This is a genomic window from Frankia sp. AgPm24 (assembly GCF_023243055.1).
GTDB classification, from domain to species: domain Bacteria; phylum Actinomycetota; class Actinomycetes; order Frankiales; family Frankiaceae; genus Frankia; species Frankia umida.
In genome coordinates this window covers 1-50,978 of sequence record NZ_JALKFW010000200.1, presented here as the reverse complement: position 1 = coordinate 50,978, position 50,978 = coordinate 1, and the positions used below count along the sequence as shown (strand labels likewise).

Here is a 50,978-nt window from a genome sequence, read left to right as displayed (position 1 = left end):
CCAGTATCGATCATGTCAGCGGCATAACCGGTCTTCTCCGCCACCACCTCGATCAGCGTGGACCGCACCGCGTCCGCATCGAATGTCGAGCTGGACGTCGTGGACGAACCAGCCGCGGACCCGCCCGGGGCCGCGACCGCGGCACCCGCGGTGGCAGGCAGGGAGGCGGTGACGAACTCGGTGATCTGGTCAAGCGTGCGCAGCTCCGCGAGCTGCTCGGGACCCACCGTCGGCGCCTGCGGGAACCGCTCCCGCAACGCACCCAGCACCTGCACCCGCTTGATCGAGTCGACACCCAGGTCAGCCTCGAGATCCATCCCAGTATCGATCATGTCAGCGGCATAACCGGTCTTCTCCGCCACCACCTCGATCAGCGTGGACCGCACCGCGTCCGCGGTGAGGCCAGTGGGCTGTGGCGCCGTGTCCGGGGCCGCCGGCTGCGCGGGGACGCTGATCGCCGGGGCCGCCGGGGCGACCGACGAGACAGCCGGTGCGGGCGGCGCCGCGGCAGACGTGACCGGAACCGGCGCGGAGGCGACGGGGAGGGCGACGGCGACCGGTGCGGCGGGAGCGGGCGCCGCGACGAAGGCGGTTGGCGCGGCTGGCAGCGCACGCGGCGCCGCGGGACCGTAACCGATCAGCGCCGTCGGGGTGAAGGGAAGGCGCTGGCCGCGCTCCCCCACGGTCAGGCCGCCCGCGGCCAGTTCCAGTTCGGCCAGCTGCGCGAGCACGTCGTTGGCCTGGGCGTGCGCCTGGCCGATGACGACGCTCTGGTGGGCGACCGAGGTGATCGCGTCGGTGAACCGCGGGTCGTCGCGGCCGGTGCTCTGATAGGCGTGCAGGGCGTCGACGAGCCGGCTGGCGACGTCGAGCTGCCCGGACAGGTACACCGAGTGCAGGTTCACCTGTTGCGCCAGCACATCCGGTGCACCCACCTGGTCGGCCCCACCGCCACCGGCCGGGACGGCCGTCACCGCGGCACCCGCGGCGCCACCAGGAGTTGCGGTCTGGAGCGGACCTGCACCGTTCACCGAGCCTCCGTTACCTGTCGTGTGGCCGGCCGGGACGCCGTCGTGGCCGGCGCCGTTCGGCGTGGCCGCCACCGCCCCGGTGCCGTTGACCGTCGAGCCGTTCACCGCGGCACCGTTCACCGCGGCACCGTTCACCGCGGCGGCATTGATCACGGCACCGTTCACCGCGGCACCGTTGACCGCGGCACCGTTGACCGCGGCACCGTTGACCGCGGCACCGTTCGTGCTGGCGCCGACGGCGGCCAGGACGGCATCGGAGGATGTCCGGGCAGCGGCGCCGATGATGGTGTAGTCGTCGGCGAGGGCGGCGGCGTAGGCGTCGCGGCGGGTCGCCGGGGTGTACTCGGGTGCGGAGAGAGTGATCGTCGGACCCTTGGTCACCGCGACCTCGGGGACATCCGCCTGGTAGCGGTTGAGCCTGGTCAGCGGGGCGCCGAGGACGGCGAGCTGAACGGCGGCCGCCTTGAGCGCGACGTCGCTGTCACCGAGGGGGCCGGCGTCGGTGGGGATGGCGACGACGCCCGCCTCGGGCAGGATCTGGCGGACCAGCCGGGTGAGCACCTGCTTCGGTCCGAACTCGACGAAGACGGTGGCACCGGCGGCGTGCGCGGCGCGCACCGCGCCGACGAACTCGACCGGTTCGAGCAGCTGGCGGGCGAGGACCTCGGCGTTCGCGGCCGGGTCGGGCCCGTAGCTGGCACCGTCGGTGTTCGGGTGGACGGGGGCCTTCGGCTCCGTGACGGGGGTCGTCGCGAGGGCGGCGGCGAACCGGTCGACCGCGTGCGCGACGTAACGGGTGTGGAAGGCCGCTGACACCGGCAGGGGACGGACGTCCAGGCCGTCCTCGGCGCAGCGGCGGATGAACGCCGCCACCGCGTCACCTGGCCCGCCGACGACGACCTGCTCGGGGGCGTTGTGGTTACAGATGACGACGTCGGGATGGTCGGCGAGCAGGGCGGTGACCCGCTCACGTCCGGCCGGCACCGCGGCCATGCTGCCCGTCTCGACGGGCCGGTCGCCAGCGGCGTCCGGGGCGGGCGGGGCCATGGCCCGGCCACGTTCGCGGGCGAGACGGAAGTAGCCGGCCGCGTCGACGGCGCCGGCGGCGTGCAGGGCGGTGAGCTCACCGAAGCTGTGGCCGAGGTAGCCGGCCGGCTCCAGGCCGAGTTCACGCAGGTAGCGCAGCTGCCCGACGGACAGCGCACCGATCGCCGGCTGGGCGTGTTCGGTGGCCCGCAGCTCCACCTCCTGGCGCTGGCGCTCGGCGGCGTCGAACACCGGCGGCGGGAAGACGATGGCGCCCAGACGGCGCTCGGCCCCGTCGAAGGCGGCGTTGGCCTCGTCGAAGGCGGTACCGACCGGAGGCACGTTCACCGCGGCCTCGAGCCCCATGTCCAGGTACTGGCTGCCCTGGCCGGCGAACAGCGCCGCCACGGCGAGGTTCGGCTGCGCCGCGGCGCGGAAGTGGACGCCGCGCGGGTGCGACCACTCGGTCGCCTCGGGTGCGCGTTCGAGCTGGGCGATCGCGAGTGCACGCAGGTCCGCGGCGCTCTCCTCGTCGCGGGCGGCGAAGCCGAGCCGGGCGTGGGTGGCCGGGATCGGCTCGTCGGCGTCCGCGGCGGCGCCGGGCGCCCCGGTGCGCAGCAGCTCGAGCAGGGCGGCGGCGTCGGGGGCGTGCCACAGGTGGGCGGTCGCGGTGCGGTGCAGGACACGCAGGTCGCTACGGTCGCCGGTGTACTCCTCGAGCACGACGTGGAAGTTCGTGCCGCCGAAACCCATCGCCGAGGCTGCGGCGCGGCGCACCGGACGGTGCGGGTCGCGAATCCACGGCCGGTTGGCGATGTTGATGTAGAAGGGGGCGTCGCCGAAGTCGACGGCGCTGTTCGGCCGGTCCACGTTGATCGTCGGCGGCAGCACCTTGTGGAACAGGCCGAGGGCGAGCTTCATCAGGCTGGCGGTGCCGGCGGCGCCCTTGGTGTGGCCGATCTGCGACTTGACGCTGCCGAGCGCGGCGAACTGCCTCTCCTTACCCGCGTCGCGCAGCAGGTCACCGAGCGCGGTGAGTTCGGTGCGGTCCCCGACGGCGGTGCCGGTGGCATGCGCCTCGAACAGTTCCACCGAGTCCGGGCTGCACTCGGCGTCGACGTAGGCGCGGTCGAGCGCGACCCGCTGGCCCTCGGCCCGCGGCGCGTAGATGCTCTTGTGCCGGCCGTCCGACGACGAGCCGAGACCACGGATGACGGCGTAGATCCGGTTGCCGTCGCGTTCGGCGTCGGCGAGGCGGCGCAGCGCCAGCATGCCGATGCCCTCGCCGAGCAGGGTGCCGTCCGCGTCGTCGGAGAACGGGCTGATCGTGCCGGACTTCGACAGCGCCTGCACCTTCGAGAAACACATGTAGATGAAGATCGTGTTCTCGGTGTCGACGCCGCCGGTGATCATCGTGTCGGCGCGGCCGTCGAGCAGTTCGGCGATCGCCAGGCGCACCGCGGACAGCGACGCCGCGCACGCCGCGTCCACCGTGGTGTTCAGACCGCCGAGGTCGAGGCGGTTGGCGACCCGGCCGGCGACGACGTTCGCGAGCAGGCCGGGGAAGGAGTTCTCCTCCCACGGCGCGTACGCGGCGGTGAAGCGGCGGATGAGCTCGTCGGCGTCGGCGTCGGTCAGCCCGGTGCTGCGGGCGGCCTCGCGCAGCACCGGCGTGGACAGCCGCGCGGCCAGCGGGTGCATGAGCGGGACGGGCCCGGTCGTACCGAGCACCACACCGGTGCGGCCGGAGTCGTACCAGTCGGCGTCGCGGCCGGCGATGTCGCGGGCGCCGGCGTCGCGCAGCAGGTCCCGGGCGACGCCGAGGCTCAGCGTCTGCATGGTGCTGGTGACCTCGAGCTGGTTCGGCGGCAGGCCGAACTCCAACGGACTGAACTCGACGTCCGGGATGAACGCGCCGCGGCGTGAGTAGGTGCGGTCCGGGGCGGCGGGGTCGGCGTCGTAGTAGTCGTCGAGGTTCCAGCGGGAGGCGGGGACCTCGGTGGTGCAGTCTGTGCCGTCGACGACGTTCTGCCAGTACTCGCGGTGGTTGCGGGCCATCGGGAACAGGCCCGACATGCCGACGATCGCGATCGGGTTGCGGGCGAGCCGCCGGGAGTCCAGATCGACGGGCGCGGTCGCGCGCGCGGGCTTGGTCACGTGGGTCCCTTCTCGGGGCCGGGCAGCGGGGGATGTCCGGACGCAGGGAAGACAGGCGGTGGGGGCCGGGCCGACGCCGTCCGGCGGCGGGGCCAGGGAGTGCGGGGCCGGGGCCAGGGCTGGCGGGGGTGCCGTCAGCTCTCAGGCGGCGGTGAGCCAGGAGGCTCGCTCGACGAGGTCCGCCATGTCCTCGGCGAACCGGTCGTGACCGTCGGTGTTGGGGTGCAGGCCGTCGGCGCTCCACAGTTCGCGGCCGGACCAGTCGGTGTCGGCGGCGATGTCCAGGTGCAGCGTGTGGGTCTCCGAGCACACCTCGCGCAGCACGTCGTTGGCGTAGGCGAACCGCGCGCGCAGCAGGTCACGGAACTCCGCCGGCAACGGCAGGTTCGCCGGGATGTCCGGGTAGCTGGCGGTGAAGACCGTGGTGTCCAGGCCCGCGAGCGAACCGAAGATGGTCCGCAGGTTCGCGGCGAACCGGTCAGGTGCGTAGTCCTGGACGAGGTCGTTGACGCCGACGATCACGCCGATCAGCGGCGACTTGCGCACCAGGGCCTGGTGCAGCTGGGTGTCGACGACGACCTGGGTGGTCGCCTGGTAGGCACCGAGGTTGCGGGTCTCCTGGGCGGCGACTCCCATCCGCCGGGCGAACCGGCGGGCCCAGCCGATGTACGAGCCATCGGCGGCGACGTCGCCGCGGCCCTCGACGAAGCTGTCACCGAGAGCGGTGAACCGTGCTGCGGGCATTGTTCGTCTCCCCTTTCGAAGGCCGCGGTGCGACGCGCTGTGAAACCGAGGTGTGGACGTTGTTCAGGGACGGGTCGTGATCCGGAGGTCGACCGGGAAGTCGACCTCCTCGTAGAGCTTCTCGAGGTTCGACGAGGCGAAGAACTCCTCACCGGAAATACCGCCGGCGATCAGACCGAAGAACTTCGTGGTGTATTCCGGGCTCAGACTGGTGGCCCGGAAGACCGAGTCGTAGTAAGGGGTCAGGCTCAGTTCCGCGATGCTGCACGTGAGCTCGAACGTGCCGTTGCTCTCGGCGTCACGGATCTTCACGTACTCGGCGACGGCCTCGTCGACCGGACGGGCCCCGGAAAGACCTTCGTGCAGTTTCTCGGCGAGCACCTCGGTGTACTTCAGGGCGTCGGTGATGCCCCAGCCCGTGAAGGGGTCCTTGTGGTAGCCGGCGTCGCCGACCAGCGCCCAGCCGGGGCCGGCGGAGCGGCGGTAGAAGTTGTCCGGGTAGGACATCGCCCGGAAGTTCTCCTGGCGCTTTCCGTTGGCCCGCAGGTCGGCGCCGAGTTCCGGCACGATCTGGTCGAAGATCTCCTGGAAGCTGCCGTCGATGTCGGCGCGGAACTCCCGCATCCGGTCGCGGCGGCGCATGACGGCGAGCAGGTGGTTGCCGTCATGGGTGGGCCAGGCACCGAACTGCTGCTCACCGAAACCGGTGCGGTGCTGGAAGGGCCAGTCCAGACCGCTGAAGTAGGAGTAGTACACGAAGCAGGCGGCTGGGATGGAGCGGTAGATCTCGGCTCCGACCAGCGTCGCGACGGTGGAGTTGCGGCCGTCGGCGCCGCCCACGAACGGCGCCCGGAAAACCTGCTCGCCGCCGTCGCCCACCCGGCCGCGCACACCGGCGGCCCGGCCGTCATCGAAGACGATCTCGGTGACGGTGAATCCCTCGAGCACTTCGGCGCCGGCCTTGCGGGCCTCGTCGACGAGGATCTCGTCCAGGACGGTCCGCCGCGGCGAGTACACCTCGGTGATCCCGTCGATCGGGTCGGCGAAACCCTCGAGGAAGATGTCGGTGTAGGAGAAGGTCAGGTGCCGCATCGGCGGGACACCGGTCGCGACGAGCCGATCCAGAATTCCCCAGTCCTTCAGCCGGGAAAGACCTGCCTGGTGAATGTAGTGGGTGGAGACGGTGTCACTGGGGAAAGTGGCCCGGTCGACCACGAGCACCTTGTGCCCCTGCCGTGCGAGCAGCATCGCCAGCGGCGATCCGGCGCAGCGTGCGCCCACCACGATAACGTCGTACATCTGCGGGTCCTCCCGTCGTCGCCCGGCGGCGGCCGGCTGTACGGTGTTCACCTCGGGTGCGTACGGATCCTGATCGGTCACAGATCCGACGCGGGTGCGGGGACGTTCTTTTCGACCTCGGTTGTCATCGTGCTGATCGGGCGGAGATAAATCCACCGGCCCGGTGGAGGTCTCATCGGCCGATAAGACCGGGCAATCGAGTGGTCGAGGTCACTGGTAAATAGTTTCGATCGCTGCGGTGAAATCCCGCTCGATCGTCGCGCGACGCAGCTTCAACGACGGGGTGAGCTGCCCTGCGGCCACGGTGAAGTCCGGCTCGACCACGCGGAACGCGCGGATCGACTCGGCCCGCGACACCAGGCTGTTGGCGTCGTCGACGGCCACCTGGAGTTCGGCGAGCAGCCGCGGGTGTTCGAGCGGCTCGGGACGTTCGTCGTCCGCGCCGGCGCCCGTGCCGGCAGCCAGGTCGATGCCGGTGGCCTGCGCCCAGGCGGCGAAGGGGGCCGGGTCCAGGGTGATCAGGGCCGCGACGAACGAGCGTCCCTCGCCGATGACAACGCAGTTGCTCACCAGCGGGTGCAGGCGGACGCGGTCCTCCAGCGGGGTGGGCGCGACGTTCTTGCCGCTGGCGGTCACCAGGATCTCCTTGCGGCGCCCGGTGATGACCAGATAGCCGTCGTCGTCGAGGCGTCCGACGTCGCCGGTGTGCAGCCAGCGCGTCTCGACGGGGCCGGTGGCGTCGCGGCCGAGGGCGCGCTGCTGGTCCGACCAGTAGCCGGGTGAGACGTTGGGCCCGGCGACCAGCACCTCGCCGTCCTCGGCGATGGCGACGGTGACGCCGGGGATGGGTCGACCGACGGTGCGGCGGCGGTTCGTCGCCGGCGCGTTCACCGTCACCGCGGTGGCGGCCTCGGTCAGCCCGTAGCAGTTGAGGATGGTGACGCCGGCGCTGGCGTAGAACGCCGCGGTGGTGTCGTCCAACGACGCGCCGCCGGAGATGACATGGGTGAGCCGCCCGCCCAGGGCCCCCGCGACCTCGTCGTGCGCCAGGTCACGCACCCGCTTGCGGATCTTCTCCAGCGCGTACGGCACCAGGCACAACATCGTCGGACGCAGCCGGGTCAGCGCGCCGACGAGTTCGGGAATGCCGGGCAGCAGCACCGTGCGGGTGCCGGCGTACAGGCAGGCGAACAGCACCGTCTGGCCGAACACGTGCGCCAGCGGCAGGCCGAGCGCGGTGGTGGCCTGGGCGCCGGTGGAGTCGACCCGGAACAGGTCACCGACCTGCTCGACCGTGCCGCCCGAGGACGCCCAGAGATTGCGGTGGGTGAGCATGCAGCCCTTGGGCAGCCCGGTCGTTCCGGACGTGTAGATGATCATGGCGATGTCGTCGGCGCGGACCTTGCCGCCGCGCTGGGCGAACTCGTCCCCGAACCGTTCGGAGCCGGCGGCCACCTCGGATCCCCGTGGGAACGCCGACGGCCCGCCGGTGGCCCAGCCGTCCACCTGCTCCAACGGCCACACCGGATGCCGCAGGCCCGCGCCGGCCGCCTCGGCGACGAGGCTCAGCTGCTCGTCGGACTCGGCGAACGCCCAGGTCGCGCCCGAGTCGGCGAGAACGTGGCGCACCTGCGTCGCGGACGCGGTGGGATACACCGGAACGATCACCGCGCCGAGGCCGAGGGCGGCCAGGCTCAGCAGCGCCCACGGGTAACTGGTCCGACCCATGATCGCGAGCCGGTCACCCGGTTCGACCCCCGCGGCGATCAGGTGCGCGGCGACCGTGCGCGCCTGCTCGGCCAGCTGGCCACCGTTGATCTCCGACTCCGCGGTGTCGGGTACGTCCACCCGGACGAACACCACGCGTTCGGGATGTGCCCGCAGGCTCTGTTCGAGCGCGGACCAGATTCCCTGGTCATCGGGGAGGACGACCCCGCCGTCAGTGCTGGACTGCCGCACTTTCCATCACCTTCCTGCGTAGCACGGAAACCGTGACACCACATTCCAGGGTGAAACGCGGCGAGGATTCCACCAGCAAGTGTGGAATTCCGCCCATGCCCCAGCAAGGCGATTTATTCGATTGATACGAACAGTCGTTTCTTCCTATCGCCGCACTCGAGTTTCGGGGGCTCGGTAGGTTGGAATCTGGAACGGCCGTGAAGCCTCGACGTACTCGAGGAAGAGATCGACCAGCGGCGCTTCGTTCGCGGCCCGCCAGGCGACGTAGAGATCGAGGGTGGGCACCGGGTCGTACAGCTGGACGGGGGTGGGCCGCGGCCCACCGACCACCGAGCCGATGTGCAGCCCACGCGACACCGACGCGAACCCGACCAGGGGTTTCACCGACACGACGATCGCCGTCGCGCTCGGATCATCGACCTCGTGGGCGACCGTGAGGGTGATGCCGCTGGCCTCGGCGGCCGCGTGGATCGCGTCGTACATCGCCGGGCTCTTCTCCCGGGCGAACAGCACACACTGCTGGCGCGCGAGCTCCCCGAACGGGATGCCACCGCGCCCCGCCCACATGTGACCGTTACCGACCACCGCGACCAGCGGTACCCGGAACAACCGCTTGGAGGCGATCTCCGGCGACGACGGACGGCCATACACGATCGCGACGTCGAGGTCCCCGGACACGAGCGCCGCGAGCTGAGGACCGGTGCGCTGCTCGACCAGGTTCACACTGACGTCCGGATAGTCCGCGGCCATCTTCGTCATCGCCACCGGGACGACATGCTGGCCACCGGGAAAGTTGTAGCCGACCCGCACGACACCGGTGCGCCCCGCGGCGACCTCCCGGGCGGTGTGGGTGGCCTTGTTCATCTGGGAGATGATGGACCGGGCCTCGGTCTCGAAAGCCCGGCCGGCCGCGGTGAGCCGCACGTCGTGCGATGTCCGGGCGACGAGTTCGACGCCGAGATTACGTTCGAGCCGCTGTAGCTGTTGACTCAACGACGGTTGGGACAGGTGTAGGCGAGCAGCCGCGCGACCGAAATGCAGCTCCTCCGCGATTGCCAGAAAGGACACCAGATGCCGCAACTCCATGGCCACCTCCACAGGGGCATCGAGCTTCAGCCTAACGGTGCCGACTAACCCCCGGTGAACCACACCTTCCCATCACGGGTCCCCCCAGTGGCGAACGTCTGCTTGGCAGCGTGTCACTCGCCACATCCATACAGCACGCTACTGATTCACTACTTGTTCACAACGAGGACGGTGTCTCGAGGCGTACGCTCAGCTCCTGGATGCCGCGCACGATGAGGTTCGGCCGGTAGGGCGGCGGGTCGGCCAGCCCGGTCATACGCGGCGACCGGCGGGCGAGTTCACGCAGCAGCAGCTCCACCTCGAGGCGCACCATCGGCGCGCCGACGCAGTAGTGGTGCCCCCGACCGAAGCCGAGATGGCGCGGCGCCCGCGTCCCACCGGCCGTCCCACCCGCGTACCGGGTGAAGTCGAGCCGCTCGGGGTCCTCGTAGACGGTGGCGTCCCGGTTCGCCCCGGCCAGCAGGATGATCACACCGTCGCCTTCGGCGAACCGCTCACCGGAGACCTCGGTGTCGCGCACCGCCCGACGGGTGGTCAGATGCGACGGCGTGCTGTACCGCATCAGCTCGTCGACGGCGGGTCCGGCCAGCTCCGGATCGGCCCGCAGCGCCGCGTACTGGTCGGGGTGGCGGATCAGGTTGTCGAAGGTGCTCGAGATCAGGCTGACCGTCGTCTCGTGCCCCGCCACCAGCAGGACGACCAGGGTCGCGAGCATCTCGTCGCTGGTCAGCCGGTCGCCTTCGGCCTCCGCGAGCGCCAGCGCGCTGACCAGGTCGTCCGCGGGTTCGGCCCGGCGTCGCGCGGTCAGCTCGGTGAAGTAGTCGCGGATCGCCCGGGCCGAGCGCTGCCGGTTGTCGACCTCGGCCGGGGTCAGCAGGATGTCCGGGTCCAGGCCGCGGGCCAGCCCATGCGACCAGGACCGCACCCGCGCGTGGTCGGCGGCCGGCACGCCCATCAGCTCGGCGACCATCGTCAACGGCAACGGGTAGGCGATCGCCTCGACCAGGTCCACCTCGCCGGCGACGATCGCCGCGTCCACCAGGTCGGTGACCAGCTCGCGGGCCCGGGCCCGCATCGCCTCGATCCGCCGGGCGCTGAACGCCGTGCTGACCAGCCGCCGGATGCGGGTGTGGTCCGGCGGTTCCATCCACAGAAACGACGTCGGCAGGTCCGAACCATCGCTGTCGGGATGCATCAGGTCGCGTTCCTCGGCGTGGCTCCACGCCGGGTCCTGCAGAATGCTGTCGATCTCCCGGTAGCGGGTGACCAGCCGCATTCCCCCCAGCGGCGCCGGGACGAACGGCCCCGCCTCCCGCAGCACCCGATAGTTGGGGAACGTGTCGTGATGCCAGGCCGGATCGAAGATGTTCACCGCCGCCTGCTCCGGCGTGATCCCGGACGTCACGGGGGCGGGGACCGTGAAGGTGTCCACGGCGGACCTCCTCATAGCAGCGTCATCAGCGGGAGTCAGGCGGGCAGGGCACGGCAGGCGCGGACGAAGCGGTCGAGCTCGTCGACCCGGTCGGAGGGCGCGTCGACCGCGCGGCGGACCACCCGCACCAGGTGCTCGTAGGCCTCGGTGTGGTCGTAGTGGGCGGTGTCTGCGATGCGCAGCGCCCAGCGCCAGTAGCCGCGCAGGGTGTCGGCCAGCGGCATCCGGAACTGGGCGATCGCCTCGCGGATCGGTTCGACGACGGAATCGCCGTAGTGGTGCAGGTAGTTCTCGACCATGTCGGCCATGAAGGTGAAGTGGCGCGCCTCGTCCCGGCTCAGCCGGTTGAGCACCTCGGCGAGCACCGGGTCACCGACGACGGCCTTGAGGTTCTGGTAGTAGATCTGCGTCGCCTTCTCCTGGACCAGGGTGTAGGCGAACAGCGCCGCGGGATGCTCGTGCGGCAGGCTGAACTGCTTGCGCCCTTCCTCGGCCAGCTCCCGGCGCAGCGGTTCGGCCGCCGAGATACCCGATTCGACCTGGTAGCGGAACAGCGCACGGGCGTGGCTGTCCTCCTCCTGCGCCCAGCGCACGGTGAAGTGGTAGATCTCCCGGTTGAGCAGGAACGTCTCGACGTCGGTGTCGGCGTCCAGCGGGAACCGGCTGCTGTACAGGGCGAAGTAGCCGGGCAGATGATCCTCGATGAACGTGATGAACCGGACGGCGGAACGCTGACCGTCGGTGAGCCGGTTCGCGTCGGCGGCGCCCCAGTCGAAGTCCCGTTCGACGTCCCAGCGCCGCGTCACCGGCGTGGCGGCCATGAACGCGGTGACCGACCGGTCCAGGTCGTCCGCCGGCAGCCCGATCGACCGCACCGGCATCGCCCGAGCCGACGTCGGCAGCCCACCCACCTCAGCGACCATTGCGGCAGACCAGCGCGTAGTGCTTGGTGGTGAAGCCCCATCCGGCGTTCGCCACCTCGAGGTAGCGGGTGAGGGCCGCCGCCATCCCGGGGCGCAGCTCGTCGATCGCGGCCGCGGACTCCTCGACGCGCAGCAGCCAGTCCTCGATGGTGCGGCGGTAGTCCTCGGTGAGGTCCTCGACGCCGTCCACGGAGAAGCCGGCGTCCTCGACCGCGCGGACCAGTTCGGACAGCGGACGCATGTCACCCCAGCCGAAGATGGAGTTGCGGACGAACTCGGTGCCGGCCCGGCGGTCGAACTCGTCGCGGGCGGCGGCGTTGCGAAAGCACGTCTCGGAGACGTAGTACCGGCCGCCGCGGCGCAGCATCGCACGCGCTCGGCGCACGGCGAGGTCGACGTCCGGCATGTGCACGATCGAGCCGAGCATGGTGACGGCGTCGAACGAACGCTCGGGCAGGGTGGCGTCCTCGAACCGGCCGACGGTGGTGGTGACCCGGTCGATCACGCCGAGCTGGGCGGCCCGGGTGGCGATGTACTCGTGCTGACGCCCGGCGGGGCTGATCCCCGTCACCCGCGCGTCGTACTCGCGGGCCATGAACAGGATGAGCGAACCCCAGCCGCAACCGACGTCGAGCAGCCGCGACCCGGGGGTGAGCCGCAGCAGGTCGGCGACGAAGTGCAGCTTCGCGACCTGCGCCTGGGCGAGCGTGATCGGCTCGGTGCGGTAGAGCCCGGAGGAGTACTTGCGCAGCGGGTCGAGGAAAAGCCCGAAGATCTCCGGGTCGAGGTCGTAGTGCTGGTTGGTCTGCCCCGGCTGTGTCCGTTCGGCGGCGGGGCTGGCCTCGGCGATGGTGCTCATGCGGCCTGCACCCGCAGTGCGGCGGTGACGACCTTGGCCAGGTCCGCGATCGAGGCGACGCCGAAGACCTCGTCGTCCTCGAGTTCGACGTCCCAGGTCTGCTCGACCTTGGCGACCACACGCAGCAGCCGCACCGAGTCGGCGCCCTCGATGGCGCGCAGGTCGGTGTCGGGGGTGAGGATGTCCACGGCCACGCCGAGTTCGGTGGCCACGATCTCGGTGATCTGACGGACGACGCCGTCGACGTCAATGCTCACTGCGGCTCCTTCGTGGTCGACTGGTGCTGCGGGGCAGGCTGGTGCTGTGGGACGGGCTGGTGCTGGGCTTCGGCGGTGGTCAGGGCCTGGCCGAGGCGGGTGGCTTCCGGGGCGCTCAGGGTGATGCGGTCCTGGGCGACGCCGAACGAGACGTTGCGATAGCTCGCGGTGGCGGTCACGACGGTGGCGCCGTGCGCGTCGAGGATCTCCGCGGACGTGCTGGTCAGCGGTCCGTCGGCACCCTGGCCCAACCGGGCCACACAGAGGTATTCGGCGCCGACGTTGACCGGGGCGAGATAGCGCAGCCGCATGCTGACGGTGAACGCGATCTGCCCGGTGCGCACGACGATGAGGTTGCCCATCGTCTCGTCGACGACGACGCCCAGCAGCCCGCCGTGCACCACCCCCGGGTAGGACTCGTAGCTGCGGCCGAGCCGGAACGTGGTCGAGAGCCCCTCGGGATGCTCGGTGAACTGCAGCGCGATCCCATGCGGGTTGTGGGGTGAGCAGCCGAAACACCGGTAGTCCTCGAGCACCGACCACGGCATCCGCGGGCCCGTCCCGCCGTCCGCCTCGTCCGCGGTGGGTGCGGGTTCGGTGGTGGTCATGCCAGGGCCTCGGCGAGTCGACGGCGAACGCGGGAGTTGGTGCTGACGTCCAGGCCGGTCAGGGCCGAGAAGGCGCGGCGGATGTTGTCCTGGAGCCGGTCGAGTTCGCCCTCGGTGGCGATGCCGGCGAGGAACATGTCGAAGGCGGTGTCGATGGTCTCGTGGTTCTCGACCTCGGCGAGCCCGCTCTTGAACACCCCGACGGGATGCTTGATGCGCTGCTCGGAGGTGTACACGTACAGCGTCTCGAGCACCGAGGGCAGCTCGTCGGGATGCCGCTGGAGGCGCTGGCGGGCGTAGTGCACGAACTCGCGGGCGTGCCCGGCCTCGTCCCGGCTGGCCCGCAGCATCAGCCCGCGCAGCACCGGCTCCTGCACCCATGCGGCGACCGAACGGTAGACGTGGTTGACGGTCAGCTCGGAGATGATGTTCGTGGCGAGGGTGGCGCACGGGGTGGTACCTGGCCCGTACGGGGCACGCATCGCCTCGACCGGGCCACTGGGCATGCTCACCCCGACGGCGTCCAGCCAGGTCCGGAAGGCGAAGTGGTGCTGGAGCTCCTCGTAACCCCAGACGGCGACGAACGCCGAGAAGTCGTAGTCGTCGAACTCGTTGAGGAAGCCGTGCTGGGCGGCGATCGAGTTCGCCTCGCCCATCACCGAGCTCTTGACCATCGTGACGTACTCGGGCCGCACCTGGTCGGGGTCGATCTCGTCGAAGGGGAGATCCTCGATCGTCCAACGTTTGCGTTCGTAATGGCGAAAGACGTCATAGCCGTGCATCGGATGGATCAACCTCCGTCGGGGGCCGGACGGGTCACCGGGTTCGTCAGGGGCACCGGGTTCATCAGGGGCACCGGACTCATCGGGGTTGGGCTCGGGCCAGGTCACGGGCCTCGACACGGCGGAACTTGCCGCTGGACGTGCGGGGCAGCACATCCGGGGCGACCAGACGCACGGACACCTCGGCGAGCCCGAGCGCCGCACCGATCGCCGCACGTAGCCGTGTGGCCAGCGCGATCCGGTCGGCGGCCGACTCGAGCGTGGTCTCGGCGATCACGGTGAGTGCCTCGGCGCCGGTGTCGTCGGTGTCGGTCACCGCGACGCAGCGGCGGCGATGGATGCCCGGTGCGTCCCGGACGAGCGCCTCCGCGTCCTCGGGGTAGTAGTTCACCCCCCGAATAATGATCATTTCCTTGCGTCGGCCGCTGATGTACAGCTCCTCGCCGACCAGGAAGCCAAGGTCTCCGGTGGCCAGCCAGCCGCCGGTGGCCGATGTCGGCCGCGACACCAGCGCCGCCGCCGGATCCGGTGCCGCCGACAGTCCCGGCGCGAGCCCCGGCGCCAGAGCGCCACCGCCACCCAGGCCGCCACCGCCACCAACGCCAACGGCATCGGCATCAGCGGTGAGGTAGCCGGCGGTGACGGCGTCCCCGGCGATCTCGATCTCGCCGACGGTGCCGTCGGGTAGCGCGTGACCGTGCTCGTCCACGATGCGCACCCGCATCCCCCGCACGGGCCGGCCAAGGCCGACCAGGCCACGGGAGCCGGGTGCGCCCGCCGCGGCCGGCAGCGCCAGGCCGTCCCGGGCCAGGCGTTCGCGGTCGACCCAGGTCGTCGTCGGCCGACGGCCCAGCCGCGGGAACGTGACGGCGAGGGTCGCCTCGGCCATGCCGTAGACGGGGAACATCGTCTCGGGTGCGAACCCGGCCGGGCCGAACCGCGCCGCGAACCGTTCGACGGTGATCGGGTTCACCGGTTCGGCGCCGTTGAACGCGATCCGCCAGCGCCGCAGATCGAGGTCGGTCAGCTCGTCGGGCCCGACGGCGGCGAGCAGCGCGTCGTACCCGAAGTTCGGCGACGGCGCGACGGTGCAGCCCAACTCGGCGAACGCGCGCAGCCAGCCGGCCGGATTCTTGATGAACGTGGACGGCGACCACACCGTCATCGGCGTACCGATCAGCACCGCGGCGAGCGTCCCGAACAGCCCCATGTCGTGGTAGAGCGGCAGCCAGGTCGCCCCGTGGTCGCCGGGCTGGCCGAGCTCGATCCCGTCGACGATCGCCGCCGTCCCATGCACGACGTTACGGTGTGTGAGCACCACGCCTTTCGGTACCGCGGTGCTGCCCGACGTGAACTGCACGATCGCCACGTCCGCCGGTGTCACCGTCGGCAACCCCGCGCGGGCGGAGCCGGCCTTCGTCAGCATGGTGACGCCGAGGAAGTCGAGGTCCGGCAGAACCGGGCCGAGCCGGCGGACGATGCCGTCCACGCCGGCGCCGACCAGCACCCGGCGGATCGAGGCCGCGGACGTGATGGCGTGCAGGCGGCTCGCGTAGCCGGCCAGATCGGCCGCCGAGGTCGGCATCGGCAGCGGGCAGGCGACGGCCCCCGCGCGGGACGCACCTATGACGGCGACGAGGAAGTCGGCGTTGTTGCGGCTGTACACCCCGACCCGCTCGCCGAAGCCCACACCATCGGCGATCAGGCCGCGGGCCAGGTCGACGCTGGCTGCAGCGAGGTCGGCGAGTCGTACCCGCTCCGCCGAACTGGGGAAGGTCACAGCGGCGTCCGGATGTGCCGCCGCCGCCTCGTCAAGGGCGCCGGGCAACGTCAGGCCACGCATCAGGGATGCTCCCGTCCAGGGCTGGTCGTCGTTCCAGGGCTGGTAAGCGACGTGCGGGTCCGCTGTGGGCCGGTGCCCGTCCGAGGCGGCGCCGCGACCGCGCCCACGGCATCGGCCAGCTCGGTCAGCTCCCCGGACGGCGCGAGACGGGCGCGGACCAGGCGAAGCGAACCGCCACCACCGTCCGCGCCGAGGTCGAGGTCAGGGACCCACCGGTGCACCTCGACGACCGGAGCGGCCACCGATCCGATGCCGGAGCTGGAGCTGGAGCCGACGGCGAAGGCGAGGTGACGCCGGCCGGTGGCGACCACCCGGCACAGCGGCGGTCGACGCGTCCCCGGGTGATGCGAGCGAACCCAGCCGGCGAGCGGGTCGCCGTCGAAGGTGATCGTGCGCAGCCCCGCCCGCAGGCCGAGGCCGGTGTACTTCGCGACGGCCTCCTTCGCCGTCCACACCCCGCGCACCGCCGCGCCCGCCGGCAGCGACCGCCGTTCGGCGGTTCCGCAGAACCGACCGGCCACCTCGGCGATCAACGACACCGGCGTGTCCTCGACGTCCACCGCGCAGCCCGCCGGATGAAAGCCGACGACCAGCACTCCCCCGTCATGCGCGATCCCCGCCCGCGCCCCCTCGGCCCGCTCGCCGGGCGCCACCGGACGTCCACCCGCCGTGACCCTGAGTACCCCGGGCGCGGCAGCATGATGGTCGGCGAGGACCGTCGCCAGCAGCAGGCGCCCGACCCGACGCACCAACGTCCGGTTTCGACCGCCCGCCCGCCCCACCGCATCCACCGCGTCCACCGCGTCCGGATCGCGCCGGAGTGCCGCCAGATCCGCGAGCGAAAGCAGATGGCACTCCAACCCGGGCCGCGGGCCGCCACCGTGCCCCCGACGCTCCGCCCCGGCCCGCGACACCAGCGCTGGCATCGGCGCCGGCATGACCCACGGAGGATGTTCGGCTCGGGCGTCCGGCACGACACACCCCTCTCGCGTCTGGTCGATCGTCAGCTGCTCGGATGACCCGGCAACGCACAGATGCTGCCTGGGTAAACCATTCATGGCGGGGCGGTGTGGAGCAGGGGCGGAGCGCGTTCCATCGAAGGACATCGACGTTCCCAGTGCCGCCACCAAGACTGACAATCGGCCACCAGCAGGTCAACGCACGCACTATCTCTTCTATCGATCCATCGTCGTCCGCAATGAGCCGTACAGGCCGATCGCTCGGCACATTTTCGCGTATTGTTCTGGACGCCATTCCCCGGCGTTCATCTATTCTTACGCGCCCCATCACCGGACGGACGGTCCACCTTCTCCCGGCGTTCATCCGCCGTTTCCCCGCCGCCGGCTGGCGCGTGAACTCCCGCCGGCAACGTGGCTATCGTCTCGACAGATCGGCCTTCTTGGCGGATCTGTCGAGCGCATGTCGTCGAGATGGCGCGGACCCCGCCCCGCGGCGCCGCCGCCACCCACTGGAGGTTGAGGCGTGGACCACAACGGCACCGCAGGGATCGACCAGCGCATCGCGGACCTGCGGACCCTGCTCGAGCAGGGCCTCGCCGAGAACGTCGGCGTCGGACATTCCCTCGGTATCCACCTCGCGACCCTCGAGGTCGGACGCAGCGTGTGGACCTTCCGCCCGTCCCCCGCCGCGGCGAACGCCATGCTCACGGTGCACGGTGGTGTCATCGCCACCCTGATGGACACCGCTATGGGAAGTGCGGTGTACACCAGGATTCCAGCCGACAGCTATTACACGACCCTCGAGCTCAAAGTGAACTTCGTTCGTCCACTGAGCCTGACGGCGGATCAGGTCACCTGTGAGGCCAGAACCATCCACGTCGGGCGCCGCACCGCCACCGCCGAATCCTCCGTCACCAACGCGGACGGCAAACTCATCGCCCACGGCACCTGCACCTGTCTCCTCACCACCGCCTGATTCCCACCCCACCCGATCCCCACCCCGCCCGCACCTCTCGGCGCGACCAGCATCCCGGTACACAGGAGAACACCGAGAGCCATCCGACAGGTGCGCCGCGAGCCCTCCGATCAGATACCGAAGACCATCGGACCACAGGCCGAGGATTGTTCGGCGACATGCCGAGGGTTGTTCGGATTCTCGAGGCCGAAATCCCGGAACAGACCTCGGCATCTCGTGATCCTGACCGCAATCCGGCCACGGTCGAGCGCACCGACCGGAGAGCGGGCCACAGAAAGTAGGTCATCACGGACTGTCCACCATCTGCCCGGACGGGCGGGACGCGGGCAAGGCGTCGAAGGTGGCGGGGACGAGAGTCACACGAGCCGCCGGCAACTCGCCCGCCTGCGGGTACCCGACCAACAGAGCCGCAGGTCACAGCCTTGCCGACACGTCGGCGACCCTGGCGAGGGGACCACCGGTGAGCGCTCACAGCGCCAATGGCCATGGGTGGCGGTCCTAAGGTCCCGCGAGATCGCCCCAACGGTCCCGGCTAAATAGTCACTCTGGGCGACGAGAGTCGGTAGGGACGATCCGTCGGTGAGCGACCCTGAGGAGCCAGCGTGCCCATATGGCACATTCGTCCCTACGAGACCGTCGACTACGCTGCCACCGTCCGTCTGTTCGAGGAGGTACGCAGCACACCCGGCGGTCCGCCGATCAACCTGACCGACACGGTACTGGCCCTGCGTCACGAGGGGCCGGACGCGGAGAGCCCGGCGGTCGTGGCCGTCGCCGGTGAGCACATCGTGGGCGCTGCCGTCGGACGCAAGGAGGGCGGTCAGGGTCGCGTCCTCACCGTCGCGATCGCACCGGCCTGGCGGCATCACGGGATCGGCTCGGGGCTGTTGCAGTCGGTGGAGAACCAGCTGCTGCACGCGGGCTGCCGGCGCATCACCACCCTGATCACCCCGGGTCAGACCGATGAGGAGGCGTTCCTGCACCGCGGGTTCACCGCCACCGGTCAGGTGCTCTACGACAAGGAGATCCCGCTGCGCCCGGCGGACGTGTCGACCGTCGAGCGGTGGGGTGGGGCGCTGCTGAGCACATCCGAGTGGTCGAACCTGGCCGGGATGACCGAGGAGCGGGCGCTCATCGAGCAGCGGCTGCTGCTGCCGGTGCGTGAACGTGAACTCGCCGAGGCCTACGGCGTGGTCATTCCCACGGCGATGCTGCTGTTCGGGCCGCCCGGGACGGGCAAGACCTCGTTCGCCCGGGCAGTGGCCGCCCGGTTGGAGTGGCCGTTCGTCGAACTGCTGCCGTCGCGGCTGGCGTCCGGCGCGGCCGGGCTGGCCTCGGAGCTGCGTTCGGCCATCCACGACCTGATGGGTGTCGAGCGGGTCGTGGTGTTCATCGACGAGGTCGATGAGATCGCGCAGTCGCGGGAGACCCGGCCGGAGAACCAGTCGGTCGTCAACGAACTGCTCAAGGCCATCCCGGCGTTCCGTGGGGTGGCTGGACGGCTGCTGATCTGCGCGACGAACGCGGTGTCCGCGCTGGACCCGGCGTTCGTCCGGCCCGGCCGGTTCGACCTGGTGCTGCCGGTCGGCCCGCCGGACGCGACCGGACGGCGGGTGCTGCTCGCCGGCCTGTTGGAGCGGGTCGCCAACAAGGAGGAGATCGACCTGGACGCGGTGGTCGCCGCGACCGACCTGTTCACCCCGGCGGACCTGTCCGCGGTCGTGCAGCGTTCCGCCGCGGCGGCCTTCCACCGGGCGGCCGACAGTACCCGGGCCGCTCTCACCGGTGGGTCGGGATTGGCGTCGCTGACCCTGGCCGGCACGGGCGGGGCGGACGAGGCCGGCAAGCCCGACTCGGACGCGGCCGGACCGCACGGTGGCACCCCGGCCACCCCGACCACGCCGCTGCGCACCGAGGACCTCCTCGAGGCCGCCCGCGCCGCCCGTCCGACGATCAGCCTCACCGAACTCGACCGTTTCCGCCGCGACGCCCAGGCCTTCACCCGTATCTGAGGCCACCCTTACCCGCGGCGGCCGCATCGGACTCGTAGCCCGGCTGACCGGGCCATCGTGACCGGTCCGGACGGGACCTTTGCTCAGAACATCGGCGGCGTTTGCGGATTCGGCCGAAATCTCGCGGATCCGGGCGGACGATGTACCCCGGCCCAGATCGCACGACCGGTCCCACAGTTCACGACCGGTGCTTCACGGTTCACGTCCACCGGGCGGCGGCCCACCACGGCCGCCCTCCCAGGCTCACGTCCGCAAGGCCGTCCTCGGGCTCCGAGGGGCGCACGGCCTCGAGATAGGTGCATGCCATGACTGTTGACACGCGCGCGCTCTACATCGTTGTCTGCGGCGGCGGTTACCCCGCCGACGACGTGCCCGACTTCGTCTCGCAGGCGAAGGCCGCCGGGTGGGACACCCGGATCGTCGCCACGCCGGCCTCGTTGAAGTTCCTCGACACCGGCGCGCTCGCCGAGCTCACCGGCTACGCCGTACGCAGCGAGTACGTCCTGGTCGAGGACGACGAGGAGGAACGCCCGATCCCCGACGCCGTCGTCGTCGCCCCGGCCACCTTCAACACCGTGAACAAGTTCGCCGGCGGCATCTCCGACACCCTGGCGCTGAGCCTGCTCAACGAGACCATCGGCTCCGGCATCCCGATCATCATCGCCCTGCCGCCGAACCCCACCCACGCCAAGCACCCGGCGTTTTTGGCCAACATCGCCACCCTGCGTTCCTGGGGCGTCCAGGTCATCTTCGACTACGAGGACGTCATCCTCGAGGACGTCCCGGACATCGATGCCTGGAAGGCCATGTTCCCCTGGAAGAAGACCTTCGAGGCCCTCGAAGCCTCCAAGGGCGCCTGACCACCGAGCCCAAGTACAGGCGCGGGGCTCCCTCCTTCCCCCGGGACGGGAGTCCCTCGCCGGCCGGGCGACGGTTGTGACAAAGGAAGCAGTCGTCGCCCGGCACAGAGCCAGGCTGTTCTCCAGACGAGACCCTGCGGTCTCAATCCAGGAGGCCAGGTCCTTCCACGTTCATGTCCCGGTCTGACTCCGGTCCCGGAGAGGGATGTTCGCGCACAGGACCGGACCTCTGCTGCGGCGCCGGCTCGGGGGACGTCTGCGCCAGTCGGTGCCGCAGGTCCCTGATCCGATCAGAAACACCCCGATCGATTACTGCGGCCGGCTCTGCGGCGGGCCGCCGGTAAACGGTTTCTCCCGACCTTCGGCTCAGGATCGTCGTTTCGCCGGTGGGTCCGATCTCAATCCTGTTGCCCTTGGTGATTGCCACAAGGCCACCATCGGGTTGGCGAGTGATGTAGTCGTCGCGGGGTGGGTACATCCGGCCGTCGAACTTGAGCCCCGGATCGGGGTTACGGGGCACGCCACTATGTTCGTCCTCAACCGCCTCCAGGGTGGCGTTGAGCTGTTCCAGTGCTTCCTGCGCGCTGGTCGGCGGCGGCAGTTCGTCCAGGCGCTGGTAGAAGATTTGCAGGCGCTCAGGTAAGGGCAGTGGCTGCGATGCGCTCATGCTCCGCCCCCTCTCGGTTCCTGACTGATGCCGAAGGCGTCACGGACGAGAGTGAAGGCCGCTTCGACCGAAGGTGCTACCTGCTCATATCCGGTAAATGCCTGCTCCGGGGGCGGGTCGATCGACACCCCCCATTCCGCAGCGGCAGGCCTGCCGGCGATAGACGCATGGCGATCGCCGGCACGGATGTCTATGGTGACCGCCCCGGACGGGAACGACTCGATCGTCGTCACGATGTCCGCGCCGAGGAAGGCACGGGCCAAGGACGCATAATCAACCACGGTGGACTCCTCGTCAGTCGTGTTCATGGGATGACGTGCAGATCAACGGTACGACCCTCGGGATCATGAAGGACGTGTGAGCCGGGGGTAAGAAGGGGAGCCCGCAGGCCGGAGTGGGAGATGGTCAGACCCACCCTCACCCGCTTGGTCGCCGCACCGGAACCCGCTGGATAGAGCTCAAGGACGGCATCGGCGGCCAGAGTCGCAGCGTAGTGCTCAGGGCCACCGCCATGGCGTTCACGCTCGAACACCAGGCCAAGATTCCGGTAGAAATCATGGCATGACGGCAGGTCGGAGCAGTAAAGAACAAGCAGGTCGATCCGAACCTGCGGGAGAGTCTCGTTGCTCATCGCCATTCCGTTTCCCGAAGACGTCACCGGCGGGCGCCGGGATACTCAGATTCCGACCGTTGCGACCATTATGGCGTCGGCGCTGCGCCGGGCGACGAACGCGGCGAAATCGCTGTCGTCATGGCCCGGTCCCAGGCCGTATTCCTTGTGGGTACCGGCTCCGCAGCGGGGAGATCGTCGGGCGAAGTGGGTCCGTGCGCGGGCCAGCCAGTCAAGCCAGCGGATCGGATCGTCGAATCGCGCGTCGGCCTGGTAGGAGCCCTCCCAGGCCAGCCATAGAGCGGTCAGTTCTTCGACGAGGTCACCATGGCGGTACCAACAGGGTGGAATGTCGTCGATGCGAAAGCGTCCGCGCAACCACGATACCCAGTCCCCGAGCTCCTGCCAGGTCTCCCGGGTCTGTTCGGGGTCGAGGTCCTCCCAGCGAAACGGCGTCCCGGGCCGACCCCTCCTACGGGTGAGCTGCCGGGCGCCCTGTTCTTCCAGCTGTAGGACGCGGTCGACGAGCTGGGAGACGACGTCGAGCAGCTCGTCCATCTGGCTGCGGGCGGGAGCGGTCATGGGCTGGTCACTCCGTGGGGGTAGTAGGCGTCGTGGTCGGCGCGTAGCTGGGCGCCGTCGCGACGTCGGTCGACCTGCTGGAGGCGGATCCAGGTCGGGGGTGCTGACCGGGGGAGCAGCAGGGCGTTGCCGAGGGGGGCGTTGCGGATCTCGTCGGGTTCCAGGACGCGGCGGCGTCGGGGGCTGATGCTGACCTGGTCGGGGCCGGCGGCCCCGCCGAACAGGCCGCCGCGAGTGGAGACCGAGGCGATGGGTTCGTCGTACTCGCCAGCGATCTTCGACAGGTCCTCAAGGTCGCCCACATCGGAGACGCCAGGCAGGATGATCTTGTAGGTGGCGGCGTCCCACATCGCCTTGGCAGCGTGCTCGCCCCAGGACCGGCGGGCCTGGTTCAGTGACTGCAGGACGGCCATGAGGAACACTCCCGAGCCGCCGCCGTAGCTGAACAGATCAGGCAGGCGGGGCAGGGCGGCGATGTTGGCCGCCTCGTCGAGCATGAGGCCCAGCGGTGGGGTGAGCCGTCCGCCGGGTGAGGTGGCGGCGCGTTGCAGGCCGGCTTCGATGATCTCGTCGACGAGCAGGGCGGTCAGCGGGCCGATCGTCTCCTGGGAGGCGGGGGTGCCCTGGATGTGGACGGTGCCGCCGGCGAGCAGCCCGGCGGGGTCGAAGCCGGTGCCGGCCGGTGGGCAGGCGGCGTCGAGGACGACCGGGTCCCACAGGGAGGCGAGCGCGAGCCGGACGCCGAAGAAGATGTTCGCCTGCATCCGCGGGTCCTCGGTCGAGTAGCGGGCGAGGGACTCCGCCCACGCCTGGGTGGCCAGGCCCGCGCGGCGGATGGCGGTGACGGGGGTGGGGTCGGCAGGGTCGGAGGACCAGGCGAGCACGTCCCGCATGGACGCCCCGGACAGGGCGGCGGCGTGCAGGTAGGCGGCGAGGACGATGGCGGAGACCTGCCGCCAGTCCGAGCCGTTCTCGGTGCCGGCGCCGATCTGGGCAGAGGAGGCGAGGACCTGGCCGCGGCGCAGCGCCGTGGACGGGTCGTCGGCGCCGGCGGTGGGGTCCCAGCGCAGCGGCTCGCCGACCGGCGGGGTCGGCTGCCAGGGGTTCCACACCCATACCGGCCCGCGGGTGCGGGCGCGGGCGGCCGCGGTCCAGGCCGCGAGGTCGGGGCGGATGGAGGTGGCCACGACCGGGCCCGGCCAGTCCACCACCGCGCCGGCGAGTAGGCCGCGGGTCTTGCCGGAGCGGGCCGGGCCGACGATGAGACAGCCGTCCTCGACCGTGGCGTACACCCCGCTGCCGCCGGTGTTGCCGATGTTGCCGATGCGGATCGCCGCGTCGGTCGCGGTCGCGGCCGTGCCGAGGTCGGGGCGCAGGTGGGCGGCGCGGGCGGTGACCGCCCGGGCGGAGGCGTCGCGGCGCACCCGCGCCGATCCTCCCGTGCGCAGCCTGCGCAGGCCGAGGGCGAGCAGGGTGAACACGGCTGCGGTGGCGGCCAGGGCGGCGGCGAACAGCGCGTAGCCGGCCGTCCCGCCGACCCGGGTGCAGGCCCGCCACAGCAGGAACACGCTGCTGGCGGCGATGATGCCCAGCGGGGCCAGCAGCCCCTCACGCAGGCTGCCGCCGCTTCCTCTTCCTCCGGCGGAAGAGCTCGGGCCGGCCATCAGGTGGCCATGCGTTCGTCGGTGTGGAACAGCTGGGCCTCGGTGTCGGTGAGGACGAGCTGGACGGGGTAGCCGCCCAGCCCCGCGATCTTCCACAGGCCGCGGCCACGGTCACCGCCGCCCCAGGCCGCGACCAAGGTGCGTTCGGAGTCGGTGAGGCCGACGGCGTCGGCGAGGTCGGCCAGGGGCCGGGTGTCCTGGGCGAGCAGGATGCGCACGTCGCAGGAGGAGACGAGTTCGCGGGCGATCGCGACTGCCTCGGAGCCGGCGGCGCCGACCGCCTCGAAGTCGGCCAACCGGTGGGTGGCCAGCACCTGGATGGTGCCTTCGGCGCGGCTCAGGCGCAGGTCCGAGTCGATCTTGCGGACGAAGTCGATGCCGGCGCGCAGCTGGCGCCACACCTCGTCACGGATGACCATCCGCAGCCGTCCGGGTTCGTCGATGGCGGCCTGCCCCCAGGTGGACAGGCAGGACAGGCCGACGACGACGGCGTCCTCGCCGCGCTGGGACAGCCGGGAGATGTCGACGGACTGCATGGGGGTGTCGAAGTCGAGGGCGACGGTGGTGGGGGCGTCGAAGATGCCGGCGAGGTTGCGGACCATCGAGCCGAGCGCGTCGGTGACCCGGCGGAACAGGCTGACGAACTCGGCCTGCGACGTGCAGCGGACGGCGGTGACGAGATCGGCGGGGGCGTCGAGGAGCACCCGGTGGATGTCGGGGATGGTTGGGTCGGCCAGGCGGGTGGCGGCGTGGTCCTCGCCGGTGGCGATGCGCAGCGCCTCGGCGAGGACGGTCTCGTCCTCGGGGCCGACGGGGGTGCGGGCGCCGACGAGGGTGACCAGCAGCCGCAGGCGGCGTCGGGCGATCTCGGCGAGTCGTTCGGTGAGCAGGCCCGGATCGCGAGGTAGGCGGGTGCCCAGCGGGCCGGCGTCGAGGGGGTTGAGGCGGCCGGGCAGGCCGGGGCCGAGGGTGCTGACGGTGCCGCCGACGGCCTCCACCAGCGGCCCGTACTCGCCCTTGAGATCGCCGAGGACGAGGGTGGAGACGCCGAACTGGGACAGTCGCAGCGACAGCGCCTTCAGCGTCGCGGACTTGCCTGCGCCGGGGCTGCCGGAGACGAGCAGGTTGGGGTTGCGCACGAGCCCCTGACGCAGCCATTCCACCGGATGGCAGGAGAACGCCGAGCCGGTGATGACGTCGTAGCCGATGTAGGCGCCGACCGGTGGCACCCCGGCGCGGGTCAGCATCGGGTAGAGGCCCTGCACGGCGGCGGTCGACCCACGCCACACCGCCGCCTGGGCGGTGTTCGCCGCCCGCCCGCCGAACGGCCCGCGTCGGCCGCGGCGCGCCATCCAAGCCCGCGGCGCCTCCGCGGCCTCGACCTCGTCGGCCGGCGCCGGTGCGCGGCGCGGCGCGGGCAGCAGTTCGTCGAGGGAGCGGGCCGGCAGCGAGGTCAGATCGTCGACCCGGACGCGGCGACCCGTTCGGCCGTCCCGGCCACCGGAGGACACGGCGGCGGGCCGGCCGCCTGTGCGGCGGCTCATCCCAACAGGCCCGTGCCGGGCAGGCCCAGGCCAAGGGGGAGGGTGGTGGCGAAGGCGGCGTCCTGGGCCATCCACAGCCGGCGTAGCACCAGCCGGCAGCCCTGGCCGGCGGCGTCTGCCTCCAGCTCCGCGCAGGCCTCCTCGAGCCGTTCGGGATCGGTGACGGTGACGGTGAGATAACCGGCGAACTTCACCAGGCCGTGGCCGAGGGCGTTCTCCGACTCCTGGCGCTGGGCGTCGGCGAGGGCCTGCCGTTCGCTGGTGCGCACCACGCCGCCGGTGCGCTGGCGCATGCTCACCGAGAACGACGAGCGGGTGATGTCCCCCATCACGGCACGTTCGGCCTGTGACGGCGGCAGCGGCTCGTAGAGCATCGCGATCGCGCGCCGGGCGGTCGCGGTCGAACGCAGCACCGGCACCAGCCCGCCCGCGGCGACCGGGGAACGCGGCCACTCGTACACCTGGTAGGTCACCGAGTAACCGCCGTCATGGTGGTAGGAGCCGAGTTTCGCCTCCGCCGCCGCGGGCCCGGCCAGTTCCGGGTCGACGCCGGCCGGGGCGCCGGCCCAGCCCGGTTCGGCGTCGGCGGCGGCCCGGTGCGCGGCGCGTGGGCCGGCGGCGTGCGGGTCGAACGCGGTGCGGATCACCTCGGCCAGGTCTCGGACGCCCAGCCAGCGGCGGACCTCGATGCCGGCCGAGCGCATCCGGTCGCCGGCCGCGCCGACCTCACGAATCAGCACCGCGGCGGCACCGGTGTCCCCGCCGCCGGCCGCCTTGATCGACGCCCGGGCCCGCTGCTGCGACAGCGAGATCGTCAGATACGCCTCGTGGCGGGACTGCCACACCTGCTGGCCGCCGAGCAGCGCCGCCGCGGTGTGGGTTGCAAGATCCGGGGCGTCCGCGGTGGTGTGCGCGGCCGTCCACTGGACCAGTTCGGCGCCGTCCTCGGGCAGATACCGCTGGTACAGCCCGACCCGAGACACCGGTTTGCCGTCCTCGCACCAGCCGGCGAGCAGCCCGCCCCACGCACCGACCCGACGCGCCGCCGCGGCCGCGTCCGCCAGTGCCAGACCGGGAAACTGGATGTGCAGCACCACCGTGTACGTCTGCTCGTACGGATGGTGCACGACCGCGACCGGGCTGCCCGCGCCGTATTCCTCCGTCAAGAACCGCAGGGGCGCGAGCACCCCCGGCAGGTCCCCCCGCGGAAGACCCGCCGGATCACGCGGGTCCGCCGCCGGCTGCCACGCCGCACCCGCGTACCAGGTCTCCCGACGTACCTTCGCCCGCCGAAACCGCACCATCCGCAGCACCCACTCTCCGACGGCGAGCCCCTGCACCCGCAGCCACGCGGCGACCAGCATCAGCCCGGCGACCGGCAACACCACCGGCAGCGCCACGAACCCCCCGTAGGCGAACGTGTAGGCCGTCATCACCACGGCGGCGACGACCAGCAACGCCCGCGGCAGGCTCAACCCGAGAGCCCACGACCCTGCCCGGTCCCGCTTCCACCCGTGATATGTCTCCACCCCGCTCACCGGCGCTCACCGCTGTCCAGGCCGTATCGGACGGGGGGCCGCGACCGCTGCCACAGCGCGGTTCGGCCACGTTGCCGCCCGTGGCCGGTCCACGTCGACGTCACGGACGTCCCTTCCACCGCACACCATCGGTACCCGGCCCACCGCGAGGCACCATCGGCCGTGGCCGTGGCCGTCCCGGCTGTGAGACGGCTGGGCCGCGTGGAGACCGGCCGTCAGCCACCAGCTCCGGTTCGGGGGCCGCTGGCGGCTGCTCCTGTGCGGGCACGGCCCCGGGCTGGGTCTCAGCCGGGACCACCCGCTGTGGCGCGGGAGGTGGCTTCGCGATCGGCAGACCATCACCCGGCCGGGGAACCGCCGACGCCCCCATCTGCACGCCGGGGTCTTCGACCGGCACCGGGGCCTCCGCCTCGGCTGCCTCCGCCTGCGGCGCCGGCGATGGGCCACCGCCCACAGATCCAGGCGACGGCGCCACCGGCGCGGGTGCCGGTGGCCCGCCTGTGCTGCCCCTCCCGCCGCCCGAGCGGCCGGAGGACGGACGAGCGGCTCCACGGCCGCCGCCGCGGCCACGTAGCCAGGGGGTGTCCGGCGACTCGCCGATGCCACCCAGCCCGGCATGTGCCGCCGTGCGGCCCAACTGACGCTGAAACCCACCCACCGCAGCCACCGCGGCGGTGGCCGCCATCGGCAGGAAACCCGCCGCACCCGCCGCCGCACCTCCCGCAGCGCCCGCCGCGCCACCGCCGGCCCCACCACCACCCATCCGCTGCAGCATCGTCGGATCCAGCGGGTTGCCACCCCCGGATCCGCCCCCGCCGCTCATGCTCGACGCGCGGGAACCGAGCCCGGACGCGGCGCCGATCAGCAGGCCAAGACCACCGGAGACCTGACCGTCGACGTCGACCGCGAAGAACCGGGCCAACGCCGGCCAGCACAGCACGGCCGCCGCCAGCGTCATCAACGCCACAATCATGGACTGGACACCCGTCGCATGGCTCGCCTCGACAAACCCGAGCGAGAAACACAAGGTGATCGTGGGCGGGACGAGAAGCAACCGGAACGTCGCCATCGCCTGCCGCTGCCACCACATCGACGTGCGATCCGACAACAGCCCCGCGGCACCGAGCGGAGCGGTCGCGACCAGGACCAGGAGTGCCAGCTTCACCATCATGATCTCGGCCCACAGCACCAGCACCGTCACAATGGCCACGATGGAAAACACCAGCGTCAACGCGAGATTGCTCTGGTTCACCGCGACGTTTCGCACCATCTCCATGAACTTGTTCTGGTCATCGTTGGTCTGCCGTACGATCCACGCACAGATCTCGCCTGACGCGGCGGCCGCGGTCTGGACAACGGTCGCGGTGACCGCGGTTGCTATCACCGCTTTCACCAGTCCCACCAGCGCCGCTGTCACATAGCTGCCGTCCGCCGCGAGCTGCGTCCGCACGATCGAGATCAACAGCACCATCACCGCGATCAGCGCGCCCAGCACGGTACAGATCGCAGTCACCTTCGAGACCTGGTCCTTGTTGAAGGTTATCGACGAGATTTTCGGCCACTGGTCCATCAGAGCGCCGATCAGATCCACCGCCGCCCCGTTGAACTGGCCGACGATAACCCCCCACACCCCGCCGACGGCAGCCCCGACACCCGCCTCAATACCGTCCTTCGCGCGATCACCAGCCCAGTCGAGAATCGTGCCGCCAACGCCGAGGACGGCATGGTTCAATCCACCAACGGCCGACCCAAGCGCTTGGCCGGGTGCAAGGGGATTAGCCAATTTGAAAATCCTTCCAGCCGTTCTCCCGATACACCCCGGGGGCGATTGACGGCGGCAGGGTGACCGATTTTGGCGGATCCTCGACTAGATCGAGATGCCAGTCGCCCTCCTGCCAGAGCAGTCGATAGTCATTCGCCCACACCTCGGTCTTGGTGGTGCCTGCCGCGTTGCCGGTCTGCAGGGTTATAAGCATCGCGACCGTTATCCTGTCGGCATCAAGACCGCTGATTAGCTGATAGGCGACCGGGGTGCCGACAACCCAGGTGTCGGCCGCCACCGGATTTTTCTGGTAGTCCTCACGAAGAGCCGGGATCTCATTTTTTATATACTGCCGAGTGCCGATCGTCCGAAGAACATCAAGCTGGTGGTTTTCATCCCCCGGCATGATTATCGGGGTCCAGTGGACGATGGCGGAAACGGCGCCCTCGGTCGAATCGGGGAAGCCGAGCGGCACACCGTTGGCGGCTGTCCGCGCCGGGCGGGGCAACAGAAGCGGCGCGGAGGGATCCGCCGTCGCCGAGCGTGCGGGTTGTGGTGACGGAATGCCGAAGCGAGTGGGCGGGGGCGCCGGCGTGGGGCCGTGACTCCTGCTCTTGCCATCACCCGTGATGGCGAGGGTGATGCCGACGGCGGCGGCCACGAGGAGGACGACCGCGGCGGCGAGCAGGACACCGAGGCCACGGCGACGTGGAGGTCGGCCGTAGGGGGTCATCTGCTGGGTCAGGGACATGGCAGAAGGTTCTCGCTCCGCTCGGGCTGCCGGGTCGGATCGCGCGACGTCATCTCGCCGGTGTTCAGAGCGCGAGGTTGTAGAAGGTGTTGACGAGCGGGATCGCGATGCCGACGAGGAAGCCGCAGCCGACGGCCCAGCCGAAGGCGGTCAGGCCGCGGTCGAAGTGCTGGGGGCGGGCGGTCATCCGGGCCCAGCCGGCGAAGCCGGCGGAGATGAGCGCGGCGATGCCGCAGGCGGTCACCGCGCCGTACATGGACCAGGAAAGAAGCTTGTTCAGGGCGGAACTGGCCTGGTCGGGCAGGCCGTCGGTGCCGGGGTTGACCGGCTTGAGCGGGTCTCGCTGGGTGGGCTCGCCGGCGGCGAGGAGCAGGGTGGCGTGCGCGACGAGCTTGTCGATCATGCTGCGGTCTCCAGGGCGAGGTGGTGGACGAGGGCATCGGCGGCACGCTGCGCGTCGCGGCCGCCGTGGCCGGCGTCAAGGCGGCCGGTGGCGCGCACGGCCGGCAGGTGGGGAATCCGGGTGATCGCGCCGACCTCGCCGTCGAGCAGGAGCATCCGGGCGCGGACGGGGCGGGGCAGCCGGCCTCCCGCGAGGTCGACGACGGCAGCGACCAGGTCCTCGGGGGCCACGCCCGCCTGGCGCAGTGCCCGGGCGGCGGTGACGGCCTGTTGCAGCGGCCCGGTGGCCGACGGGGCGACGAGCAGGACCCGCACACCGGGTTCGGTCAGCAGCTGGCACCAGCGTTCGGTGTGCAGCAGGTGCAGCACCGAGTCGTAGGAGTCGACGACGAGCGTCGCCCAGCTCGGATCGGCGCTGGCCACGATGTCGAGGGTGTCAACCCGGTCGAGCGGTTCGTACGGGGCGAGCACGTGATAGCTGCCCCGGTGTCCGGGCAGAGCCGCCAGGCCGTCCGGCCCGCGGGTCAGGGTTCGGCGCAGGCTGAACAGGCCAGGTGCGTCGTCGACGAGCGCCAGCGGCCCGGCCGCGCACAGCCGGCCGGCCAGCAGGTCCGCGGTCGTCGAGCGGCCCACCCCGCCCCCCGCGCCGACCACGACCACGAGGTCACTCATCGTCGACACGGCAGGTGTCAGGTACGACGACGCCTGGGTCGGGAGTCCGCCGTGGTCGTCGCTTTGCGGAATCCAGCCCGCTGCGGGCATGGCCATCCTCGACCGAACCCCCCGTCAACCGCGGCCAGTATGACTAAAAGTGATGTTTCCACCGCTTATTGCGGCGGAGCCGTGTGCCACGGCAGCGTCACCATTACAGGTAAATCAAGCAAATAATCCGTATAAAGATCGTTTTGTACGGTTGGTGGCGAGTGACCGGGGTGGGCGGTGGCCACGGAGGTGACAGCTGGGGGCGCCCCCAGTACGAACGTCAGTACGAACACGATCATGGTCGGGCTGGTCGTGGGCCTCACCCTCGCTGTGGTCGCGGCCGGGATCTTCGGTGGGCTCGCCGGCGCAGGCGCGTTCGGATCGGACACCGACGACGCTGGCACACCCACGGTCACCGGGCCGGTCGCCGGGATCCCGGCCGAGTACGTCGGCGCCATCCTCAGCGCGGGGCGTACCTGTGCCACCCTCAGCCCCGGTCTGCTTGCTGCACAGCTCAAGCAGGAGTCCGGCTTCGACCCGGACGCCCGCTCCGGCGTCGGCGCCGTCGGCATCGCCCAGTTCATGCCCGCCACCTGGAGCGCCCACGGCGTCGACGGCAACGGTGACGGCCGCGCCGACCCGCTCGACCCCGCCGATGCCATCCCGGCCGCCGCCCGGTACGACTGCGCCGTCGCGACCGCAGTCGCCCGCGTCCCCGGCGATCCCGTCCGCCTCATGCTCGCTGCCTACAACGCCGGGCCCGGCGCGGTGCTCGCCACCGGCGGCGTCCCGCCCTACGCCGAGACCCAGAAATACGTCGCGGTGATCATCGCCGGGGCGGCCGGCATGACCGCCGCCCTCGACTCCGCCACCGCCACCGCCAACGCGGCCGGCACCGTCACCGGTGTCGCGATCGCCTTCGCCCGCCAGCAGCTCGGCAAGCCCTACCGCCTCGGCGCCACCGGCCCCGACCGCTGGGACTGCTCCTCCCTCGTCCAGGCCGCCTACCGCGCCGCCGGCATCACCCTGCCCCGCACCACCTACGACCAGGCCGGCCAGTCCGGACCCAGCATCGCCATCGGCGACGTCGACCGCTGGCAGCCCGGTGACCTGCTGTTCGCCGCCGGCTCCGACGGCACCCCCGACAACCCTGGCCACGTCGGCCTCTACCTCGGCAACCGCCAGGTGCTGCACGCTCCGAAGACCGGCGACGTCGTCAAGATTGTCACCCTCGACCACTACGAGAAGGTCACCGGCGTCACCCGCCCCGCCGCCCTCGCGCCGTAACCCCGCCCCACCGGGCCACCAGGGGGCGCGGTGGGCCGTGGATACTTCGTACCGCCGCCGACGTCACTTCCTGCACGCCTCGATGCATGTCGACTCTGCCGGCGGTTGCACTCACAGTTGGCACCGCGACGTTCACCTTCTCTTTGGTCGTGGCCGGTTCCGCATCGACGCCACCCCCCGGCTGGACCGACACGGCGACCCCGTTGGGCGACTCACCGGCCTGTGGCTGGCCTGGCAGAGCCTCTACCAGGCACAGGCCCGGCCGGCGACCCCGTCCGCTGGCTGGGCTGGCTCGCCCGTACCCGCGCCCGGCTGGCCCGCAGGTCACCACGCTGCGGTGTCGGAACCCACCGCGACCATCCCAGTCCACCAGGCCATGACGACAACGACTTCGCCGCATTCATCGCATATCAGATCGCTCTGGCCGCCACTGACGACAGAACATGATAAAAAGAAGATCGAGAGAGGAGAGACAGTGACATCAGACTCGCCGGACGCCGATTCTCGACCCATTCCTGGCGACAGGCTACCCACGTGGAATTTCGAAGAAGGCATAGACCTGGAAGCTGCCGAATGGGTTTTGGGGTCACTGATCGCTTGGATATCTGAACAGCTTTCAGCCGGTCCGGATGAGGCCGAGGCAAGAACTCTTCTCGAGCAGCAGGAAGCACTCTCCAACGAAAAAAAGGACCTTATGGCAGGAGATCCCAAAAATGTTGCGCGTGTCCTCCGGGAATACGGCCCCCGAGCCCGCGCGCTGTATGGGTCGGCGTGAGCTTCGACGACGGAGTTTCCGCCGAGCTTCATGAGCAGATCTTTCGAGAGAGAATCGTCCCCCAGCTGCTGAACCATGCCAGTCCACAGGAGCAGCCCATCGCGATTCTTCTCGGCGGGCAGCCGGGGGTCGGGAAGTCCAGCACCAAAGGCGCTCTTCATGCAGCCTTGACCGGTGGGGTGGCCGACTTCAGCGCGGACCTGATGCGCCCCTTTCATCCCAGGTTTGCCGAGCTTCTCCGCGGCGATGAAAGGCTCTTGCGCGAACTCGACACCGCCATCGACCAGAAAGCCCGCCAGTGGGTCGACAAAGCTGTCACCTATTCCATTGAGCGGCGCTTCAATGTCATCTTCGATTCGAATCTCGCCAGTCCGGAGCGGGCCGCCACCATCGCCGAGCAGTTTACCGACGCCTCCTAACAGACTCGGGTGGTGTTCATCGCGGGTTCCTTGGCTCTTAGCGGACTCGGAGTACTCGAGCGGTATCAGCGGCAGGTCGAGGAACAGGGTTTCGGGGCCTACTGCCCACCCGAAATTCAGGATCGCAACTACCAGGGTGTTCTGGAGAGCGCCACACTGATCGACACCGGCGACATCAGGGCGGACGTCGTCCATGTCTATCGCCGGGGCGGGGGCGAACCTCTTTACACGAATCACCGCGACGAACGCGGCGCATGGATGGAGCCACCAGCCGCGCGGCAGACAATTATCACGGAGCGTGAGCGTTCCTGGTCGGCCACGGAAAGCAGTTGGTTCACCAGCAAAGCCGAGAACCTCGCGGAACGCCTGGCCACCCCGTACGTCCCCGACCTGCACGCGACGGTGAACCGCGCCGACCCGCTGCTCCAGCCCACAGATCGTCCGGCTGCCCGCGATCTCGCCGCCCGCCTCGCACACCGCATCGGTCCGTCGCCAGCCGGTGGGGCAGAAGGGCGCGTCCCCTCGCACAGCGACTCACGGAGATACGTGATCGACTTGGCACCTCGCCGCCTCCGTCCCGTTCACCCCCGGACGTGGATCATCTGCAAGCACGTCGGGAGCATCCCGATCCCGCGCCGGGCGCGGGGCCCGACAGCGGCCCGGACCGCAGTCCTGGATAGAACCGCGTTCCTCGAGTCCCGGAATGCGGTCAGGCGCCTTCGCCGTGACTGACCCGTCGGCGCCAGGGGTCAGGCGTGCAGGGGGAGGTCGATGGTGATGCGGGTGGGTCCGCCGGGTGGGCTGGTGACGTCGAGCCAGCCGTCCACCGTGCGGACCCGCTCGACGAGCCCGGTCAGGCCGCCGCCGGGTTCGAGGGTGGCACCTCCCGTCCCGTCGTCGACGACGGTGAGCCGGAGCCGTCCGGCGCGTCCGATGACACCGATCCGGATCTCGTCGGCCCGGCCGTGTTTGACGGCGTTGGTGAACAGCTCCGCGGCGCAGAAGTAGGCGATTGTCTCGATCGCCGCCGACGGCCGCTGGGGCAGGTCGACATGCAGCGCCACCGGCTGCCCGCCAGCACCGCCGCTGGTGGTGGTGGTGCTGGCGCCGGCGCCTCGGGCGGCGAGGCTTTCCAGCGCCGCCTCGAGACCATGGTCGAGGATCGGCGGGTGGATACCGCGGGCGAGGTCACGCAGCTCGACGAGGGCCTCCTTGACGTCGCGGTGGGCGGCGTCGACCATCGACCGGGTCCGGTCGAGGTCGAGGCTGTCGCCGTCCGCGGTGGCGAGCTGTTCCCGGACCGCGCCGAGGTTCATCGCCATCGACACGAGCCTGGCCTGCGCGCCGTCATGCAGGTCCCGTTCGATGCGGCGTAGCGCCGCGGCCGAGTCGTCGACCGCGCTCGCCCGGGTGAGCTCCAGCTCGTGCATCCGTTCCGCGGCGAGCTGCCGGTTCGTCGGGCCGAGCAGGCCGCGGATGAGCAGCCTGTCCAGCCCCACCAGCCCGTGAATCAAGGGCCGGGCCAGGTAGAGCAGCACGGCGCCGGCCGCGACCGCCATCGCCATTCGCGGCCAGGTGTCCAGGAAGTAGTCGGTGCCGAAGGAGGCACCGCGATGCGGTCGTCCCGCGCTGTCATGCTGCACGGGCAGGTAGCGCTGCCACACCGGATAGGTCACCCCACCCAGTCCGGCCGAACAGAACGCGACGGTCACCACGAAGTTCGTGATCGCCAGCGGAAACTTCACCAGCAGATAGACACATGCCCGCCAGCCGGCCCCGTCCCTGAGCCCCGCCCGGACCCAGCGCATCACCCCCCGGCTACAGGGGCGCAGCGGACGCGGCGGAGCCACCCGATCACCGAGCATCTCCGCGGCCAGGGCACGCTGCACCGTCCCGAACCCCCGTGCCCCCACCAGCATCGTCGCCAGCAGCGGAATCCCCAGGAACGTCACCGCCAGCGCCGGACCCGTCGACAGCGCCACCACCACGTAGACAAACCCGATAATCGCCAGCGGAAAACACACCAGCGTGTACCCCACCTCCCGCATGAAACGCCCGTACAACCACCCCCCGGACGCACCAGCGCGAGAGCCACGTTCCACCGACCCACGCCCCCCGGCCTGCCGTTCCCCCGCCTGACGGTCCTCCACCGGCCACTCCCCAGCATGACGGTCCCCAGCATGACGGTCCCCCGCCGGCCGTTCCCCCGCCTGGTGTGCTCCCGGACGTTCTTTCCCCGGCGCGAAACCGCCGACTTCGACGTTCGCGATGTTGGTGGGATCCACCCGGCGGCCACCCTCACCCGCGGCTGTCGCGGTCGACGGGATCGACGGGATCGGCGAGGTCGACGGCCAGGTCGCCGGGATCGGTGAGGTGGGCGGGATCGGCGAGGTCAGCGAGGTCAGCGGGTCGGGATCCGGCGGTGGTGGGACGTTCATGGTCATCGATGCCTCGGGTCGCGGTGCGGCGTGGACATGGTCCACACTGGCGCGTCCGGCGGCACCATCCCAGCCGGTACGCCCGTCCGGCCGTGGTCGGGTTATCCCGACCCCGCCCAGACCCGCCCGCCATACTCGTCCGGCTGCCACCGGCAACCGGCATTACACACCGTGACTAATTTGCCGCTGTGGGGCGCCGGCGCCGAGCACGCTCCCGGGCCCCACGAGGAAGCGGCTAGCTGCCGGACCGGGCCTTGATGGCCTCGCCGACGGCGAGCAGGCGGCGGGCGTTGTCGACGTGCAGGTTCTCGATCATCCGACCGTTGACGGTGACGACACCGCGGCCCTCCGCCTCCGCCTCCGCCCAGGCCTTGACGATCTCGGCGGACTCGGTGAGCTGCGCCTCGGTCGGGGAGAAGGCGGTGTTGCACGGCTCGACCTGACCGGGGTGGATCAGCGTCTTACCGTCGAAGCCCAGCTCACGGCCCTGCTGGCATTCGGCTGCGAAGCCTTCGGCGTCCTTGACGTTGTTGTAGACGCCGTCGATGATCACCTTGCCGGCGGCGCGGGCCGCGAGCAGGCTGAGGCCCAGGCCCGTGAGCAGCGGCGCACGGCCGGGGACGTGCTCGACGCGCAGCTCCTTGGCCAGGTCGTTCGTGCCCATGATCAGCACCGCGAGGCGCGGGGAGGCGCTGGCGATGTCGAGGGCGTGCAGCATGGCGATCGGGGTCTCGACCATCGCCCAGATCTTCGTGTGCTCGGGCGCGCCCGCGGCGACGAGATCACGCTCGATGGCGTGCACCTCGTCCGCCGAGCCGACCTTCGGCACCAGGATGGCGTCCGGCCCGGCCTTCGCGGCGGCCCGCAGGTCGTCGGCGTGCCAGTCGGTGTCACGCCCGTTCACCCGGATGATCAGCTCACGCTGCCCGTAGCCGCCTTCGACGACGGCGGCGCAGACCCGCTCGCGCGCCGACTCCTTGGCGGACGGCGCGACCGCGTCCTCCAGGTCAAGGATGAGCGCGTCGGCCGGAATGCCCTTGGCCTTCTCCAGCGCCCGCTCGTTCGCGCCCGGCATGTAGAGCACCGAGCGCCGTGGCCGGAAGTCCGCCGCCTGCTTCGCCTCGGCCGTCACCGTTGTCCTCCGTCGCTGTGCGATCCGTCCCGCGTCATCCGGTCAGCGTCCTGCTCCGCGACCCGTCTGGTCACACTACTGTCCGGCCATCCCCGGCGCCCTGATCGCCGACCCAGGCCACATTCGGGACGGGACGGGCGAGCGTCACCGCAGGTGGGACGTCCGGTACCTGACGTCCCACCTGCGCCGGCGGGCCGCGGCCGCTAGGTTGTGGCCACGCTGCGCCGGGGCGGTCCACCCACAGCCCCACCCGTGGGTCAGCCACCCACGGGTCAGAGTCCCAGAAGATCACAGTCCCCGCAGGTGGCAGTCCCAGAAGATCAGAACGTTCGCGTAGGTCTGGAGGATCGGTGTCGATGAAGCCCGTTCGCATGTGTCTGCCCGCCGCGGCACTCCTGGTCGCTGTCACCGTGGCCGCCTGCGGGTCGAGTTCCGGTGGCTCCGCGGCGTCCGGGTCATCCTCGCCGGCTTCCGCGGGCACCACGGCGGGTGCCACTTCGGGTGCGGGCGCCGGGCGGACACCGGATGGCACGCTCGACGTTCTCGTCACCAATGACGACGGAGTCGGCTCCGCGGGCATCGACGCCGTCGCCCACGCCCTCGCGGCGCTGCCCGCCACCGCGGTGCGGATCGTCGCACCGGCGGCGAACCAGAGCGGTACCGGCGGGAAGACCAGCGGCGGCCAGGTCAGCCACGGCGAGACGACCACGACCAGCGGCCTGAAGGCCACCGAGGTCAGCGGCTACCCGGCCGACGCCGTCAACGTCGCCCTCGACGACCTTGACCTCAAGCCGGATCTGGTTGTCTCCGGTATCAACGAGGGCCAGAACCTCGGCCCCGTGGTCGACCTGTCCGGCACGGTCGGCGCCGCCCGCGCCGCCGCCCGGCGCGGCATCCCCGCGCTCGCCGTGAGCGAGGGTCTCGGCGACACCTACGACTACGCTCCCGCCGTCGCCCAGGTCCTGGCCTGGCTGTCGGCGCATCGCACCGCCCTGCTCGCCACCCCGGCCGCGGGCGGTCAGGCCGGCAGTTCCGCCGGCGGATCGTCGAGCACGCTGACCGTCGCGAACCTCAACGTGCCGAACTGCTTCGCCGGCGGGGCCGTCCGCGGCCTGCGCGAACTATCCAGCGAGGCGAAGGTCGCCGACCCGCAGACCATCCTGACCGCCCAGTCCTGCACGTCCACCGCCACGCCGACGGACGAGGTCGCCGCCTTCAACGCCGGCTTCGCCACCCTCACCACCGTCCCCGCCCGCCCCACGTCCTGACGACCTGACGACCTGACGACCTGACGACCTGACGTTCACCCACCACGTCACCACGGGGTTTCTTGGCGATGTGGTCGTCCGGGATACATCGATGCGCCTTTTGGGAGAACCGGGATACCCTCCGGCCGCGCCGAGCGGGCATGCCGAGGGTTGTGCGGGTACATGCCGAGGGCTGTTCCGGTATACGGGCCGAATAATCCGATTATCCCTCGGCATGAGGATGCGACGGGAAGATCACCGGGGATGTGGATGCGGGTGGGGGGCGACTGACGGCTGTCGGCTCAGGTTCAGGTTCAGGTGCCGATGGTCCTGGTGGTACCGGTGCCGATGGTGCTGGTAGCGGGTCCTGGGCACGGGAGAATGGGTGGGTGGTCGACGCGAGGCAGTGGCGGGTTCCGGTTGATGGTGGTCTTGACCTGCACGTCGAACTGCTCACGCCGGAAAGCCCGGCCGTCGACGGCCCGGCTGTCGCCATAAGCCCCATCGCCGGGACTTCGGGCGCCGCGGGCGGTCCGATGGTGCTCGTCCACGGAATCGCAGGCAGCACGCAGGACTGGGCAGCGGTCTCTGGCGATCTTGCTACTCGTCGGCATGTGACTGCCTATGACCACCGGGGACATGGCGCGAGCGGGTGGGCCACCGAGGGACGTGAGCAGTACACGTTCGATCTGCTGCTCGCCGACCTCGCCCTCGTCATCGACAGTCTGGGGCCCGCGCCGGTGAACCTGCTCGGGCACTCGATGGGTGGCGTGATCGCGCTGCGGTACGCGCTGGAACATCCGCGGCGGGTGCGATCGCTCATCCTGGTCGACACCGCCGCCGAACCAGCCCACGTGCCCGGGCCCCTCGCCCGCCGGATCGTCGCCCCGATCCTCGAGCGGATGGCGTCCGCCTTCGCCGGTCATCAGCACACCGAACCCGACGGTCCGTCGGCGGCGGACGACAACCTCACGCCAGGCGATCCTCATGCGGTGGACGATCTCGCTGCGGCGCAGGGCGCTGGCGCGACAGGAGGTGTCGGGGCGGCGGTGGATGGTGGCGGCGGGATCGAGGTCACGGAGATCGAGATGACGCGCAGCGGGCCGACGCCGCAGCAGCGCGCGGCGGACGGGCTGGGCAAGGTCGATCCCGAGGCGCTGTCCGCGTTCGGTCGGGAGCTCGGGACCTACCCGTCCCTCGTCCCCGGTCTGGGTGAGATCACGGTGCCGACCACGGTCATCGTCGGCGAGCACGACTCGAGCCTGCGTGCGTCCGCCCGGACGATGGCGGATGCGATTCCCGGCGCCCGCCTCTGCGTCATCGCCGGCGCCGACCACAGCCCGCATGCCAGCCGCCCGCTCGCCTGGCTGACCGCCGTCGACGATCATTTCTCCCGTATCGCGGACAACCCCGACCCCGTCAGCCCTACGGCTTTCGCGCGACGCCACCGAAGATGCTGACGGCGGCGTCGCTGAGGCTCTCGTCCAACGGCTCGTCGGGGCGCCAGCGGTGCACCAGGGTGACACCGGGGTCGACCAGGTCGAGACCGTCGAAGAAGCGGCCGATCTCGACCTGGGTGCGCGCCTGGCCGAGCAGACCGCGACTGCTGTAGACCTTGACCGCCTCGACGGTCTCCTCCGGGGTCAGTTCGTCGGAGAACTGGCTGAGGGTGAGGAAACTGCCGGCGGGCAGGGCGTCGAGATAACGGCGGACGAGGCCGTAGGGATCGTCCTTGTCCTGGACGAAGTGCATGATCGCGACAAGGGACAGCGCGACCGGCGCGGTCAGGTCGAGCGTCTCTCGCAGCTCGGGCGCGCCGAGGATCGACTCCGGATCGTGCAGGTCGGCGTCCAGATAGGCGGTGCGGCCCTCCGGGGTGCCACCCAGCAGCGCGCGAGCGTAGGCCAACACGATCGGATCGTTGTCGGCGTAGACGATCCGGGAGTCGGGCGCGACGCTCTGCGCGACCTCGTGCAGGTTCGGCGAGGTCGGAATGCCTGTTCCAATGTCCAGGAACTGGCGGATGCCCGCCTCGCCGGCCAGGTACCGGGTGGCGCGGCGCATGAACGCGCGGTTCTGGCGCGCCATGGTCCGCGCGTTCGGCATGACGGCGAGGGTCTTCTCCGCCGCCTCCCGGTCGGCCGGATAGTGATCCTTGCCGCCCAGGTAGTAGTCGTAGACCCGCGCGGTGTGCGGTCGATCGGTCCGCAGGTCGCTGCCTGCCACCGCCCGCGCCGACCGAGCCCAGCCGAACCGGCTTTCCGCCTCGCCGCCACTCACGATGGCCAGCCCCCTCCACATGCCCGGCGCGGACGATCCGACACCCCCGCACACCCCGGCATTATTAGTATTAATACGACGTTTCGTATTATGACCGTGCCGGCCACGGACAGGCGCAGTACTCCGACACCAGCCGTCAGGCGTGGACGAGCAGGGTTGCGCCGCGCAGGGCGCACCACAGGCTGAACGCGGCGAAGGCGAGCACCCAGAACACGCCGGGGATGTGGGTGAGCAGGGCGAGCAGGTCGGCATCCGAACCGCTTCCGCCACCGCTGCCCCGCCGGACCCGATGCAGGATGAGCACCGACTGTGGCCCGGACAGCAGCATCAACCAGGCCAGGAAATGGGCGTACCACAGCTGCGCCCAGTCGGGGCTGTACCGTCCCGCCACGATCAGGGAGGCGAGCATGCCGATCAGCAGCACCTGACCGAACCGGTTGACGGTGACGAGCAACAGGGCGACCAGGCCGAAGGCCGCCAGGATGAGCACGGCGGTGACCCGTCCCGTCGAGAGCAGTTTCGCCGAGCAGACGCCGACCAGCGGCGGACCGGTGTAGCCGGCGGCCACCGTCAGGAACAGCCCGGCGCCACGCGAACGGCCGCGGGTCGCGGTGGCGCCGCCGCCGTTGGACTCGACCCACACCGCCAGCACCTGCCGCCCGGTGAGGTAGGCCGCCAGCGCGTGGCCGCCCTCGTGCACGGCGGCGTCGAGGCGCTCCCCCCATTTGCTGGCCAGCACGACCAGCAGGGCGAGCAGCCCCGTCACCACCGCGACCGACCGCGGCGCGGTCGTCGTCGTCAGCACCGCGGCGTACGTCCCGCCCGACACCCGCGTCACCCCGTCCGCTGTCCGCCGGCCACCGTCGGAGACCGTCACCCCACGCGGCCACGCCGCCCACGCCGTACCGCCCCCAGATCATGCGACGCGGATACCCCTACCACCACGGACTTTTCCGGTTTTGTCACCACGGGCGGCCCGCCAGGACGTCGATCACGCGCGGCGAGGACGGCCGGTCCAGGTCGCGACCCGGCCTACATCAACCGCACCGGACAGTGATCCCATCCGCGTTGACCAGCGGAGATGGCGGCCATTGATGACCGGTTACGCACATGGCGCGAGGTCCCCATCGCGACATGTTGTGGCCAAGTTCTCACAGTGTTACACCGGTTACGACTACGGTGCAGCACGGTGGGATCATCGAGAACAGGGACGATGCGGGACGGAGCGAACGGGTGGATCTTCCGGTCGGGTTACCGCCCATCAACTTCCAGGCTCATCGGATGCGTTCCAACGACGCCGGCGGACGGCACGACTTCGAGCAGATGGTGACCTCGCTGGTCGATCTGCTGGAGGGCCCGGCGTACGGCATCGAACCGGCGCCCGGCGACTGGGGAATCGACGTGTACACCGGCGATCTCACCAGCCACGTACGAATCTGGCAGGTCAAGTACTTCATCAACGGTGTGAGGAGCGGCCAGCTGACCGAGGTGCGGAAATCCTTCGATCGAGCCTGCGCGGCCGCCGCGGAGCAGGGCCACCGGATCGATGAATGGACGCTCTGTATCCCGGTGACGATGGATGGCCCACGGCGGCAGGCTTTCGAACGGTGGCGGGCCGACGAGCGGCGGCGCACCGCGATCCCCATCCGACTGTGGGACGAGACCCGGCTACGCACCCTGCTTTCACAGCCGGCATGCGCGGGCATCCGCACGCTTTACTACGGCCGTTCCCCGGCAGGAGCAGACGGCGCGTCCGGGCAGGTCTCGGTGCTGCGTGTTCGGGCCGACGACACGGTGATCGACGCGGCGAGTCCGACGGCCGTGCCGTGGCAGGGCGGGCAGGAGCTGAGCGTCGGCGGGGTCGTCCATCTGCTGCATGATCCCGTCGTGCACGAGGCCGCGTCGGATGGGTCCTGGGTGCTGCGTGACGCGACGGCCCGTGAGCTGGGTTCCGGCGGACGACTGGTGCGGCTGCGCCATCTCCGGGTCCGCCGCGGCACGCCGGAGGCACTGGCCTGGCAGCGCGCGCTGCGCACGCAGGCGGATCTGCTCGCGACCCTGCGCGGCACGGCCGGCCTGCCCGCACTGCTCGCGCGGCACCATCAGCCCGACCACACGATCATGATCATGTCCGCGGTGGTGGGCCGGACCTGGCGGGAGGTCCACGGCACAGTCCGGTCCGGTCTGCCCACACCCGGCGGACCGGACCGGATCGTCGCGGCCCGGGTGCTGGCCGACGCGGCGGCGCTGGGCCGGACCATCGCGGTGCTGCACCGGCACGGGCAGGCCCACCGCCGGCTCTCCCCCGACACCATCGTCATGCCCGCCCCCGCCAGCACCGCCACTGCCGCTGCCACCCGAGCGGCACCGACACCGACACCGCGTGATCTCGGCCTGGTCGGCATGAACGAGGTGGACGTGGCCCACGAACCGGGCGCCGCCGTCGATGTCCGGCAGCTCGCGACGCTGGTGCTCGACGCCCTCGGCGGCCGCCCGTCCAGAGCCGGCTGCCCGGACGACCTTGACCATCTGCTCACCCGCGCGGTCAGTGCCGATCCGCGCCACCGGCCACGCGCCGACGAGCTGGTCGCCGCTCTGCGCGACGCCCGCCGCTCCCTGTCCCTCGGTACTCCCGGCTCGAGCCCCGGTTCGGGCCCTGACCTTGGATCGAGGAGGCCGGGTCGTTGACGACCGTGTCTGTCACGCTGCACGGGCCGTTGGCGGTCGTCCCGTCGCGTAAGGCGATCGACGCGCTCGGTGGTGAGCCGGCGCGGTTCGTCGAGGAGCTGACCGCGTTGTCGGCCCGCGGGATGCTGCCGGTGCGAGTCGAACCGGACCGGGACAATCCGGGCGACGGCCACCTGGTCGTCTACGCCAGCCGGCACGTGGCCGTCCTGTACCCGACCCGGCGCCAGGACGGTTACAGCCTGGGTTTCGCCCGCCGCCGGACGTTCCGCGACGAGGACCAGCTGGTCACCGCCGCGCTGGTGTTGAGCTGCCCGGCCGGCTGGCGGGCCTTCGACCGGGTCGCCGATCTGCCCCGCGGACGCGGCGCCTTCGACCAGCCGTGGTCGTCCCAGTGGGCGCGGCTGCGCGATGCCTGGCGGGAGCTGACCGCCGCGAGCCCACGCCCAGGCCAGCCGGGCGGGATGCTCCCGCCGCACCACCGGCGCTATCTTGACCTGGTCTCGAAGGTCATCGAGGCGAGCCGGGACATCGAGGTCGCCCGTCAGGAGCTGGCCCCACCCGTGCCGTACACCCGCCTCGAGGCGGCCCGGGAGCAGCGTTTCTCCGGCCGCGGCGTGTACGTCTTCCAGCTCGCCCGCGGGCAGGGGATCACCGCGGGCGCGCAGGTGCGGGTCAGCGACCAGCCGGAACTGCGGGGACGGGTCGACCGGGTGGACGGCCGGGAGGTCGTCGTCCGGTTCGAACAGACCGTGGACTTCCAGGCCCTGCCCGCCCAGGGGGAGCTGCGCGTGCTGCCCAGCGACCGGGTGTACAAGCTCCAGGGCGAGACGGTGGAGACCCTCGCCGATGGTCTGGCGGCGAACCCGAACCTGCTCGCGAACCTCGTCGACGGCGCCTTCGCGCCCTATCGGCCGGCGGGCGACGCCCGTCCACGTGGACCGCTCGACGGCAGTCAGGTGCTGGCGTTCCAGCGCGCGGTGGCCGTGCCCGACCTGCTGCTGGTCCTGGGTCCGCCGGGCACCGGCAAGACACGCACCATCACCGAGATCGTCCTGGAATGCGTCGCCCGCGGTGAGACGGTGCTGGTCACCTCGCACACGAACCGGGCCGTCGACAACGTGCTCGCGGGCCTGCCCGCGCAGGTGCACGCCGTCCGGATCGGCAGCGAGAGTTCGATGACGGCCGCCGCCCGGCTACGCACCGTCGACAGCCAGCTCGAGGCGTTCCGCCGCGACATCCTGGCCGACACCCGCCTGCCCGACCTGATGGCCGCCTTCGGACGGGCCGAACCGCTGCTGCGCCAGTGGCTCGACCACCTCGCCGAACGCCGCACCCGGACCGAACAGACCAGCGCGCGGCTGCACGCGACCGAACAGGGTCTGGCCGAGGCCATCAGCGCGCTTTCCCCCGAGCTGGCCGCCGCCAGGCGCCAGGCCGACGTCGACCACGAGCGGGCCCGCACCCACCACACCGAACTGACCGGACGGCTCACCACCCTGCGTGGTCAGCTTCCCGTACGCGAACGCGCCGCCGAGGACGCCACCGGCCCCGCCCGCTGGTGGCACGGCTGGCGCCTGGCCCGGCTGAACGCCCGCCTGGCGCGCACCACCACCGCCGTGACCGCCGCCGCGTCCGAGTGGTCACGCACCGCGACGACCGTGGCGGCGCTGCGGGCCCAGTTCACCGCGCTCGCCGCCGCCGACCCACGCTGCGCCGCCCTCACCGCCGACCGCGACGCGCTGAACAGCACCATCGCCGAACTGCACTATGACCTCGCCGAAGCCGGCCGGGTCATCCTCGACGCCGTGCACCCCCTGCTGTCCGCCACCGCCACCGCCACCGCCGAGGCCGCTCCCGGTGCCGGTTCTGCCGGCCCGTCGGGCAGCCCGCCCGCACCGGATGACCTCGCCGGTTGGGATGGCTTCCACGCCTGGGCGAGCGAGGTCATCGAGACGGTGCGGGCCCGGGCGTCCCTGCTGGCGCAGTGGCGGTCGCGGATCGGCGATGCCGAGCACGAGCTGCGCCACGAACTCGTCCGCTACGCCCAGGTCGTCGCCGCCACCTGCGTCGGCACCGCCAGCAGCCGGTTGCTCACCGACATCGTCTTCGATGTGGCGATCATCGACGAGGCCGGGCAGATCTCCACCCCGAACATGCTGGTCCCGATGGTGCGAGCCCGCCGTTCGGTGCTCGTCGGCGACCACTTCCAGCTGCCGCCGTTCCAGGACGACGACGTCCGCCGCTGGGCGCAGGCCCTCCCGCCCGGCGAGGACGCCCACGAGACCCGCGAACTGCTGCGTGCCAGCGGCTTCGAGCTGCTGTTTCCTCGTCTGGGCGACGAGCAGCGCGTCGAGCTCACCCTGCAACGCCGCATGCCCGAGGTGCTCGCCCGGTTCGTCTCCGGCGCCTTCTACCAGGGACGACTTCGGACGTCCCACGAGGGCGGTGGCGGCGACCCGATCTTCCGCAGCCCGTTCGGGATGATCGACACCTCGGATCGTCCCGCCCGTGAACGGGCCGAGCAGGAACTGCGCGCCACCGAGGCCTGGCAGCAACGCGGCTATGTCAACGACCTGGAGGCCGAACTGATCGCCGCGCAGATCGCCCGGGCCGCCCGCTACTTCGCCGACTGGGCGGTGATCGTCCCCTATCGGGCGCAGGCGGCGCGGATCGAGGCGGCACTGGCTCGACTGCTGGGCGATCCGGCCGGGATCAGCGAGAACATCGGCACCGTCGACTCGTTCCAGGGCGGCGAACGCGACCTGATCGTCTACGGCTTCACCCGCAGCAACGACCGCGGGGCCGTCGGCTTCCTCTCCGAGCTACGCCGCCTCAACGTCGCCATCACCCGGGCGAAGCAGCAACTCGTCCTCGTCGGCGACACCTCGACGCTGTGCGCCGCCACCGACACCGGTTTCGCGACCATGGCCGGCGAACTCGTCACCTACCTGCGAGCCCACGGTGATCTGCGCCCCTCCCGCGAGATCGCCCGCCTGCTCGCCGACGGTGGCTACTGATGGCGAAGCCGGTGATCTATCCGGCGCGGCGGGCACTGGAGGATGCCGCGGCCATACCCGGGGTGCGGCCCACCCGCCTGTTTCCCGTGCTGTGGCCGCTGTGGCAGGTCGAGATCAGCGCGTCCGTACACGATCCGCAGGCATTCGAGGTCCTCGACCATTTCCTGGTCCGGGCCATCGCCGAGGCCCGCCTGACCACGGTGGACGAGATCGCCGCGTTCTACTCCCTGCCCGCCGCTCTGCTGCACCGCTGCCTGGGAATGCTTCTCGCCATCGGCCACGTCACCGTGACCCCCACCGCGCACGACGGTGGACGCCTCGAACTCACCGAACTCGGCCGGCGGTCGTGGCGGGCCGGCGTCCGCTATGTCGCCCGGGAAAGCCGCCAGCATCTGATGTTCGAACGGTTCACCGGCTGGCCGTTTCCCCGCCCGTACTACGACGGCAAGATAGCCGTCCTGTCCGAACCCGCCGTGCCCTCCGATCGCGCCCCCGGCCTCACCCGTTTCCGCCAGCTGTTCACGCCCACACCGCTGCGCCCCGACGCGGTGCGCACCCTCGCCGAACGCCCCGACCGCGCCGAGTTCAACGTCCCCGCCGCCCTCGGCCCCATCCAGGAACTGGGCACCCGCGAGGCCTACCTGCCCTGTTATCTCATCGAGACCGCGGAACACGGGGTGCTCGCCTACACCGCCCGCGCCGATGAACGCGACCCGTTCCTGGCCGAGGTCGTCCGCCAGGTCGACGATGCCCGCCAGCTCATCGAGGCCGAGGACACCGCCGACCCGCACACCCTGTGGACGGCCTGGCTCGCCAGGTACGGAGGTGGCATCGGCGTGCCCCGCCAGACCCCGGCGGGCCTGTGGCGCATCGTCCTGCCCCCGGCCAGTTTCGGCGCGGGCCGGCTGGGCCTGTACCGGCTCGGCTCGTACGAACTGTCCAGGAACCACATCGCCCAGCTGTGGTGCGAGGACACCGCCACCCGCCGCACCGCCGTCCTCGACCGCGCCCTGGCCCTCACCCGCCGGGTCGGCATCACCCGCACCGACCTGCTGCGCCAGGCCGAACGCCTCGCCCACACCCTCGAGGTCCCCGCGCCCACCCACCACGACCTGCGCACCCACGCCCACGCCGCCGGCCCCCAGGCCCTCGGCCGCCTCGACCTGCTCACCGACCCCGACTGACCCACCATCACCGTCCGATCCATGAACAAATTCAGATCTTGATAGCATGATTCGCATGCAACGGACGCTCACACTTCGGCTCTCCGATGACGATTACGAGGCGGTCAAGCGGTACGCGCAGGCCGACGGTGTCTCGATGAACACCTGGGTCGAAAGGCTTCTCGACACCGAGGACATGCGGCGCCGGTGTGCCGCGCACGCCGCCTGGATCTCGGAGAATCCCGCCGTCATCGAGGCGGCGCTGGCCTTCGGGGAGGCCAACCAGCAGGCACTCGCCGATGCCGGGCTGCCCAACGTGGCGAACTCCGCCGCGTGAGCCCACCGCGCCGCGGCGAGATCTGGAGCACCCGCACCCGGGCGGCGCCCCGGGAGGTTCTAGTCCTCAGTTCCACGGTCTACAACGAGATCCCCCAAGAACCGACAGTGTTGGCCGCGCTGGTCGTCAGGCAGGCCACCGACGAAGGATTCTGTGTCGATCTCGGCGATGGCAGGTGGGCGGTCATGGGCCTGGTCACCTTTGTCCTGAAGGCATCCCTCGAGGCCCGCGTCCGCCGGGTCGACACGCAGACACTCACCAACGTCAACACCGTGCTCTTCAAGATTCTCGCCACACCAGAGCGTTGATCGGTACCCGACAGGCCGGCTTACTCCTTACGCAGCAGACGACGGATGGCTGCGTGGCGACTACGACCCGGAAGCACTTCCATGGTGTCCACCTGGGATGAATTTCGCGCCAGAAGACCACCTCGAGAGGGTGAAGTAGCCAGGCATCGCGCACAGCTTGATGCCGAGGTCCGCGCATACCGACTACGCGAGATTCGCGAGGAGCAGGACCTCACCCAGGTCGAACTCGCAGAGCGCATGCACGTGAAACAGCCTTCGGTCTCCGATCTGGAGCGTGGCGCGCTTGTCCGCCATCACTCTTCTTCACGTACCGATGTGCCCAGCACCGGCGTCGGGCCCACCGGAGGCGTGTACGACCGGACCACAGCGGGACGCGACCGCCTGCTTTTGCTGACCGTCAAACACGGCTAACCTCGAGGCCATGATCCGGACCATCACGCTCCGACTGCCCGAGGAGATCCGCGACTCCGCCAGGCGTCACGCGGCCACTGACGGCGTCTCGATGAACACCTGGCTCATCCGGCTGATCGATGCCGAGATCTCCCATCGCGCCACCAACCCTGACGCCGACTCTGCCCCCAGCCCCGCCACGGTCTCCGCCCCGACCATCCGCCAGGCCGGCGCCCGCGTCATCCGACGGGCTCGACCGGACGCGGCACCCTGAACCGCTACGCCGTGGATCGGTGTCTTCTGAACCGATACGTTTTGTCTCGTATGCCGATAATGGTCGACCGTGGGCGGAGTGGGCGTCCCACATGTTGGAACAGGCCGGGCTCGGGGTGGTCAACGAGTCGTGGGATCTGATCCCGGGCACGCATCGGGTGGGCTGGCTCGACCGGGTGATCAGCCAGGCCAGGTGCACGATCGCGGTGGTCTCCGACGGCTATCTGTCCTCGCCAAAGGCGGTCGCCCAGTGGGCGCGGCCTGGTCACCGCGGTGCGGGCCCGGCTCGGACGGGAGGTACCGGCCGTCTCCCCGGCGAGACGTCCAGTGGCAGCGAAAGCGGCGGTATCGGCCGGACAGCTGACGGGCGGGTGCGGTTTCCAGGGCACGAACGCGTCCACGAGACCCGCCGCGAAATCCTCGGCCCCACCCACCCCGACACGCGCGCAAGAGGAGGACAGCAGCGATGGCTGAGCAGGCGGACTGGACGGGGCTGCGGGAACGGCGGATGGGCGAGCCGGGTGCACGTGAGGCCTAGCAGGCGACCAGACTGGCCTTCGAGCTGGGCCGGTCGGTGCGGGAGCTGCGTCAGCAGCGAGCCTGGAGCCAGGCCGCACTGGCCCGCGCGGCGGGCATGACGCAGTCGGCGGTGGCCCGGTTCGAAGCCGGTGGCACCATACCGACACTGCCCGACAACCACCGCGATCGGGGTGGCACTCGGCTCGTCGGACGCGCGATCGTCGACGAGGCGGTTACCGGGCGAACCGGGCTCATCGTCATCCCAGACGCGACCAAGGCTCCCCAACCGATCGAACAGACTCGGCGGTGTCTTCTCAGCCACGGCCTGCTCCACCAGCCGGTCAAGCTCGACACGTCGCCGGGCATCCGCCCGCGCCTTCGCCTCGTCGCGGTACTTCCGCGACAGCTCGTCCGCGAACTTCTGATCCAGCTCCGCCTCGTGTTCGGAAGCGAGACGGCGCGCGGTCGCCTGTGCGTCGCGGGCGGCACAGGTGCGGGTGAAGGAGCCATCCCAGTCGACCGGGCGCAGCGGTTCTCGGAGGCTTCGGGCGTCCCACCCTCGGCAGGCAGGTCCGACCTCGTCGCCGGATCTGGGTTCGATGGTTCCGCGGAACCGACCGTGGGCTCGGCGGCCGGTGCGGCAGCATCTCGGCCAGAATCAGCGACGCGCTCCGGGTCAGCGCCGCTCGACGCGTGGGACACGGTCATCCTCCAGATCACAGGGACTGCCGGTAATGATCCCACTGCTACCCGTTCGCCGCAGTAGAGCACCGACGCGCAGACGGGCGTGCGCCGCATACCGGCTGAGCTGGCGGCTGGCTGGTGAGGGGTGACGTTCAGGCGACGTCGAGCCACGCACGCAGTTCCTGGCGGATGACGTCGCCGACGTTGGTGCGGTCGGCGGCGGCGCGGGCGGCCAGCCCTGCCCGCAGATCCGGGTCAGGCCGTACGGGGACGACCTCACCGGGCGCGGAGCCCAGCGGTCGCCCACCACCACGTTGACGGAGAGGGCCGCGAGAGATGAACCATGCCCGTCCTCGAGCCGACCCGCAGCATCGGATCCAGACACAGTCCGCCGTAACTGGCCAGGTATCGCTTTGATCTTTGGTTAGGTGGTTGTGGGCATCCAGGGGCGGCCCTCGGCGAGTTGCACGAGGGCGGGGAACTGGGGGATGCCGTGTTTGGTGGCGGTGGAGACGTATGACTCCGCTGCCACCGTCGTGGACAGTTTCCCTAGGGCGGGCGAGAAAATCCGAATCGGACGCATGATCACTGTCGTTCTGAAGCCGCAACCGCAGCCCACGTATGTGGAACCCACCGAAACAGCAGCAGGAACCTACAGCGGCGGATCCTCAGATACGAACAGCGACGAGAGCCATCGCTTCGTTGGCCATGTTCCAAGTTTTCATTGCCGAAAAAAATGGTGCTGACCCCATCCCATCATGGCATCCCTGCCTGCCTGAAGGGGGTGCGGGCATTTCATCAGGGCGACACCGTTCATGCCCGATACAGCCTCGCCGCCAGGTAGCACCGTGACACCGGGGCACCTGCTGCTGCGTCGGCTCGGCCTCGTACTCATCGGCGAGACGGTCATTGACATCCTCCCCGGCCTGAAGACCGGGGATTCCTACCCTCGCGGGCAGGTTTTCCTGTTTCACTGACAGACGCCT

Annotated in this window: 44 protein-coding genes and 3 pseudogenes; 19 read left to right on the top strand and 28 right to left on the bottom strand. The window is 70.7% G+C overall.

All coding sequences use genetic code 11. The features are described 5' to 3' along the window. The 13 genes from MXD61_RS17315 to MXD61_RS17255 all read right to left on the bottom strand — a co-directional run. Positions 1–4,214: type I polyketide synthase (locus MXD61_RS17315; protein WP_248814510.1), on the bottom strand; the 4,214-nt coding region annotated here is incomplete at its 3' end. 141 nt (positions 4,215–4,355) lie between these two features. After that, positions 4,356–4,958 carry an SGNH/GDSL hydrolase family protein gene (locus tag MXD61_RS17310; RefSeq protein WP_248814509.1) on the bottom strand — a complete coding sequence of 201 codons (603 nt, stop codon included), beginning with the start codon at positions 4,956–4,958 and terminating at the stop codon, positions 4,356–4,358. A gap of 63 nt (positions 4,959–5,021) precedes the next feature. Continuing rightward, complete coding sequence (locus tag MXD61_RS17305) at positions 5,022–6,257, bottom strand: NAD(P)/FAD-dependent oxidoreductase (protein WP_248814508.1); 1,236 nt, start codon at positions 6,255–6,257, stop codon at positions 5,022–5,024. 210 nt (positions 6,258–6,467) lie between these two features. Next, positions 6,468–8,216 (bottom strand): long-chain fatty acid--CoA ligase, encoded by a 1,749-nt coding sequence (locus tag MXD61_RS17300; protein ID WP_248814504.1) that lies wholly within the window; start codon positions 8,214–8,216, stop codon positions 6,468–6,470. 144 nt (positions 8,217–8,360) lie between these two features. Then, positions 8,361–9,302: a LysR family transcriptional regulator gene (locus MXD61_RS17295; RefSeq protein WP_248814502.1), complete on the bottom strand. Its 942-nt coding sequence runs from the start codon at positions 9,300–9,302 to the stop codon at positions 8,361–8,363. 157 nt (positions 9,303–9,459) lie between these two features. After that, entirely contained in the window at positions 9,460–10,734 is a 1,275-nt protein-coding gene (locus MXD61_RS28520; protein ID WP_248814500.1) for a cytochrome P450, read from the bottom strand. A 35-nt stretch (positions 10,735–10,769) separates the two neighbouring features. Beyond that, positions 10,770–11,657: an acyl-ACP desaturase gene (locus tag MXD61_RS17285; RefSeq protein ID WP_374629107.1), complete on the bottom strand. Its 888-nt coding sequence runs from the start codon at positions 11,655–11,657 to the stop codon at positions 10,770–10,772. Next, a complete protein-coding gene (locus tag MXD61_RS17280) occupies positions 11,647–12,516 on the bottom strand; it encodes a cyclopropane-fatty-acyl-phospholipid synthase family protein (protein ID WP_248814498.1) in 870 nt (289 codons plus the stop codon). The genes MXD61_RS17285 and MXD61_RS17280 overlap by 11 nt, the downstream gene beginning before the upstream one ends. Continuing rightward, positions 12,513–12,773, bottom strand: a complete 261-nt coding sequence (locus MXD61_RS17275; RefSeq protein WP_248814495.1) for an acyl carrier protein — start codon at positions 12,771–12,773, stop codon at positions 12,513–12,515. Before MXD61_RS17275 ends, MXD61_RS17280 begins: the two co-directional genes overlap by 4 nt. Further along, complete coding sequence (locus MXD61_RS17270; protein WP_248814493.1) at positions 12,770–13,381, bottom strand: PaaI family thioesterase; 612 nt, start codon at positions 13,379–13,381, stop codon at positions 12,770–12,772. The genes MXD61_RS17275 and MXD61_RS17270 overlap by 4 nt, the downstream gene beginning before the upstream one ends. Further along, positions 13,378–14,163 (bottom strand): ferritin-like domain-containing protein, encoded by a 786-nt coding sequence (locus tag MXD61_RS17265; protein ID WP_248814491.1) that lies wholly within the window; start codon positions 14,161–14,163, stop codon positions 13,378–13,380. Before MXD61_RS17265 ends, MXD61_RS17270 begins: the two co-directional genes overlap by 4 nt. Positions 14,164–14,242: 79 nt before the next feature. Further along, the gene (locus MXD61_RS17260) at positions 14,243–16,006 is read right to left on the bottom strand and encodes an AMP-binding protein (RefSeq protein WP_248814490.1); all 1,764 of its coding nucleotides are present in this window, start codon (positions 16,004–16,006) and stop codon (positions 14,243–14,245) included. Then, the gene (locus MXD61_RS17255) at positions 16,006–16,980 is read right to left on the bottom strand and encodes a 4'-phosphopantetheinyl transferase superfamily protein (protein WP_248814489.1); all 975 of its coding nucleotides are present in this window, start codon (positions 16,978–16,980) and stop codon (positions 16,006–16,008) included. The genes MXD61_RS17260 and MXD61_RS17255 overlap by 1 nt, the downstream gene beginning before the upstream one ends. Before the next feature lie 508 nt (positions 16,981–17,488). Here MXD61_RS17255 and MXD61_RS17250 point away from each other — a divergent pair. From MXD61_RS17250 to MXD61_RS17240, 3 genes are all read left to right on the top strand, one after another. Next, positions 17,489–17,941 (top strand): PaaI family thioesterase, encoded by a 453-nt coding sequence (locus MXD61_RS17250; RefSeq protein ID WP_248814488.1) that lies wholly within the window; start codon positions 17,489–17,491, stop codon positions 17,939–17,941. A 602-nt stretch (positions 17,942–18,543) separates the two neighbouring features. Next, positions 18,544–19,953: an ATP-binding protein gene (locus tag MXD61_RS17245; protein WP_248814487.1), complete on the top strand. Its 1,410-nt coding sequence runs from the start codon at positions 18,544–18,546 to the stop codon at positions 19,951–19,953. A 305-nt stretch (positions 19,954–20,258) separates the two neighbouring features. Beyond that, a complete protein-coding gene (locus tag MXD61_RS17240; RefSeq protein WP_248814486.1) occupies positions 20,259–20,813 on the top strand; it encodes a flavoprotein in 555 nt (184 codons plus the stop codon). A 142-nt stretch (positions 20,814–20,955) separates the two neighbouring features. Here the strand turns inward: MXD61_RS17240 and MXD61_RS17235 are convergent, their stop codons facing one another. From MXD61_RS17235 to MXD61_RS17185, 11 genes are all read right to left on the bottom strand, one after another. Then, positions 20,956–21,480: a hypothetical protein gene (locus MXD61_RS17235; RefSeq protein WP_248814485.1), complete on the bottom strand. Its 525-nt coding sequence runs from the start codon at positions 21,478–21,480 to the stop codon at positions 20,956–20,958. Then, positions 21,477–21,788 carry a hypothetical protein gene (locus tag MXD61_RS17230; RefSeq protein ID WP_248814483.1) on the bottom strand — a complete coding sequence of 104 codons (312 nt, stop codon included), beginning with the start codon at positions 21,786–21,788 and terminating at the stop codon, positions 21,477–21,479. The genes MXD61_RS17235 and MXD61_RS17230 overlap by 4 nt, the downstream gene beginning before the upstream one ends. After that, positions 21,785–22,111, bottom strand: coding sequence for a VOC family protein (locus MXD61_RS17225; RefSeq protein WP_248814481.1), 327 nt, complete (start codon positions 22,109–22,111; stop codon positions 21,785–21,787). Before MXD61_RS17225 ends, MXD61_RS17230 begins: the two co-directional genes overlap by 4 nt. 45 nt (positions 22,112–22,156) lie before the next feature. After that, the gene (locus MXD61_RS17220) at positions 22,157–22,672 is read right to left on the bottom strand and encodes a hypothetical protein (protein ID WP_248814479.1); all 516 of its coding nucleotides are present in this window, start codon (positions 22,670–22,672) and stop codon (positions 22,157–22,159) included. Beyond that, on the bottom strand, positions 22,669–24,336 hold the full coding sequence (locus MXD61_RS17215; RefSeq protein WP_248814477.1) for a type IV secretory system conjugative DNA transfer family protein: 1,668 nt from the start codon (positions 24,334–24,336) through the stop codon (positions 22,669–22,671). The genes MXD61_RS17220 and MXD61_RS17215 overlap by 4 nt, the downstream gene beginning before the upstream one ends. Continuing rightward, the gene (locus tag MXD61_RS17210; protein WP_248814475.1) at positions 24,336–25,880 is read right to left on the bottom strand and encodes a hypothetical protein; all 1,545 of its coding nucleotides are present in this window, start codon (positions 25,878–25,880) and stop codon (positions 24,336–24,338) included. Before MXD61_RS17210 ends, MXD61_RS17215 begins: the two co-directional genes overlap by 1 nt. Then, positions 25,877–27,409, bottom strand: a complete 1,533-nt coding sequence (locus MXD61_RS17205; protein ID WP_374629120.1) for an SCO6880 family protein — start codon at positions 27,407–27,409, stop codon at positions 25,877–25,879. The genes MXD61_RS17210 and MXD61_RS17205 overlap by 4 nt, the downstream gene beginning before the upstream one ends. Positions 27,410–27,518: 109 nt before the next feature. Then, entirely contained in the window at positions 27,519–29,150 is a 1,632-nt protein-coding gene (locus MXD61_RS17200; RefSeq protein ID WP_248814471.1) for a hypothetical protein, read from the bottom strand. A 43-nt stretch (positions 29,151–29,193) separates the two neighbouring features. After that, positions 29,194–29,931, bottom strand: coding sequence for a hypothetical protein (locus MXD61_RS17195; RefSeq protein WP_248814470.1), 738 nt, complete (start codon positions 29,929–29,931; stop codon positions 29,194–29,196). Positions 29,932–29,995: 64 nt separating this feature from the next. Next, positions 29,996–30,334, bottom strand: coding sequence for a hypothetical protein (locus tag MXD61_RS17190; RefSeq protein ID WP_248814469.1), 339 nt, complete (start codon positions 30,332–30,334; stop codon positions 29,996–29,998). Then, positions 30,331–31,095: a hypothetical protein gene (locus MXD61_RS17185; RefSeq protein ID WP_248814468.1), complete on the bottom strand. Its 765-nt coding sequence runs from the start codon at positions 31,093–31,095 to the stop codon at positions 30,331–30,333. The genes MXD61_RS17190 and MXD61_RS17185 overlap by 4 nt, the downstream gene beginning before the upstream one ends. A gap of 237 nt (positions 31,096–31,332) precedes the next feature. On the opposite strand from MXD61_RS17185, the gene MXD61_RS17180 reads away from it, so the two are divergent. The 3 genes and pseudogenes from MXD61_RS17180 (at position 31,333) to MXD61_RS17170 (ending at position 34,248) form a co-directional block, all read left to right on the top strand. Beyond that, positions 31,333–32,322, top strand: a complete 990-nt coding sequence (locus MXD61_RS17180; RefSeq protein ID WP_248814461.1) for a bifunctional lytic transglycosylase/C40 family peptidase — start codon at positions 31,333–31,335, stop codon at positions 32,320–32,322. 475 nt (positions 32,323–32,797) lie between these two features. Then, the gene (locus MXD61_RS17175) at positions 32,798–33,097 is read left to right on the top strand and encodes a hypothetical protein (protein ID WP_248814459.1); all 300 of its coding nucleotides are present in this window, start codon (positions 32,798–32,800) and stop codon (positions 33,095–33,097) included. Continuing rightward, positions 33,094–34,248, top strand: a pseudogene (locus MXD61_RS17170) (zeta toxin family protein). The gene MXD61_RS17175 and the pseudogene MXD61_RS17170 overlap by 4 nt, the downstream one beginning before the upstream one ends. Positions 34,249–34,265: 17 nt before the next feature. On the opposite strand, the gene MXD61_RS17165 reads toward MXD61_RS17170, so the two are convergent. After that, positions 34,266–35,564, bottom strand: a complete 1,299-nt coding sequence (locus tag MXD61_RS17165; RefSeq protein WP_248814457.1) for a sensor histidine kinase — start codon at positions 35,562–35,564, stop codon at positions 34,266–34,268. A gap of 220 nt (positions 35,565–35,784) precedes the next feature. Between MXD61_RS17165 and MXD61_RS17160 the strand changes: the two genes are divergently transcribed. After that, positions 35,785–36,129 carry a hypothetical protein gene (locus tag MXD61_RS17160; protein ID WP_248814455.1) on the top strand — a complete coding sequence of 115 codons (345 nt, stop codon included), beginning with the start codon at positions 35,785–35,787 and terminating at the stop codon, positions 36,127–36,129. 60 nt (positions 36,130–36,189) lie between these two features. Here MXD61_RS17160 and MXD61_RS17155 read toward each other — a convergent pair whose 3' ends face one another. Then, a complete protein-coding gene (locus MXD61_RS17155) occupies positions 36,190–37,086 on the bottom strand; it encodes a CoA ester lyase (protein ID WP_248814454.1) in 897 nt (298 codons plus the stop codon). A gap of 356 nt (positions 37,087–37,442) precedes the next feature. Here MXD61_RS17155 and MXD61_RS17150 point away from each other — a divergent pair, with 356 nt between their 5' ends. Continuing rightward, a complete protein-coding gene (locus tag MXD61_RS17150; protein ID WP_248814453.1) occupies positions 37,443–38,354 on the top strand; it encodes a 5'/3'-nucleotidase SurE in 912 nt (303 codons plus the stop codon). Between the two features lie 368 nt (positions 38,355–38,722). Continuing rightward, on the top strand, positions 38,723–39,793 hold the full coding sequence (locus tag MXD61_RS17145; protein WP_248814451.1) for an alpha/beta fold hydrolase: 1,071 nt from the start codon (positions 38,723–38,725) through the stop codon (positions 39,791–39,793). Here MXD61_RS17145 and MXD61_RS17140 read toward each other — a convergent pair. Continuing rightward, the gene (locus MXD61_RS17140; protein WP_374629118.1) at positions 39,759–40,622 is read right to left on the bottom strand and encodes an SAM-dependent methyltransferase; all 864 of its coding nucleotides are present in this window, start codon (positions 40,620–40,622) and stop codon (positions 39,759–39,761) included. The two genes, MXD61_RS17145 and MXD61_RS17140, sit on opposite strands and share 35 nt — an antisense overlap. A gap of 127 nt (positions 40,623–40,749) precedes the next feature. After that, a complete protein-coding gene (locus MXD61_RS17135; RefSeq protein ID WP_248814449.1) occupies positions 40,750–41,451 on the bottom strand; it encodes a M50 family metallopeptidase in 702 nt (233 codons plus the stop codon). A gap of 443 nt (positions 41,452–41,894) precedes the next feature. On the opposite strand from MXD61_RS17135, the gene MXD61_RS17130 reads away from it, so the two are divergent. From MXD61_RS17130 to MXD61_RS17085, 10 genes and pseudogenes are all read left to right on the top strand, one after another. Next, a complete protein-coding gene (locus MXD61_RS17130; RefSeq protein WP_248814447.1) occupies positions 41,895–43,301 on the top strand; it encodes a hypothetical protein in 1,407 nt (468 codons plus the stop codon). Between the two features lie 5 nt (positions 43,302–43,306). Then, complete coding sequence (locus MXD61_RS17125; protein ID WP_248814546.1) at positions 43,307–46,318, top strand: AAA domain-containing protein; 3,012 nt, start codon at positions 43,307–43,309, stop codon at positions 46,316–46,318. Then, positions 46,318–47,502, top strand: a complete 1,185-nt coding sequence (locus MXD61_RS17120; protein ID WP_248814446.1) for a hypothetical protein — start codon at positions 46,318–46,320, stop codon at positions 47,500–47,502. The genes MXD61_RS17125 and MXD61_RS17120 overlap by 1 nt, the downstream gene beginning before the upstream one ends. 55 nt (positions 47,503–47,557) lie before the next feature. Beyond that, entirely contained in the window at positions 47,558–47,818 is a 261-nt protein-coding gene (locus MXD61_RS17115) for a toxin-antitoxin system HicB family antitoxin (RefSeq protein ID WP_248814444.1), read from the top strand. After that, on the top strand, positions 47,815–48,126 hold the full coding sequence (locus tag MXD61_RS17110) for a type II toxin-antitoxin system PemK/MazF family toxin (RefSeq protein ID WP_248814442.1): 312 nt from the start codon (positions 47,815–47,817) through the stop codon (positions 48,124–48,126). The genes MXD61_RS17115 and MXD61_RS17110 overlap by 4 nt, the downstream gene beginning before the upstream one ends. An 81-nt stretch (positions 48,127–48,207) precedes the next feature. After that, positions 48,208–48,537, top strand: a complete 330-nt coding sequence (locus MXD61_RS17105) for a helix-turn-helix transcriptional regulator (RefSeq protein WP_248814440.1) — start codon at positions 48,208–48,210, stop codon at positions 48,535–48,537. A gap of 10 nt (positions 48,538–48,547) precedes the next feature. Continuing rightward, positions 48,548–48,790 (top strand): toxin-antitoxin system HicB family antitoxin, encoded by a 243-nt coding sequence (locus MXD61_RS17100; protein ID WP_248814436.1) that lies wholly within the window; start codon positions 48,548–48,550, stop codon positions 48,788–48,790. 91 nt (positions 48,791–48,881) lie between these two features. Then, positions 48,882–48,986, top strand: a pseudogene (locus MXD61_RS28925) (hypothetical protein); the annotation flags it as partial. Between the two features lie 269 nt (positions 48,987–49,255). Continuing rightward, positions 49,256–49,480: pseudogene (locus tag MXD61_RS28920) on the top strand (multiprotein-bridging factor 1 family protein); the annotation flags it as partial. A 1,327-nt stretch (positions 49,481–50,807) separates the two neighbouring features. After that, positions 50,808–50,969 (top strand): hypothetical protein, encoded by a 162-nt coding sequence (locus MXD61_RS17085; protein ID WP_248814424.1) that lies wholly within the window; start codon positions 50,808–50,810, stop codon positions 50,967–50,969. Positions 50,970–50,978 lie beyond the last annotated feature (9 nt).

Coding starts and splice junctions, on each gene's coding strand:
- MXD61_RS17180 (WP_248814461.1), top strand. CDS start 31,333: ATGGTCGGGCTGGTCGTGGGCCTCACCCTCGCTGTGGTCGCGGCCGGG.
- MXD61_RS17105 (WP_248814440.1), top strand. CDS start 48,208: ATGGTGTCCACCTGGGATGAATTTCGCGCCAGAAGACCACCTCGAGAG.
- MXD61_RS17265 (WP_248814491.1), bottom strand. CDS start 14,163: ATGCACGGCTATGACGTCTTTCGCCATTACGAACGCAAACGTTGGACG.
- MXD61_RS17220 (WP_248814479.1), bottom strand. CDS start 22,672: ATGACCGCTCCCGCCCGCAGCCAGATGGACGAGCTGCTCGACGTCGTC.
- MXD61_RS17225 (WP_248814481.1), bottom strand. CDS start 22,111: ATGAGCAACGAGACTCTCCCGCAGGTTCGGATCGACCTGCTTGTTCTT.
- MXD61_RS17150 (WP_248814453.1), top strand. CDS start 37,443: ATGAAGCCCGTTCGCATGTGTCTGCCCGCCGCGGCACTCCTGGTCGCT.
- MXD61_RS17235 (WP_248814485.1), bottom strand. CDS start 21,480: ATGAGCGCATCGCAGCCACTGCCCTTACCTGAGCGCCTGCAAATCTTC.
- MXD61_RS17230 (WP_248814483.1), bottom strand. CDS start 21,788: ATGAACACGACTGACGAGGAGTCCACCGTGGTTGATTATGCGTCCTTG.
- MXD61_RS17100 (WP_248814436.1), top strand. CDS start 48,548: ATGATCCGGACCATCACGCTCCGACTGCCCGAGGAGATCCGCGACTCC.
- MXD61_RS17160 (WP_248814455.1), top strand. CDS start 35,785: ATGTTGGTGGGATCCACCCGGCGGCCACCCTCACCCGCGGCTGTCGCG.
- MXD61_RS17195 (WP_248814470.1), bottom strand. CDS start 29,931: ATGTCCCTGACCCAGCAGATGACCCCCTACGGCCGACCTCCACGTCGC.
- MXD61_RS17285 (WP_374629107.1), bottom strand. CDS start 11,657: ATGGTCGCTGAGGTGGGTGGGCTGCCGACGTCGGCTCGGGCGATGCCG.
- MXD61_RS17295 (WP_248814502.1), bottom strand. CDS start 9,302: ATGGAGTTGCGGCATCTGGTGTCCTTTCTGGCAATCGCGGAGGAGCTG.
- MXD61_RS17210 (WP_248814475.1), bottom strand. CDS start 25,880: ATGAGCCGCCGCACAGGCGGCCGGCCCGCCGCCGTGTCCTCCGGTGGC.
- MXD61_RS17120 (WP_248814446.1), top strand. CDS start 46,318: ATGGCGAAGCCGGTGATCTATCCGGCGCGGCGGGCACTGGAGGATGCC.
- MXD61_RS17185 (WP_248814468.1), bottom strand. CDS start 31,095: ATGCCCGCAGCGGGCTGGATTCCGCAAAGCGACGACCACGGCGGACTC.
- MXD61_RS17305 (WP_248814508.1), bottom strand. CDS start 6,257: ATGTACGACGTTATCGTGGTGGGCGCACGCTGCGCCGGATCGCCGCTG.
- MXD61_RS17190 (WP_248814469.1), bottom strand. CDS start 30,334: ATGATCGACAAGCTCGTCGCGCACGCCACCCTGCTCCTCGCCGCCGGC.
- MXD61_RS17085 (WP_248814424.1), top strand. CDS start 50,808: ATGCCCGATACAGCCTCGCCGCCAGGTAGCACCGTGACACCGGGGCAC.
- MXD61_RS17280 (WP_248814498.1), bottom strand. CDS start 12,516: ATGAGCACCATCGCCGAGGCCAGCCCCGCCGCCGAACGGACACAGCCG.
- MXD61_RS17130 (WP_248814447.1), top strand. CDS start 41,895: ATGCGTTCCAACGACGCCGGCGGACGGCACGACTTCGAGCAGATGGTG.
- MXD61_RS17270 (WP_248814493.1), bottom strand. CDS start 13,381: ATGACCACCACCGAACCCGCACCCACCGCGGACGAGGCGGACGGCGGG.
- MXD61_RS17260 (WP_248814490.1), bottom strand. CDS start 16,006: ATGCGTGGCCTGACGTTGCCCGGCGCCCTTGACGAGGCGGCGGCGGCA.
- MXD61_RS17215 (WP_248814477.1), bottom strand. CDS start 24,336: ATGGCCGGCCCGAGCTCTTCCGCCGGAGGAAGAGGAAGCGGCGGCAGC.
- MXD61_RS17165 (WP_248814457.1), bottom strand. CDS start 35,564: ATGCGGGAGGTGGGGTACACGCTGGTGTGTTTTCCGCTGGCGATTATC.
- MXD61_RS17240 (WP_248814486.1), top strand. CDS start 20,259: ATGACTGTTGACACGCGCGCGCTCTACATCGTTGTCTGCGGCGGCGGT.
- MXD61_RS17310 (WP_248814509.1), bottom strand. CDS start 4,958: ATGCCCGCAGCACGGTTCACCGCTCTCGGTGACAGCTTCGTCGAGGGC.
- MXD61_RS17115 (WP_248814444.1), top strand. CDS start 47,558: ATGCAACGGACGCTCACACTTCGGCTCTCCGATGACGATTACGAGGCG.